This is a genomic window from Rahnella sp. AA (genome assembly GCF_002834385.1).
Taxonomy (GTDB): Bacteria; Pseudomonadota; Gammaproteobacteria; order Enterobacterales; family Enterobacteriaceae; genus Rahnella.
On the sequence record NZ_PITQ01000011.1, the window covers coordinates 115343 to 173013 of the forward strand.

Sequence of the window (57671 nt, forward strand, 5' to 3'; positions counted from 1 at the left end):
CGGTTAGCCACCTGGTTGGCCGTCGCCGTGCGTTTATCAAAATCCTTCAGACGCACAAAAAACATTGCCGTATTGCGCGAACCAAAACCGCCGCTACCGGCGGAACTCATCACCGCAGCCACCGCAGGATCATCCTGAATGATCTTGCTGTATTTCAGCACCTGCGGCTGGATCGACTGGAACGAGGTGTTTTGATCCGCACGCAACATGCCCATCAGCATGCCGGTGTCCTGATCCGGGAAGAAGCCTTTTTCCACGACGGTATAGAGGTAGAAATTGAGGATCACGGTGAGGAACAGCCCGACCAGAGTGATCAGCTGATGGCGCATCACCCAGCCCAGCGCGGCGGCATAAGCCGCCAGAAGCCGGTTAAGCGTGCGTTCAATGATACGGTAAATACGCGGCTGGCGTTTTTCCACCGGCGGTTTACGTTTCAGGAAACGGGCGCACAACATCGGCGTCAGGCTCAGCGAAACCAGCATGGAGATAATCAGCGAAACGCTGAGCGTGACCGCAAATTCCCTAAACAGCCGCCCGACGATGCTGCCCATCAGCAGGATCGGAATGAATACCGCAATCAGAGACAGGGTCATCGACAGCACGGTAAAGCTGACTTCTTGCGCACCTTTGAGCGCCGCCCTCACCGGCCCCATTCCTTCCTCAATGTGGCGGGTAATATTTTCCAGCACCACGATGGCGTCATCGACCACAAAGCCGGTCGAAATAATCAGCGCCATCAGCGAGAGGTTATCCAGGCTGTAGCCGAGAAGATACATCACCGCGCAGGTGCCGATTAATGACACCGGCAGCGCCACCGCCGGGATCAGCACCGCATTCCAGTTGCGCAGGAAGACAAAGACCACCGCAATGACCAGCAGCGTGGCTTCCAGCAACGTCATTTCAGTGTCACGCAGGGACGCAGAAACGTTCGGCGAGCGGTCCAGCGCCAGATTAAGCTGCACGTCGCCCGGCAGGTTTTCTTTCATCAGCGGCAGCGCGGCTTTAATCGCTTCGATGGTTTCCAGCATGTTCGCGCCGGCCTGACGCGTCACGCCTATCATCACCGACGGCGTGCTGTTGTAATAGCCGACGTTGTATTTATCTTCTACAGAATCATAGACATTAGCGATATCGCTCAGGCGAATAGCCGAGCCGTTGATGTAAGTCACGACCAGCGTTTTATATTGCGCAGCGGTACTTTGCTGGCCGTTGCCTTCAATCATCCACGACTGATCCGAGCCCTGCAGTAAGCCTTTTGGCAGATTACTGGTGCTGTTGGCAATCGCGGTGCGGATGGTATCGAGGGAAATGCCGTACGAGGTTACCGCTTCCGGACGCAAATCAATACGCACGCCCGGCAACGCGGAGCCCACCAGAGAAACCTGGCCGACACCGTTCACCTGTGCGATTTTCTGTTGCAGCTGGCTGGAGGCAATATCGTATAACTCGCCTTTGCTGCGCGTGGCAGAGGTCAGCGCCAGCATAATGATCGGCGCGTCAGACGGGTTCGCTTTGCGATACGTGGGCAGCGACGGCATGCTGCTTGGCAACAACGAACGGGAGGCGTTTATTGCCGCCTGAACGTCACGCGCCGCGCCGTTGATGTCACGATCGAGGTCAAACTGCAGCACGATGCTGGTCGAACCCTGCGAGCTGCGTGAGGTCATTTCCGTCACACCGGCGATTTGCCCGAGCGCCCTTTCCAGCGGCGTCGCGACCGTCGCCGCCATGGTTTCAGGGCTGGCCCCGGGCAGGCTTGCGCTCACCAGCACGGTGGGGAAATCCACCTGCGGCAGCGGCGCAACCGGCAACAGGCGATACCCCAGCAAGCCAAGCAGGAGGATCGCCAGCGTCAGCAGCAGCGTCGCGACCGGGCGGAAGATGAAGAAACGCGAGATGTTCATCGGTTATTCCGCCCGCTGCGCTGCACGCCGGTGACGTGGGTTGAGGCGGATGGCCAGACGATCAAACATCAGGTAGATCACCGGCGTAGAGAACAGCGTCAGAACCTGGCTGAAGATCAAACCACCGACGATCACCAGCCCCAGCGGCTGACGCAGCTCCGCACCGGATCCGCTCGCCAGCATCAGCGGTAATGCGCCGAGCAGCGCCGCCATGGTGGTCATCATGATCGGACGAAAACGCAGTAAACAGGCCTGATGGATAGCCTCACGCGGCGATAATCCCTGCCGGTTTTCGGCGTCGAGCGCAAAGTCGATCATCATAATGGCGTTCTTTTTCACGATGCCGATCAGCAGTATCACGCCGATCAATGCGATCAGGCTGAATTCCGTTCCTGAGAAGATCAGCGAAAGCAGTGCACCAACCGCCGCAGACGGCAGTGTGGAAAGGATCGTCACCGGATGAATGAAGCTTTCATACAGCATGCCCAGAACGACATACATCGTCAGTAACGCAGCAAGGATCAGCCACAATGTGTTACCGGTGGCGCTTTCAAACGAAGCCGCCGCCCCCTGATAGCGCAGGGTAATGGTGTCTGGCATGGCGATATCCGCCACGGTGGTTTTGATCGCCTGCTGTGCCTGTTCCAGCGAATAACCGTCCTTGAGGTTAAACGACACGGTCACCGCCGGGAACTGGTTGAGACGAGCCTGCAACAGTGCGCCGGTACGCATGTGGATCTTCGCAATCGACGTCAGCTTGATCATGCCATTGGTCGCCCCGGCATTGGTGGTGGTAGCACCGCTGTCAGACGTCTTCGTTGAGGCCGTGGTGGCCGTGGTCGCGACCGTGCCTGACGTGGACGTGCTGTTGTTGGTCGCCAGATACACATCATCAAACGAGGCCGGAGACTGCTGGAACTGCGGTGCAACTTCAAGTACCACGCGGTACTGGTTTGCCTGCGTAAAGATGGTGGAAACCAGACGCTGGCCGAAGGCGTTATAGAGCGCAGTATCCACGTCAGAGGCTGTAATCCCGTAGCGCGCGGCAGCGTCACGATCGAGCTCAACGTAGGCAATCTGCCCCTGATTTTGCAGGTTGCTGACGACTGCGCTGAACTCCGGTTGCGCGCTGAGTTTTTCAAGCAGTTTTGGCGTCCATTCCACCAGGTTTTCGCTGTCAGAATCATCAAGCGTGAACTGGTACTGGCTTGGCGTCACCTGATCGTCAACGGTCAGATCCTGCGAAGCCTGCATGTACAGTTCGATCCCTGGCACACCCGCCGTTTCCTGCTTAAGGCGGGCGATGATCGCAGGCACACGTTCGCTACGCTCATCAAACGATTTCAGGCTGATCTGCAAACGACCGCTGTTCAGGCTGGTGTTATTGCCATCTACGCCGATGGTAGAGGATACACTTTCGACATCCGGATCGTTGAGGATTGCCGCCGTCAGCAACTGCTGGCGACGCCCCATCTCACTGAAAGAGACGTCCTGCGAAGCCTGCGTGATGCCCTGAATCATCCCGGTATCCTGCGACGGGAAGAACCCTTTCGGCACAATCACATACAGCAGCGCGGTGAAAACTAGCGTCGCGGCCGCCACCAGCAGCGTGAGTTTCTGGTGGTTGAGCACCACGATCAGCATGCGGTCGTAAGCGGCAATCATTTTGTCGAAGAACTCGCCGCCTTTGCGGTAAAACTTGCTCTGTTTTTCTTCCGGCGTGTGGCGCAGTAAATAGGCGCACAGCATCGGAGTCAGCGTCAGGGAAACAATCATCGACACCAGAATCGATACCGCCAGTGTGATCGCAAATTCACGGAACAGACGCCCGACCACGTCACCCATAAACAGCAGCGGGATCAGCACGGCAATCAGCGAGAAGGTCAGGGAAATAATGGTGAAACCGATTTGCTGCGAGCCTTTCAGCGCCGCCTGCATCGGCGTTTCGCCTTCTTCCAGCCGCCGCGAAATGTTTTCCACTACCACGATGGCGTCATCAATAACGAAACCGGTGGCGATGGTCAGCGCCATCAGCGAGAGGTTGTTGAGGCTGAAACCGCACAGGTACATCACGCCAAAGGTGCCAACCAGCGAGAGCGGAACGGCAACGCTTGGGATCAACGTTGCCGCAACATTGCGCAGGAAAAGGAAAGTGACCATCACGACCAGCGCAATCGACAGCAGTAACTCGAACTGAACATCGCTAATCGAGGCGCGGATAGTTTGCGTGCGGTCCGAGATCACGCTGATTTTGACCGATTCCGGCAGGGCTTCCTGCAATTTCGGCAACTGCGCTTTGATGGCATCCACGACCTGAATCACATTCGCACCCGGCTGGCGCTGAACGCTGATAATGATGGCCGGTTGTTTGTTGGCCCAGGCAGAGAGGTACTGATTTTCCGGAGCCTCAGACAACGTAGCGACATCGCGCAAACGCAGCGCCGCGCCGTTTTCGTAATTTACGATCAGATTGCCGTAATCCTCCGCCGTGCGTAACTGGTCATTCGCATCAATGGTAATAGAGTGATGCGGACCGTCAAAACCCCCTTTTGAACCGTTGACGTTGCTGTTGCCGATCAGGGTATTCAGGGTTTCAAGGCTGAGATTGTGCGCGGCCAGTTTACGCGGATCGACCTGCACGCGAATGGCAGGCTGATGTCCGCCCGCCAGCGTCACCATACCCACGCCGTTGATTTGCGACAATTTCAGCGCCACGCGGGTATTCACCAGATCCTGCACTTTGGTCAGCGGCAAGGATTCAGACGTTGCCGCCAGCGTCAGAACCGCGGCATCCGCCGGGTTCACCTTTTTATAGGTCGGCGGATTGGGTAAATCACTCGGTAACAGGCTGTCAGCGGCGTTGATTGCCGCCTGAACTTCCTGCTCCGCGACATCAAGTGACAAATCCAGTGAGAATTTCAGCGTAATAATCGAAGAACCGCTGGCACTGGTGGAGTACATCTGGCTTAAGCCCGCCATCTGCCCGAGCTGGCGTTCAAGCGGTGCGGTAATGCCCGATGCCATGACGTCCGGGCTGGCACCCGGATACAGCGTGGTCACCTGAATGGTCGGATAATCGACCTGCGGTAACGCCGACGTCGAGAGCATGTTGTAGGCAAAAATCCCCGACAACAGCACGGCGACCATCAGCAAAATGGTCGCGACCGGCCGGAGTATAAAGAGGCGTGAAGGATTCATTTAGACCCGCTGTCTTTACCGGCTGTATTTGAGGTTGCATCAGGCGCCGGGACCGTTTTATCCGCACCTGTCGAGGCTTTATCAACCCCGCCGCTCTGCAGGCGTTCTTTCGAAGAGCTGCCAGTCGTGGCGGCGTTAGCCGAATTTGGCGTAACAATTTCCACTTTCGTGCCATTATTCAGGCGGTCAACCCCGGTGGTCACCACCTGTTCGCCAGGATTCACACCCGACAAAATCGCCACCTGATCGTCACCGAAGTCCGGGCCGGATTTCACAGAGCGGCGTTCAATGGTGCTGTCCGCTTTCACCACATAGACAAAATCACCATCGCTGCTCAGTTGCAATGCCGCCGCCGGGATCACCGTAGCGTCTTTTAACGTAGCTACCTGTAAGCGGGCGTTCACAAACTGGTTCGGGTAAAGTTTTTCATCGGCGTTATCAAACAGCGCTTTCAGCTTGATGCTGCCCGTGCTGGTATCAATTTCATTGCTGATAAATTGCAGTTTGCCCTGCCCGAGGACGTCGCTGCCATCCTGATCAAATGCCGTCGTTGGCAGCTGGTTACCGCCACGCAGCGCTTTGAGCAGGGTTTGCAGATTACTCTGCGGCACACTGAAGGTCACCGCAATCGGCTGGGTTTGCGTAATCGTGACAATACCGGTGGTAGAACTGCTGGTCACCATATTGCCCGGATCGACCAGGCGTAAACCGACGTGGCCGCTGACCGGCGCGGTAATTTTTGCGAATTCAATATTGAGCTTAGCAGCGGCGATTTGCGCCAGGTCGGCTTTCACAGCACCGGCATACTGACCGGCCGTGGCAATCTGGCTTTCGAGATCCTGACGCGCTAAGGAATCCTGCGCATACAGTTTGCGGTAACGTGCCAGTGTCAGCTCAGCACTTTTTGACAGCGCCTGGTTCTGTGCTAAATCACCCTGATACTGTTCCAGCGTCGCCTGATAGCTGCGCGGATCAATCTGCGCCAGCAGCTGCCCCTGCTCAACTTTCTGCCCTTCGGTGAAATACACCTTCATCAGTTGCCCGTCGACACGGCTGGTGACGGTTACCGTTGCGTTCGCCACCACCGTGCCGAGCGCGCGCAGATAAACCGGCACATCGGCCTGCGCCGCCTTCCCTGCCTGCACAGGCGTTGCCATCCCCGCCATCATCTGCCCCCGCATGGCGCGCATCCCCGCACGGCCCGTTTTTTTATGGGCAGAAGGGTCGGATGTACTTTGGTGGAAGGCAAAGAACCAGACCAGGATCGCAGCAACGATGATGGCGAGAACAACCCACACGAAGGTGCGTTTTTTGGAGCGAGATGAGGCAGTCGGCAGCATAAATTTCTTGATTTCGCAGTATTAATGAGAAGAAAGCAGCTGAAATAAGACCTTCAACCAGAGATTTTCAATATCAGTCAAAAACACATTATCCCTGAAAAGCGCCAGTGGCTGTTTTTAGGACAACGTAAAGATTTCGTTAGCAATTAAGAATTTTCATTTCATTCAGCAGGATGAATGATACGCGTTAATTTATCCTTTCCGGGCAGGTAATGTTAAGAACTAAATGAGAATGAATATTGAAGGCGTAGCCTGAAAATCATCAGGAAGTGTCAGTATGTACCGGAATTTTGTCAGGAAAAGGCAAAATCAAAAGAGAAAACGACCGGTCAGATCACCTGAACTGGTGATAAAACCAGCGGTAAATCCTGAAAATAGGACCTATTGATAATTTATATTGTTTGGGTTGACCCCCGCTTGATATGGTGAAATTTCTGACTGTTTTTCATCTTCATAGCAGGGACTCAGGCGAATGCAGACAAAATTTCAATCCAGACCGGTGATTGGGGTAACGCTGGACAGCGAGGAAGCAGGGGGATATGCCGATTTCCCCTGGTACGCTTTACGTCAGAATTACATGAACAGCCTGGCGGAACTGGGGGCGGTTCCTCTGGCCTTGCCGCATCACGCTGAACTGGCGGATGAATATCTGGCACTGTGCGACGGGATTGTCGTCACTGGCGGCGCCTTTGACGTTCCGCCTGAATTGTTTAATGAGTCACAAACCAGCGATCAGGTTCGCCTGAAACCTTCGCGCACCGAATTCGAAAAAGCTGTCGTCAAAGGCGCCATGCAGCGCAACATGCCATTGCTGGGCATTTGCGGCGGCCAGCAGTTGCTGGCGGTCCTGACCGGCGGCACGCTGCACCAGCACATTCCCGACGCACTTCCCGATGCCCTCGAGCACAGCACCACCGTCGATACGGAAAACGCAGGAGGCAAAAAGCGCGCGCGCCATCCGGTTGAAATCGTCGAAGGCACGCTGCTCAGCCGCTCGGTTGACCGCGATCATTATGAAGTGAACAGTTCACACCATCAGGCAGTGAAATCAGTCGGCCCGGGTTGCATTATCAACGCCTGCGCGCCGGACGGCGTGATAGAAGGCATTGAATGTGAAGGCTATGATTTTTGCCTCGGCGTGCAATGGCATCCGGAATACCAGCAACATCCGCAGGATACGCAACTTCTCAATGCCTTTGTTGCCGCAGCCTCGCGATATCAGCAGGCAATGCGCGCCGCGGGTAAAGCGATGACCGAAGTCATGAATGAAGTCATTACCCGTTCTGGAAATGAAAAGGCATGAATCAGGCAGAACTTAAAGCCAGAACTGAGCAGGTACTGCGGGATCTGGGCATCGACCCTTTGGTTATCGCGCACCGCACGTTGCCGTACTTTGAAGAAGTAAGTGAGCACTTACTGGTGGATGCCGAAACTAACGTTGAAACCGGTAAAATTTATCGCCTGACCGCTGCCGCTGCCGCCGCGTGGCACAATATGAAACAACAGGCCGCCGCCGACGGTGTGGCGATTTACCTGGTTTCCGCGTACCGCAGCCTGGATTATCAGGCCGGTTTGCTTCTCGCGAAGCAAGATGCCGGCATTCCCCCGGACGTTTTTTTTACCTCGCTGGCACCGCCGGGATGCAGCGAGCACCACACCGGCTGCGCGGTGGATATCAACACGCCAGGCTGCGATGAGGTGACCGGCGTTTTCGGCGAAACCGAAGCCTTTATCTGGCTTTCTGCCAACGCCGCGCGCTTTGGTTTTGTGATGTCTTTCCCGCCGGATAATCCGTGGGGATTCATCTATGAACCCTGGCACTGGTGCTGGCATTCCAATTCCTGAGCAATCCTCTACACTTACGGTCCCCTTTTACTAAGGCTTTAAGGAATCATTATGGAGCTCGCCGTCACAGGAGCCAGTTTTTACCTCAAAATTTTGGGGCCAGAGGATACTGCCATCGTTCATGCCTATTTTCGTGATAATGCCGGGCATCTCGCGCCGTGGGAGCCTCTGCGCCCGGCTGATTTTTACTCTACGGAGACATTGCGTAAGCGCCTGACCAACGCGTTTGACGAAGCCGCCGCCGGCACAGCATTCCAGTTTGGCATTATCAGCCGTGAAACTGGCGATATGCTGGGTGCCTGTAATTTCACCGGCATTGCCCGCGGTGCTTTTCAGGCCTGTCATCTCGGGTATTCGGTGGCAGAAAACGAGCAGGGAAAAGGGCTGATGCACAGAGCGCTGGAAACGGCCATCAGCTATCTGTTTCGTGAACAAGGGCTGCACCGCATTATGGCCAGCTATATTCCTGACAACGTTAAAAGTGAGCGGGTACTTCATCGGCTGGGTTTTGAACGGGAGGGTTATGCCCGGTCATACCTGAAAATTGCCGGACGCTGGCAGGATCACGTCCTCACTGCGTTAATCAACCCGCAAGACAATGCGTGATACTTCTCACAGTTACTATAACTAAAATTGTCCCCAAAACATTTATCTGTTAGCCAATTTTCTGTTTCATTTTTAGAACAAATAAAACACACTATGCCCTCAAAAGGCGTCTGCCGGACAGATGCCTAATTTCCACATCTTCTTATAAGTCATAAATTTCAATGCAATCTGATACCGTTTCGCGCAGGACAGCATGGCTTCGCGTTGTGATGATGGCTATTGCCGCCTTCATCTTCAACACCACTGAATTCGTGCCCGTCGGGCTACTCTCCGACATCGCCGCCAGTTTCAACATGCAGACAGCACAGGTTGGCCTGATGCTGACCATCTACGCGTGGGTTGTCGCGCTGATGTCACTGCCGCTGATGCTGCTGACCCGTAATGTCGAGCGAAAGCGTTTACTGATCGCTATTTTCACCCTGTTTATCGCCAGCCACATTTTGTCCGTTGTGGCCTGGGATTTCTGGAGTCTGGTCGCCTCCCGTGTCGGAATCGCCCTCACCCACGCTATTTTTTGGTCGATCACCGCTTCGCTGGCAATCCGTGTAGCACCTGCGGGTAAAAAAACGCAGGCGCTCAGCATGTTAGCCACGGGCACTGCGCTGGCGATGGTTCTCGGGCTGCCGCTCGGCCGTCTGATTGGTCAGTATCTCGGCTGGCGTACCACGTTCATGAGTATCGGCGTTGTCGCGTTGCTGACGCTGATTTGCCTGATCAAGCTGTTGCCGCCGCTGCCAAGCGAGCACACCGGTTCGCTGAAAAGCGTGCCGATGTTGTTCCGCCGCCCGGCACTGGTCGGGATGTATGTGCTGACTGCATTGATAGTGACCGCTCACTATACGGCGTACAGCTACATCGAGCCGTTCATCCAGACCGTCGCCAATATGGGTGAAAACTTCACGACATTTCTGCTGCTGATTTTCGGCGGCGCAGGCATTTTCGGCAGCATTCTGTTCAGCGTGCTGGGTAACCGGTTCCCGGCTGCTATGCTGAGCGGCCCTATCCTGATGGTGACGCTCAGCATGCTGCTGCTGTTTGTTGCGGTGATGAATCCGGTCGCTATTTCAATACTTTGCGTCATCTGGGGGCTGGCGATGATGATAATCGGCCTGGCTATGCAGGTGCGGGTGCTGGCGCTGGCGACAGACGCCACTGATGTTTCAATGTCGCTGCTTTCCGGCATCTATAACATCGGTATTGGCGCGGGCGCGCTTATCGGCAACCAGGTGAGTCTGCATCTGGAAATGAGCAACGTCGGTTATGCCGGTGGCCTGCTCGGATGTATTGCGTTCATCTGGTGCCTGACCATTTTCAAACGCTATCCGCAGCTGAAAGTGACGAACTGATTGGGAAAGATTGCGTCAAAAAGCCCGAATACGCTCCTCGTATTCGGGCTTTTTTTATTGCATCAACGCAATAACTTCAGATTACCTGTCAGCGATTTGATCCACTTTTCCGGCCCGGCAAAACCGTCACCGGGCATGTTCAGGCTTATTTTTGCGTCGCTAAAATCACACTCGACGCTTTGACCAGCGCCAGAACCGTATCGCCCGGTTTCAGGCTCAGTTCGTTTACACTGTCATTGGTGACAACCGCCGTCAGCGCCAGACCCTTTTCTGAAGTGAGCGTCACAGAGGAATTCACTGCGCCAATATTCACTCCATCAATTTTGCCGATGAACTGATTGCGGGCGGAGAAATTCAGACCGCACTCCGGCGACGCAAGAACTACCCACGGTGCCTTGATAATCGCGATGGCTTTTTTACCCACAGCCAGACCCAGTGTTTGCACACTACTTTTGGTCACAACGGTCACAAGGCTTTCGCCCGTATCAAGTGACAAGATCACTTCATCGTTTACCGCACCTTCCAAAACCGCCGAAACTGTACCGGAAAGCTGATTACGCGCTGAAACTTTCATCTCCACTCCTTGATAAATCCTGTATGACGGGAATAACCATTATTATGCTATGGCTTTAGGAATGGCAAGCTACACAGGCTCCCGCCAGCCAGGCCGGATAAAGATCGGCGCGCACACTTACCCTAAGACTTTCGTCACACAGCCTTTAAAGACCCTGACGCCAATTTCCAGCGCCTCAAGATCAAAGCGCATTTCAGGGTGATGCAGGCCTGGCGTCAGGTTTGCGCCCAGCCCCCAGAACCCGGTTTTGACCGCCGGACGCTGGCGGGAGTAATGGAAGAAATCTTCACTGCCAGGTGTAAATTTCGGCTCAGTCAGCCCTTCTGCGCCGAGAACTTCTGCAATGGATTGGGCAATAATCGCGGTCACATCGCTGTCCACTTCCGCCGCAGGCATTTCTTTCATCACATGAATTTCGGCCGTGGCACCTATCGCTGCTACGCTGTGTTCGATGGCTTTAAGGACTTTCGCCTTCAGCTCATCCATTGGCTCGTTGTGCTGAGAACGTAAATCCCAGCATACGCGGGCCTGGGCAGGGACAGAGTTCGTCACGCCGGCATCACACAGAAAACGGGTCGCCTTCACGCTGTAAGTCAGGCTCGGTGCAAGATGGATGGTATTCACCGCCTGAACGGCAGCGACGGCAGCATCCAGCGCGTTAATTCCCAAATGCGGGCGCGCCGCATGAGAAGGCACACCGGTGATAATGGCTTCCACTGTGGCGCAGGCCGAGTAATACATGGCGGGCACAGCTTTACCCATCGGGCATTCTTCGAGAGGACGGACGTGGAACCCCAGCAGCATATCCACATCATCAATAGCGCCGCCTTCTACCATTGCCAGTGCGCCGGTTCCCAGCTCTTCCGCAGGCTGGAACAGAATTTTCAGCCGCCCCTTTTTGACAATGCCTTCCTGCATGATTTCCTGTGCGGCGGCCAGTACCACTGAGGAATGACCATCGTGACCACAGGTATGCCGCGCCACTAATTCACCGTCAATGATATGACCGAGCGCGTCCATGTCAGCACGCAGCGCCATGACCGGGCCGGGTTTTCCGCTGTCGATTTCAGCCACGATGCCGGTGGTACCGTTGACGTTGCTGGTGACCTTAAAACCGGATGCTTCCAGCGCCTGCGTGATATAGGCAGACGTTTTGAATTCGACAAAACCCAGTTCAGGGATCAGATGTAAATGTTGATAATGTTCAATAGCTTTCGACACTGTCGGGCTCTCCGGAAATGTAGGTCTTTTCAGAATCAGGCAAAAATACGCATCAGGACCATTGAAATAATGGCGTTGAGCACACTGGTCAGCATCAGCAGCGGCCAGTATTTTTTCGGTACATCAGCGACACCCAGCAGACGTCCCATGTACTGAAGTTGCGAGCCCATCAGGAAGATCGCCGGCACCAGGATGGTGATTTGAGTCACATCCAACGTGCCTTTGGTCAGCAGACTTATCGCCACACCGGTTCCCGCAGATGAGGAAAGCCATGAGGTTAACAACACGGTAACCGCTTCACCCGGCAACCCCAGTAACCCCATTAATGGCGCAAAGATATGGCCAACCAGCGTCATCACGCCCAGCAAATTCAGCATTTCCGAAATCACATAGGCCATCACCACGTTAGGCATCAGGTTGTTGATGGCAATATTAAAACCTTTGCGTGCACCGACGACAAAAATATCGAACGGGTTCGAGGAAACTCGGGTCGCATTACTCATTATCGAAATCTCTTTTATAAACAGTGTTCAACATAAAACGGACAAATACGGCGCCCACAAACTTCATGACAAACATAACGACCAGCGGAATAATGACCGGCATCGTTAATGAAGCAAACATAGCGGAACCGATAGAGAAATAGTTATTGATCAACCCGGCACCGGAATATTGCCAGGCCCCCATAATCACAACATCTTTCTTTGTCACCTGTTTATTATCGTAAAGCTCTTTACTTAACGCGGCGCCGGCGTCCGTACTTTGCAAGTCGGTAATTAATGCCAGGCCGGTGTGGCCGGGAATACCTAATACAGGTTTAAGCAGTGGTGTTAATAATTTATGTGCCGCGCGGATAGCACCATAATGCGTAAATATTTCCAGCAATCCCAGCGCCAGCATGACTGTCGGGACTAAGGACAGCGCAAACAGAAAACCGGCTTTTGCACTCACGCCCCCCGCGCCCACAAAGGTGCTGCTTTCACCTTTCATGGTGCCGAATGAACCCCCGAGCGTGGTAAAGTCGAATGCGCCCAACCATGCCATGCCGTCAACTTTCAAAAATGCACCAGAGAACAGCAGGATAACGACAATGAGCGACACATAGGCGCCCTTGCCGACTTTCCATTCATCCACTTCGACAGTGGAACGCTCGTCTGATATTCGTGTGTCGCTCATGTTACTTCCTTTCTCTGGTATTTATCTGAAATGAAAATTTAAATAAAGATTGTCGTCAGTTTTCAATCAACGGATTGTGAGAAAAATATTATTTATTCAACATCTGAACCCTGCTCATCATTTATTCTCAATCATCTTTAATACAGCAGGAAACGTGCCAACTTTCACTTTTAAATAAATCAAAAAACAAGAGGAAAAACGGTAAAAATAAAACATGAAAAATAGCCCTCATCGTAATAAAGGCTTTTTGGGTAAAAAGTCAGTTTTTAATAAAAAACGCGATAACTCATTGCACCAACATCGGATTTACTGCACCAACTCAGTGCCCGCGTATTTTATGTTATGCATCATTCATGAGCATTTCATACACCCGTTCCCTCATCGCCACGGATTATTTCAGCCAGGAGCGCTGCCCGCAGCGGAATATCCGCAATAATAATATGCTCATCTCTGGCGTGAATGCCTGAACCGGTCGCGCCCAGCCCGTCGAGCGTTGGGATCCCCATGGCTGAGGTAAAATTACCGTCACTGCCACCGCCGACGGCTTTACCTTTCAGCTCAATCCCCAGACGCCGGGCGGACTGCTGTGCCTGAATAAATAACGCCAGATTTTGTGGCGTCTGTTCCATTGGCGGGCGGGACATTCCGCCGCTCACGACAACCTGAGCCCCGGCAAGATGCGGCTGACAACCTTTTATTGCCGCTTCGACCCGTGCGGCTTCCGCCATATTCGTTACGCGCAAATCGACACCCAACACCGCGTGATCGGCAACGACGTTGATCTTACCGCCTCCGGTTGCCAGGCCAACATTCACCGTCGTTCCGGCCTGCGGTGCGTTGAGGCTGTGAAGAGCTAAAATCTGATGCGCCATCTCCTGAACGGCACTGATGCCGTCCTCGGGATTATTGCCCGCATGCGCTGAACGCCCGGTGATTTTCACCTCAAACCGGCCAGACCCTTTGCGGGCAATTTTAGCTTCATTGGTACGCGCGACTGCCGGTTCTGCCACCAGAACGCGCACTGAGCCAGCCGCGCTGCGTTCGATCCATTTGCGCGACGATGGGCTTCCCAACTCTTCATCAGAAGGACAAATAAATTGAATACGGTGCTGCGCCAGCCCGCCGGTTTGCACCAGCGCCCGCACGGCCCAAATCGCCTGCACCAGGCCGCCTTTCATATCCAGAACGCCGGGGCCAAACAATTTACCGTCTTTTTCCACCATCTCCAGCTCACCGCACTCCCACACCGTGTCGAAATGCCCAAGAATACTGGTCACTTGTGGCCCGTTGCCGACACTAAACAGCAGGTGATTACCCAGCGTTTCCTGCGGATAAACCTGCGCCTGCGCGTCCAGCCGCTCAGCCATAATGCTTTGCAGCACCTCGCCACAACTATCCACCGCCGTTTTATTCAGCGAAGGCGATTGCGCCTGAACCAGTCGTTTAATGTCACTGAGGATCAGCGCGGCATGTTGCTGCAGATAGTCATACGCGGTTTGCATGGTGTTTCCCGAGGTCGGATGTCTGTTTTGTCGTCAATTTTGATTATCTACAACCCATCCCTTAATATAAATGTCGTATCAATGACTATATTGTTGCCTTTTGGTCAACAGTTGCCGGACTTCATCTATGAGCCAAATGTTCCACGAAAAGCAGATCAGTTATCTCTACGAGGTGGGGATTCAGGGGGGTATCCGCCGCGCAGCCGATATCCTGGGGGTCAACGCCTCGGTCATCAGCCGCCAGATCGCGCTGCTCGAACGCACGCTGCAATTGCCCTTGCTCGAACGCAGCGGGCGGACAGTGGTCCTGACTGAAGCCGGGAAATTACTGGCAGATGATTTTTTCGAAAGCCGTATTCGCCGTGAAAAACTGGAGCGGCATTTAAAAGATTTGCGCTATATGAAAGGAGGCACGGTCACCGTTCGCGTCGGTGCCGGGCTGGTCGATACGTTTGTCGAACATGTGCTGAAAAACTTCGCGAAGTCGTACCCTAATGTTTTCGTCGAAATTGTTGCGGGAAATATGCAGGAGACGCTGGCGTCGATTGTACAGGGGGAGGCGGATATGGCGCTGGCTTTCGGCCCCATTGGCAACCCTGAGCTGAAGCGGCACAGTTTCCCGTGGGGGCCGATTTGCGCGGTGGTCAATCCACAGCACCCAATCGCCCATCTGAAAACGGTATCGATTGAAGAGCTGAATAAGCACCCGCTGATTTCGCTCAGTGAGACGTTCGGTTTGCAGCGCCACATGAACGCGATGTTTCAGAGTAAAGGCTTTCTGTTCACTCCCGCTTACCGTTGCAACCTGTTCTCCACCGCCATGAGCCTGAGTATTTCAGGGATGGGGATTTCCTTTATGAGCGCGCAGGCGGCAGGCGAACGTATCGGGCATAACATTCTGGTCGCCGTGCCCATTGATCACCCAATCGCTACCGAAGCCCAGTGCCATTTACTGCGCAACTCGGACCGGCGCTATACACCGGCCGCGCATCATTTATGGCAGCTGCTGCTGAATTTTTTCCAGAGCCAGAATGAGCGGTGAATACTCCCCTGCGCAGGGGATAGTGTGGATTTACTTTGGCGACTTCCCGCTTTAAATTTTAACCTGTTATCTGCGGGACAAAACCGGTAAAAATGTCACCTCAAGATTTTGAGATGTTATGAATGAAACAACGCAAACCTTGCGTGATTACTAAATAGTCATGCAATAAAATGCGCATAAATATGCAAAATGTCTTTTACCCGACGCCGGTTTTGCGATATTAATATAGGCATTGAGACTTCTACCAGACTGACCTAATTCATACAGGATTTTATCGATGACAACTATTCTTAAGCACCTTCCTATCAATCAGCGTGTGGGTATTGCTTTCTCCGGCGGTCTGGACACCAGTGCAGCGCTGCTCTGGATGCAGAAGAAAGGGGCGATTCCTTATGCCTACACGGCCAACCTGGGCCAGCCTGATGAAGAGGATTACGACGCCATTCCGCGTAAAGCGATGGAATACGGTGCAGAGAAAGCCCGCCTGATTGATTGCCGTAAACAACTGGTTGCAGAAGGGATTGCAGCCATTCAGTGTGGCGCGTTCCATAACACCACCGCAGGCGTCACTTACTTCAACACCACCCCGCTGGGCCGTGCCGTTACCGGAACCATGCTGGTTGCCGCGATGAAAGAAGACGGCGTGAACATCTGGGGTGACGGCAGTACTTATAAAGGTAACGATATCGAGCGTTTCTATCGTTACGGCCTGCTGACCAATGCTGAGCTGAAAATTTACAAACCGTGGCTGGATACCGATTTCATCGATGAGCTCGGTGGCCGCCATGAGATGTCAGAGTTTATGATCCAATCCGGTTTCGATTATAAAATGTCGACCGAGAAAGCCTATTCCACTGACTCCAACATGCTGGGCGCGACTCACGAAGCCAAAGATTTGGAATTCCTCGATTCCGGCGTAAAAATCGTTAACCCGATTATGGGCGTAAAATTCTGGGACGAGAATGTCGTCGTGAAAGCGGAAGAAGTTTCTGTCCGTTTTGAGCGCGGCTACCCTGTTGCCCTGAACGGCGTGGTCTTTGACGACAGCGTTGACCTGATGATGGAAGCGAACCGCATCGGCGGCCGTCATGGTTTGGGCATGAGCGACCAGATCGAAAACCGTATTATCGAAGCCAAAAGCCGTGGCATTTACGAAGCCCCGGGGATGGCACTTCTGCACATCGCTTATGAACGACTGCTGACCGGCATTCATAACGAAGATACCATTGAGCAATATCATGCAAATGGCCGCGTGCTGGGACGCCTGCTGTATCAGGGCCGTTGGTTCGATCCTCAGGCCCTGATGCTGCGTGACTCCGCTCAGCGTTGGGTCGCCAGCGAAATCACCGGTGAGGTGACTCTGGAACTGCGCCGTGGCAATGACTATACCATCATGAATACGGTGTCTGAGAATCTGACTTACAAACCAGAGCGCCTGACCATGGAGAAAGGGGATTCCGTGTTCTCACCGGATGACCGTATCGGTCAGCTGACCATGCGTAATCTGGATATCACCGATACCCGCGAGAAGTTGCATAACTATGTTGAGACAGGGTTGCTGACATCTTCTGCCTCTACCGGTTTACCGCAGGTGGATAACAATAATCTGCCAGCGCGCGGATTACAGGATAAGAACAAGTAATTGTTGTTAGCTTAAAATGAGCGGGCGGGATAATCATCATTACTGCTGCCCTGCCCGCTCAATAATTAGCATCTAATGACTTCGTATACGGCGTTCTACTAACTGATGTGTTTTAGGGTCATAATAACGGCTCGGCCAGATCACCGCAGGATGAACGCCAATCGCCTGACTTATCAGTATTTCCCCTTTCGGCCATGGACGTGAAAGCGCGTTCGATAGCGTCGAAGAACTTAATCCTGCCGCACGAGATACCGCCGCCAATGTCGTGCCCTTCTTGCGTAACGCCGCAATAATATCTGCCTGATGCCAGTCTTGTTTATTCATAAGCTTGTGCTCCTGATATCAGGAGTACAGGGGAGTGTGGGAAAGGTAAAAAGGTGGGATTATGCGAAGTTTTCATTATTCAATTTCCAGTGGATTAGTTGTAAAGCTACCACTGGAGTTCTCACGCTCTTGGGTGGTAGCCCAGACGGGGGTGAGAATACCGGCTCCACTAGCTACCGGCCTGACCGAAGTCAGCCCCGCCTGAGCCACCATAGAACGTCATAAATACCATCAAAAGTATGTATAACAGGTAGGCAAAAGCGGTGACGCAAAATTTATGCTGTCACTAGTAGATTAGACGGGTTCTCACGCCCGGCTGCGGATTTTGCCGCAGCGAGGCGACTATAGCGTAAAGCGCGCGACGAAACCAAGTGGGTAAGAATGAAACTGAGCTAATGATTCCAGATAAATTTAAAGGTTTGCAGGGAGTTGCAGGGATCGCGGGCATGCTCCTTCACCTGCGGAGGGGGAGTTTATTTGTATCGATTTTTAGCTTTAGTGGAATGCTTGTCAGCCATACCACTTTAATTTTTCAAGATTTTATCGTCATTACAAAAAGTAACCCTCTATAAATTAATCTTCATTCTCTTCCAATAATATGCAGATAGATTCTATATTGAGATGTGAATTTATCGCATATCATAACCTATTGATATTCAACAATTCTCTAAAAAATGAGAAAAAAAAACACATTATAACTGTATAAATAAACAGTGCTGATTGTTATAATTTAGTTGCATACATTATTAAAATTTACTTATCATAGCTAAAATAAGGAGGAGAAATGAACCGTAAAGGCACGTTCAATAAGATAGGTCTCTACATACTGTCTTTGATGATGCTTTTTGTTTTTATTATAATTTTAAGTGCAAAACTACCAATTTGCTTTGGGTCAAACTGCGAATTCATAGGGTTTTATCAGTTAACAATAACCAATATTATCCCTCTAATTTGTATAGCATTCATCGCATTCTCACTTTATTTCTATCGACGCTTTAGCTCATTAACGAAGATTAATCAGTCCGATTGTGTCAAAATAACATCTTGCAAGAGCGAGAATTATGAAAGCCTAACTTTTTTAGCAACATATATTGTTCCATTCATGGGGTTTAGCTTTGAAGACACACAAAAAAACATAGCTTACCTTTTATTAATAATTGTCATCGGACTAGTTTTTATTAAAACCGATAAATATTACGCCAACCCTACACTAGCTTTATTTGGATATAAATTATATAAAGTTGACATTTCATACCCAGGTAGTTGCGAAGTTAAAAATATAATTGCAATTTCTACGGACATATTGAAAGTTGATGATTATGTTTTTTATAGCTTTTTTGATGACTACGTTTTCATAGCAAGGAAAAATAATGAAGCCAGATAATTTGAAGAAAAGCATTCAGGATATTTTTGAAAATTTCACTGGAATTAGAGTCATATTTTTGGTAAACGATGGAGGGGAATATGCATTGAAACTTTCTAGAATAGAGGCAGAAGCAATTCCAAAAATATTGGAAGGGTTTAAAAATAGACTAAATGAGGATATTCTTGAAAACGATGATCTAACTACTCCATTACTTTCAAATTACGATGACAGAAAAAACGCCTTGTTTTTATTTGACTATAATCAGAAGCCGAAGGAATTTGATTTCATAAAATCCGCGATAAGCATGCCACCTAACTCTCAAGAGTTTTACGATTTTGAGAACAAGTTCAAGGACATTAAGGGGATTATAATTCAATTACGCGGAAAAGATAAATGTTTATCGCTTTATAAGAACAAAAGTAATCTTACCGTGTTTGAACAGAGTCGCAAACTTTTTAATTTAGTACCTGACCCTGATGGGTATTTAAAAGAACTACCTGACCAAGTTTTTAGATTAGACTTCAACTATGATCTTGCATTAATTGATGATCAATACATAATAAAGAATCAAAAAACACTCGAAATAACAATGCAATTTCATCAGGTCATTATAGCTCAGGCAGCTATAGCATTAAAATCTTTGAAAGAATAATTATTAATAGAAGATATTTCTCACCTTGAAAGCAATGCTAAGGAAATAGCATTTTCGAGAAAGCTAGCCAAAATATCTAAACATTCTCCAGTATTGGGAAAAATAGATGCTTCAGTTATCATTGATTATGTTAAGCAGCATAGCTATCTTTCAACAGTAATGATAATCAGCGAGGATGGAAAGCAATTAATTATTAAAACGAAAAAATCTCAAAATCATTTCATTAAACTTATGAGTGATGATTATTTAGAGTCCCCTTTAACAAAAATCCTCTATGACTCATTAGCAAAAGATGAACTTAAAGCACCATGAGTTTTCTTATCGTACATCTTAGCCCTAGAATAGTCTATAATTCGGGGCTATATTAATAAAAATCAATATAAAAATATTATTACGTGAAAATAATAACACAATTTATAAACAAAATGCTTTATCAAAATTATACGTCCTGAACTATCGTCTTTCAGACAGAGAAATTGAAAAGCCCCGTTTTTTTTTCAGAACGGGACTTCAAAAATCCAACCTTTTGTGGCTGCTGTACTCTTTAGTCTACATTTCACCGCTGCTTATTTGAAAATCGAGGTCATCCCTGAAAAAGCGCTTATTCAAAATATCTTCTATCGCCTTTACTTGCTCCTCCCTGAGATCAAATCCACCCAAACCAGCAACAAAATCGTTATAATCAGATGCAGACCAATTCATAACCATAGATATATCAGGTAATTTTTCTTTAGGAATTTCAATTTCAAAATCAAGCAGTTCATCCGTTCGGTTGAACGCATCCACTGTATATATCATTGTCATTTTTCAACACTCCTAGTCGGATCGGCGGGCTTCGTTTGCTCACCAGTTATAGGATCAAACTCCCCCAAATGCTTGCGCCCTGTTCTGTCATACATCTCAACAGTACCGTGCTGCGAATCCCATTCATAAATTTTCCCGCTATTATCTTTCCAGCGAGAACGAAGGGTTCCACCTCCTTTTACCGGCGTTTTTTTCTTCGCCTTTTGGGCATCAGGGAATGCTTGTAATGGTGGATTTCCTTTTGGTGCCACATGATATTTATGGTCATTACTCAGATAAATATAAATCGGCGGCATACCGTGCGGCAGATTCACCAGGATGTAATCATCAAACGATTTTTCATCCGGGATCGGCAGTGAGGTTGACGAGCTGCCTACTTCCCCTGCGCTTGGTAACGGTAGTACTGTGATAGTCGAAGGTAAATACGGTTCGTCCCGGTTGCCGGTATTGGCTGGCGCTTTAAACTCCACTTCGTCCGGCGTCCAGACTATCGTTGGCTTATCGGCGCCATCTGCCCAGAACTCGTAGTTCCCAGTAAAACGGTTCCGCTTCATCGAGCGCACACGCACCTGATCCAGACCGCTATCAGCGCCAATGTGATACGCCACCGGTTTTAAACGCCCGTAGTTATCATTCACCCACTGAAACCGGATACGGGTCGGGGCTGACTTTCCGGCCAGCGCCGCCAGCTGACTACCGGCCAGCATATCCGGTTCGCCTTCGTTCAGGGTGCCGGGCAACATGCCAATTACCGCGGCGCCAGTGGGGGACGTTCTCACCAACCAGCGGCCAGCCGTCATAAATCCACCGCCTGCATACCGCAAACCCTGCCAGCCCGCCGCCGCCAGTTCAGCTCCGGCACCCGTTGCAACAGGAGCAGTCAGTGGCATACCGGCCTGCGCTGGCGCGTCCGGTTTTGTGCCAAAAATCCGTTGATACCAGGGTAAGGTATCATCTGAATTCTTACCGGCCTTTGACGGTTTACGCTTTGCCGCCTGTGCGTGCTGTACTGGCTCCGGTGGTGTGGTATCGATAGGCGCGGGTAAGTAGTACCCGACACGCCCAAAGTTAATGTGTGGTTCCTCACTTGTACCGGCTTCGGTGTTACCCGCCCCACGCTTGCACGACTTCGCAAACACCGGCACAGAGCGCTTCGCCTGTTCTATCGCCTCTTGTGCTGCCCAGAATGCTGCGGCGGCGGCAATTTCTGCGTCTCGTTTCACCCAGGCTTGCTGTTCAGGAGAGGGTCCACGGCCTAGCCATTGCCCGGCCGGAGCAATCACTTTATTGCTACCCGGCGGGCAACCGCACAGGACCTCGCAGAGATCAACGGCGGCCGGTAGTCCGCCATACAGAGCCTTTCCCTCACCGTTCGCTATCGTGCCGGGCTTGCCACACTTCGGACAGGGCGTGGTTTTATCCCCTTTGCGCACAATACCCAGGTTGATATTTGAGGCGTTCGGCATCGAGCTGATGCAGCTCGCGCCGGTGGTGGTCTTGTCGCCGTGCAGTACCAACCCCCGGCCATAACAGTCTTCGCGATACATGCCTTACCTCGCCACGACGATCAGAAAATCATCCGGCATGGTTTCCCCTGCATGGCAGCACAAAACAGCAATATCCTGCGGAGTGCTGATAATTTCATCCCCATTACTCAGAACACTGCCAACCAGCGCGTAACCCTTGCCGTTACTGGATATGCTGCTCCCCGAGCCGCTGACAATTGTCGCGACAGAACCGTCCGGGTAAGTCACTTCGTCCCCGACCAGGGAAAATGCGACCAGTTCGCCGCTGCTGTTCACCACCTGGCCCCCGGATCTGCCAGAAGAGACAACACCGCCCCGACGGGTGAGGCTTCCCACCGTCGCCTGTCGCCAGAGGGCGGTTACCGGGTACTGGTGGAGATATTCCTCCTGCTCCCGGACCAACTCTCGGGCCTCGTCACTCATGGCAGCAATGTCTATCGAAGAAAACGGCGATTTATCCATACCGGCTAAAATATCCGGTGTCAGTGCGTTGGTGTACTGCGTATCCATGCTTATTCCTTGTACTTGTCATGTGTATAGCGCGCATGATACTCAGCATGAAACTTAAGCCAAATTTTTTAGCCAATAAACCTCAAGCACTTAGCATTTTGGGCTTTTTTATCTTAAATCTCCGTTTTCAAGTGAGGATTTAAATAGGTGGGAGCCAGAGTTAATTAACAGAATAGGCGAACGGTTAAGCGCTTAAACTTCGCTTAAAACGTGGAGGGCACTAAGCACCACCAGCGCATTATGAACGACGATCACGTCACCGCCATTAGGACCAAGGCGCAACCGCTCTGTTTCGGCTTTCACTTTTTTCGGTGGCCGCATAAATTCGCTAATTGGCCGGTGGCCGATCACCGGGAAAACATCGGCCTCAAACGTTTTAAGCATTTCAGTGCGGTATGAATCAGACCAGCGATCATAGCGACGGGCATACCACTCACGCGCTATCTGCTCGAACGTATTGGAAGCATCACCCAACCGGGCATGTTTTACCTGCTGCTTGTTTTCGCTGGGATCGCCGCCTGCGTTAAGTAATTTTTTGGCTTCATCTCTGATGGTGCGGGCTTCAGCCAGAGACACTTCAGGATATACCCCCACGGCCAGCAATTTTTCTTTACCGCCTATCCGATACTTCATGCGCCAGTAACGTGAGCCGTTTGGATTGACCAGCAGGAACAGCCCGCCACCATCGGCAAGCTTGTAGGCTTTCTATTTCGGCTTGGAAGTCTCTACCTGTCTGGCGTTGAGTTTCATTTGGGGGTATCTCGTGGAGAACATCGCTCTGCTGGGGTTATTTTTACAGGGTGAACAACCTGATACCCCCATATATACCCCCAAGACTGGGGTAGATTTCAATAGATAGCAGAGGACAAGGCCAGAGCGATAAAGTGGCTTAAGGCGCGTATTTACTGGGTTTAGAGGACTTTTTGAGATACTACTGGAGGACATTTTGGAGCGGGTGAAGGGAATCGAACCCTCGTATAGAGCTTGGGAAGCTCTCGTTCTACCATTGAACTACACCCGCATCGGTGTGCGACTGGCATTATAACCGGTTACGACGGCGGAGCAAGGCGTGAATGCAGATAAGCGCTGGAGTTTTAAGCAGTTAGCATCTGACGTGATCTCAGACACGAAAAAGGGCGCCGGAGCGCCCTTTGTTGTTTCCGGCGAAGCTTATTTTTGCGTCTGAGGGCGCATTGCCGGGAACAGGATCACGTCGCGAATAGTGTGGCTATTCGTGAACAACATCACCATACGGTCGATACCGATGCCCAGACCCGCAGTCGGTGGCAGGCCGTGTTCCAGCGCTGTCACGTAGTCTTCGTCATAGAACATCGCTTCGTCATCGCCTGCATCTTTCGCAGAAACCTGGTCAGCAAAGCGCTGCGCCTGGTCTTCTGCGTCATTCAGCTCGGAGAAGCCGTTACCGATTTCACGACCACCGATGAAGAATTCGAAACGGTCAGTGATTTCCGGGTTTTCATCATTACGGCGCGCCAGCGGAGAAACTTCTGCAGGGTATTCAGTAATGAAGGTTGGCTGAATCAGCTGCGCTTCGGCAGTTTCTTCGAAGATCTCCGTCACGATACGGCCCAGACCCCAGCTCTTCTCGATTTTGATACCGATAGATTCTGCAATCGCGGTCGCTTTCGCCAGGTCGTCGAGATCGGCAACGTTGGTTTCAGGACGATATTTGCAGATAGCTTCACGCATGGTCAGCTTGGCGAAAGGCTTGCCGAAATCGAAAGTCTGGTCGCCGTACTGCACAACACTGCTGCCCAGAACGGATTCAGTCAGCGTGCGGAACAGGGTTTCGGTCAACACGATCAGGTCTTTATAATCCGCGTATGCCATGTAGAGTTCCATCATAGTGAACTCTGGGTTGTGACGCGGAGAAACGCCTTCGTTGCGGAAGTTACGGTTGATCTCGAACACACGATCAAAACCGCCGACAACCAGACGTTTCAGATACAGTTCCGGTGCGATACGCAGGTACATGTCGATATCGAGCGCATTGTGGTGAGTGATGAACGGACGCGCTGCTGCACCGCCCGGGATCACCTGCATCATCGGGGTTTCGACTTCCATGAAGCCGTTTTCCACCATGAAGCTGCGGATACCAGACATGATCTGAGAACGAATCTTGAAGGTTTTACGGGAATCGTCGTTGGCGATCAGATCTAAATAACGCTGACGGTAACGCGCTTCCTGATCCTGCAAACCGTGGAATTTATCCGGCAACGGACGCAGCGCTTTGGTCAGCAAACGCAGTTCAGAACAGTGGATCGACAGCTCGCCAGTCTTGGTTTTGAACAGTTTACCGGTCGCGCCCAGGATATCGCCCAGATCCCATTTTTTGAATTGCTCGTTGTAAATGCCTTCCGCAAGGTCATCGCGCGCAACGTAAAGCTGGATGCGGCCGCCAACGTCCTGCAGGGTCACGAAAGAGGCCTTGCCCATGATGCGGCGGGTCATCATACGGCCACCGACAGTGACTTCGATGTTTAACGCTTCAAGCTCTTCGTTCGTCTTCTCGCCGTATTTCGCATGCAGTTCATCAGAGATGCTGTCACGACGGAAATCGTTAGGGAAAGCGATGCCGGATTCGCGCAGTAAAGCCAGTTTTTCACGACGCGCTTTCAGCTCGTTATTAAGATCTGGTACGTTTTCTGCGCTTGGCGCTGTTGGTTGTTGCTCAGACATTTTGGTTCCTCATAACCCGGCTTTCAAACTGGCTTCAATGAATTTATCCAGGTCGCCATCCAATACGGCCTGCGTATTTCGCGTTTCGACACCCGTACGTAAATCTTTAATACGGGAATCGTCCAGCACGTAAGAACGAATCTGGCTACCCCAGCCGATGTCAGACTTGTTGTCTTCCAGCTGCTGTTTGTCCGCATTTTTCTTTTGCATTTCATACTCATAAAGCTTCGCACGCATCTGCTTCATGGCCTGATCTTTGTTCTTATGCTGGGAGCGGTCGTTCTGACACTGGGTCACAATATTGGTCGGAAGGTGGGTAATACGTACCGCAGATTCCGTTTTGTTGACGTGCTGACCACCCGCACCTGACGCGCGATATACGTCGATACGCAGGTCGGCAGGGTTAATTTCGATCTCGATATCATCATCCACTTCCGGATATACAAACGCGGAACTGAAAGATGTATGGCGACGGCCGCCGGAATCGAACGGGCTTTTACGAACCAGGCGATGGACGCCGGTTTCAGTGCGCAGCCAGCCGAAAGCATAATCGCCGATAATCTTGATGGTAGCGGATTTCAGGCCTGCGACTTCGCCGTCAGACTCTTCAATCACTTCCGTTTTAAAGCCTTTGGCTTCAGCCCAGCGCAAATACATACGCAGCAACATACTCGCCCAGTCCTGTGCTTCCGTACCCCCGGAGCCCGCCTGAATATCGAGATAGCAACTCGCGCTGTCGTATTCACCGGAGAACATACGACGGAACTCCAGCTGTTCCAGCTTGACGGTCAGTGCGTCGAGCTCGGCGACAGTTTCATTGAACGTGTCTTCGTCATCAGCTTCAACCGCCAATTCCAGCAGGCCGGTGACATCTTCCGCACCCTGCAGTAACTCATCAATGGTTTCAACGATGGCTTCCAGAGAGGAACGTTCTTTGCCCAGCGCCTGTGCGCGTTCAGGTTCGTTCCAGACGTCCGGCTGTTCCAGCTCGGCGTTTACTTCTTCGAGGCGCTCTTTCTTGGCATCATAGTCAAAGATACCCCCGAAGAACGACTGTCCGCTCGGACAGGTCCTGAATGCGGTTTTTAACCGGATTAATTTCAAACATGATTTTTCGCGTCTTACGTTAGATTCGGAGTTGGCCCAATGCCATTCGAACCGCCGATTCTAACGGAATTAGCGGTATTTTTATAGCAACGAGCGTTTTTTTTGCAGGCTTTATTCGGGATGAAAACCGCTTATTTCGGCCACAAATGTTCAATGATCAGTTGAACACTGCGATTTCCACGAAATTCATTGATATCCAGGCGGTATGCCAGCTGCACTTCACGAATACTGCTGTCCGGCCAGAATGTGGGATCGATATTAAACGCAATACCATCAAGCAGAGGACCGCCGCCAACGGGTTCGATCATCAGCTTGAGATGGCGTTCTTTCAGCAGCTTTTGTTGCAGAATGCGGAAAGTGCCGTCAAACGTCGGCTCCGGGAACGCCTGCCCCCACGGGCCGCCATCACGTAACATTTCGGCGGTATCAATCGTCAGTTCATGCGCAGAAAGTTCACCGTCCGACCAGATCACACCTTCGAGATGCGATGGATCCAACCATTCGCCAACCAGTTCCGCAAAACGATCGCGAAATTCGTCGAATTTACCCTCTTCGAGTGATAAACCTGCCGCCATTGCATGGCCGCCAAACTTCATCATCAGGCCAGGATTGAGCGTATCCAGGCGCTCCAGCGCATCGCGCATATGTAAACCTGCAATCGAGCGGCCGGAACCTTTGAGAATACCGTCGCCTGCCGGTGCGAACGCAATAACCGGGCGATTAAAACGCTCTTTCAGGCGCGAAGCCAGAATACCGACCACACCCTGATGCCATTCAGGATGGTACATCGCAAGCCCGAGCGGCAAAGCCTCCGCGCTGTGCTCCAGTTTGTCGCAGAGCGTCAATGCTTCGGCCTGCATACCCTGTTCAATCTCACGACGGGTCTGGTTCAGCGCATCCAAATCGCTGGCTAAGGCACGCGCCTGCCCGATATCGTCGCTCAGCAACAGCGCCACACCAACAGACATGTCGTCAAGCCGGCCTGCCGCGTTAAGCCGTGGCCCCAGCGCGAAACCTAAATCACTGGCGCACAGAGTACGGGCTTCACGGCCAGAGACCTCCAACAGCGCACGGATACCGGCACGGCATTTTCCCGCCCGAATACGGTTCAGCCCCTGATACACCATGATGCGGTTGTTAGCATCGAGCGGTACAACGTCCGCCACCGTCCCCAGTGCCACCAGATCCAGATGTTCCGCAAGATTAGGGATCGCCAGACCGTTTTTTTCAAACCAGCCGCTATCGCGTAGCGCACTGCGCAGTGCCAGCATCAGGTAAAACGCAACGCCAACGCCTGCCAGAGATTTGGACGGAAACTCACAGCCGTGCAAATTCGGATTAATAATCGCTTCAGCTTCCGGCAGAGTGTCGCCCGGCAAGTGGTGGTCAGTCACCAACACCTGGATACCCTTCTCATGCGCCAGCAAAACGCCGGCATGTGAAGAGATCCCGTTGTCGACGGTCAGGATCAGTTCCGCGCCACGGGATGCCGCCTGTTCCACCACTTCCGGACTGAGGCCATAACCGTCTTCAAAACGGTTCGGCACCAGATAATCCAGATTTCCGCAGCCCATACTGCGCAAAGAAAGCAGCGTGAGTGCCGTGCTGGTTGCGCCGTCTGCATCAAAATCACCGACGATGATAATGCGCAGGCGTTCAGCCAGCGCTTTTTGCAACAATGCTACTGCGGTATCAATGCCATCAAGCTGCTGATACGGCAACATTCCACGCACGCTGCGTTCGAGCTCTTCGCTTTGGGTGATACCACGAGCCAGGTATAACCGGCGCAATAATGGCGAAAGTTCGGCGGGAAGTTCCACGCCAGTCGCCGCTGTACGGCGGCGAAGTTGAGTCTGCAAGGTCACGAAAAATCAACCACCGGTTTTATGTGAAGGATCCTGCTGGTCGAGCATAGCGGCCATTTCTTTTGGCGGCTGATAGCCAGGAATCAAAGTACCGTCTTCCAGCACGATGGCCGGAGTGCCTGTCACACCGAACTGAACGCCCAGTTCGAAATGTTTCGCAATATCACTGGTTTTGCAGCTGGCGGGCGTAATGTCATCACCACGCATGGCAGCATCAAAATTGGTTTTACGGTTACCCGTACACCAGATCGACTGCATGTCTTTCTCGGTTTTAGAGTTCAGCCCCTGGCGAGGGAACGCCAGATAACGCACGGTAATGCCGAGATCGTTATAGTCCTGCATTTGCTGGTGCAGCTTGTGGCAATAGCCGCAGGTGATATCCGTGAACACGGTGATGACGTGTTTTTCGTTTTTGGCTTTGTAGATGATCATTTCGCTTTGCAGCGCGTCCATCTTTTTCACCAGCGTCTTGTTCGTCACATTAACCGGATGCGGGCCGCTGACGTCATACATCGGGCCTTGCAAAATATGCTTGCCATCATCGGTGATATAAATCACTCCTCTGTCGGTCGAAACCGCACTCAGGCCTGTGACCGGCGTCGGCTGAACCTCGGCATGGCTCATGCCCAGTTTAGTCAGCGCGGCGTTGATTGCTGCTTCATCAGCGTGGGCTGCGGAACTCATACACGCAGCCAAAAATGTCAGCAGCATTAGACCTTTTTTCATCATGTCGTCCTTTTTCTCCGGCATATCATGCGCGGGGATGATGTTGTTGATGTAGCTGTTTGAGTCGTTCAGTCGCTACATGGGTATAAATTTGAGTCGTTGATAAGTCACTGTGGCCTAACAACATTTGTACGACGCGCAGGTCAGCACCGTGGTTCAACAGGTGGGTTGCAAAAGCGTGACGCAAAACATGGGGAGACAAACGCTCCGCATCAATGCCGGCAAGGATCGCATAGTGTTTGATTCGATGCCAGAAGGTCTGGCGCGTCATTTGCTGCGCGCGGCTACTGGGAAACACGACATCCAGCGATTGCCCGTTCAACAGCCACGGCCTGCCGTGTTCAAAATAATTCTCTATCCAGTAGACGGCTTCTTCGCCCATCGGCACCAGTCGTTCTTTATTACCTTTACCAATAACCCGCACCACACCCTGGCGCAGGCTGAGATCACTCAGCGTCAGCCCGACCAGTTCGGAAACACGCAACCCCGTGGCATAAAGCAACTCCAGCATAGCTTTATCACGCAACTCGAGAGGGACATCGACACTGGGAGAAGCCAGCAACGCATCAACCTGCGCTTCGCTGAGATCTTTGGGTAAACGCTGCGGTAATTTTGGCGAAGACAACAGTGCGGTCGGGTCATCCTGACGCATCGACTCGCGGTTCATATACTGGAACAAACGGCGCATCGCACTCAGCAAACGAGCGGAACTGGTGGCTTTATAGCCGCCTTCAACGCGTTCAGCCAGAAATGATTGCAGGTCTTCCACGCTGACATGCAGCAGATTGGTATTGTGGTGATGTAACCAGCCCAGTAAGGATTTCAAATCCTGACGGTACGAGGACAGCGTGTTTTCTGCAAGACTGCGCTCGATCCAGAGCATATCCAGAAACTGTTCAGTTATGCCCTGATCGGCCTGGTTAACCGCTTGCTGTGCCTGCTCAGGGGTGCTTTCCTGAGGGTTCACATTATCTTGTTTTGGCATCCCGACTCCTCTTACTCACGACGGCCATTATGCCTTTCATTCGCCCAAATCTGCTACACTGCCAGCCATTGGTATTCTAATAACGTTATGGCAGCAAGTATGAAAATTGGACTTTTCTACGGTTCCAGCACCTGCTACACCGAAATGGCTGCGGAGAAAATTCGCGATATTTTGGGCGAAGAGCTGGTTGATTTACACAATATAAAAGATGTTGATCCCGATAAGATGGAAGACTACAGCATTCTGATCCTCGGTATCCCGACATGGGATTTCGGCGAGATCCAGGAAGACTGGGAAGCCGTCTGGAATGAGCTGCCTACGCTAAAATTGCGCGGAAAAATTGTCGCCATGTACGGCATGGGCGATCAGCTCGGTTATAGCGAGTGGTTCCTCGACGCGCTCGGCATGCTTTATCATCAGTTAGTTCCAATGGGCGTTCACTTCATCGGTTTCTGGCCCACGGAAGGTTTCGAATTCACCAGCCCGAAACCGCTCAGCGCCGACGGAAAACATTTTGTCGGCCTCGCGCTCGACGACGTAAACCAGTTTGATCTCACCGAAGAGCGCCTGCAAAAGTGGTGCGAACAGATCCTGCTGGAAATGGATGCATTGCTCTGACATAACTGGCACCGTCTGCGAAGCATCAGTATCTCAGCCCGGTTCCGCCGGGCTGCGCGGAGCACCATTAAGCAGTATTTGCCGCAAACGCCGCCACTCTTCCTGACTCATGCAATCCGAAGCCAGCCACAACCGCTGCCTTGAACTGCGCATTGCCTGCGCCAGCCCGCCTTTACGTTTTTCACGCCGCAGCGAGAGCAGCACGCCGCTGCTTATCATCCATACTGGCTGCTTAATCTGCCATTCATGGCCACGCCACAACAGGCGGTTATCCTCGAGCAGGATAATCTCGCCGGTACGCGCAGTGATACGCCGCTGGCTGCGGATGCATTCAAACAGCACCAGCAACAGCAGTGTCATCCATATCGGCCAGTAGCCCGCAGGCCAGGGTGCCAGCAAAATCAGCAACATTATTCCACCGTAACATCCCAATGAAATAAGCTGACTACGCCAGGACACCCTGAGATCACATCGCCACAGGGCCACGGGATTTGTTTCGTGTCTGGATGAGCGCGACCATGCGTTGCAATTCGGTGTCTTTCGGCTCGCCGTGATTCATCAGCCAGTTAAAAAGATCAGGATCATCACAGGTCAGCAGGCGGACAAACACCTCTTTATCAGCATCGCTCAGCGAATCATATTCATGCTCAAAAAACGGCATGATGGAAATATCCAGTTCACGCATTCCACGACGACAAGCCCAGTGGACGCGGGATCTATTATTAATATCCAGTTGGTTTTTGCTTTCCATAACAAGACTCTTTTTGTTGGGATACAGAATGTGAATTTTCTATTTCTCCCCTGATTCTACCAGCGGTGCGGCAAGCGAAGTAACTTTTCAGTGCCCTGTTTTGTCAATCTACGTGATATCACGGAAAATCAGATGTAAACGTGTCATCTGCTTTACATTCTCTGGAAGGCATCCCGTAAAAGGCACCAATAACTGTTTTCAAAGCCAGTGGGCTCTTTTACCATGAGGTATCAGTCACATTTCACAGACCGGGATTAGAAAATGGCTAACGAATTCCCCTTTCCACCGCAAAAACCTTCGGCATCTTCTCATCTGCCGCTGACCCTGATTTCACTGGAAGACTGGGCTTTGGTGACCATGACCGGAGCCGACACGGTGAAATACCTGCAAGGTCAGGTGACGGCAGACATCGATGCCCTGCCGGTCGATCACCACATTCTTTGCGCCCACTGTGACGCCAAAGGGAAAATGTGGAGCAACCTGCGTCTGTTCACGCGCGGCGATGGCATGGCCTATATTGAGCGCCGCAATCTGCGTGATACTCAGTTGGCCGAAATAAAGAAATACGCGGTATTTTCGAAAATTACGTTCACTGCCGACGATGACGTTGTGCTACTCGGCGTGGCCGGTTTTCAGGCCAGCGCTGCGCTGACCGGGTTATTCTCAACCCTGCCGACCGCGCAACAACCTGTCGTACAGCAGGATGAAACGACCCTGTTACATTTCTGCCTGCCGGCAGAACGCTACCTGATCGTGACCAGCCCGGAAAAAGCCCGTCAGGTGGTTGAAGAACTGGGTGAACAGGCGCAGCGCAACGACAGTCAGCAGTGGCTGGCGCTGGATATTGAAGCCGGTTTCCCGGTTATTGATACCGCCAACACCGCACAATTTATTCCGCAAGCCACCAATATTCAGGCGCTGGACGGCATCAGTTTCACCAAAGGTTGCTATGCCGGTCAGGAGATGGTCGCACGTGCGAAATACCGCGGCGCGAACAAGCGCGCGCTGTACTGGTTATCCGGTAAAGCCTCGAAAGTACCGGTTCCCGCTGACGATCTCGAACTGCAACTCGGCGAAAACTGGCGTCGTACGGGCACCGTGCTGGCCGCGGTTCAGCTCAGTGATGGCACTGTCTGGGTTCAGGCCGTTCTTAATAACGATCTGGAAGCCGATGCCAGCCTGCGCGTACGCGACGATACGACCAGCCTTTTAAATATCCAGCCGCTGCCGTATTCGCTGGAAGAGACAAAGTAATCTGAAAGCTCTCTGCCGCCCTCTTCATGACCGCACGGTCAAAAGAAGGCGGCAAATCACACCGTGATATCCGGATTACGCGTGGTGATGTTTACCTTTCTGATTCAGCAAATCGACATACGCCTGATCCACCAGTTCCTGCCGGTCTATCCCCAGCCGTTCGAGCAGTTCCTCAGCCACCGCAATGCCCTGCTCCGGCGTTTCGTTTTCATCGAGCACCACTTCGAACTCCAGATAATCACCCAACCCTTTTACCCGATCGAGGTGCAGACGCGTCTGGCCAAGCATAAAGAGCGTTCGTTGTTTGATAACCCGGCCTGCCACGCCGTAAGCCAGTGTGAGTGTTTCGCGCAGACTGTCAGGATCGTGAGTTTCGGAAAGCGTATAGAAACTGGTTTTGGGGCCCGCCTGATCCGGACGCTGGTAGAAGATCAGTTCACCACGATCCGCCGACAATGTACGCAGTTTCAGGCGCCCATGAGGGCAGATAAAAAAGGTATCGTCCTGCTCAATAATGTCCGGTAATCCATCGGATATCAGCGCAACCTTTTCGTACAGCGCTGAAAAATCATCAACCCTTGCTTTAATCTCAATATTTCTGGCCATCACTTACTCCCTTAAAAGTTGACTCTTTTTTACGTGTCTTTGATGAACATCCGTTGACCTTACCGTGACGGAATGCTCCGCGGCAAGGAGGTTTGATCTCGCTTACTAAATACGCAATCAGAGGCTGCAAAATCAGATCAAGGTGCTACCCTCAGGGGAGTTTTTGGAAAATTGAGGGAACGATGATGACAAAAATTGTAACGCTAACTCTGGCACCTTCACTCGACAGTGCCACGCTGACCCCTAAGATTTACCCCGAAGGGAAACTCCGCTGTACCGCACCGGTCTTTGAGCCGGGCGGGGGCGGAATTAACGTCGCCCGCGCCATTGTACATCTGGGCGGACAGGCCACGGCACTGTTCCCAATTGGCGGCCCGACTGGCGCACATCTGGAACAATTATTGCGTGATGAAGGGATCGTAACCGAAACGGTTGAGACCCAGGACTGGACGCGGCAAAACCTGCACGTCCATACCGAAAATACCGGTGAACAATACCGGTTTGTCATGCCCGGTGCTCGCCTGACGGAAGCTGAATTCGCCAGCCTGAGTAAAAAAATCGAAAATATCCCTGCCGGTTCAATACTGGTGATCAGCGGAAGCCTGCCGCCAGGGACGCATATCAACGCCTTAACTGATCTTATCCACAAAGCGCAGAACGCCGGTGTACGCTGCATTCTCGACAGTTCCGGCGACGCGCTGGCAGCAGGCCTGAAACTGGGCGGCCTGGCGCTGGTGAAACCGAACCTGAATGAGCTTTCGGCGCTGGTCGGTCGTCCGCTGGAAAACCCGGGCGACGTGCTGGCCGCGGCGCAGAAAATTATCCGCGAAGGCGGAGCCGAGCGCGTCGTGGTTTCACTCGGGCCGCAGGGTGCTCTGGCCGTTGATGCACAAGGTTCATTCCAGGTGGTTCCGCCGCCGGTGAAAAAAATGAGTACCGTTGGTGCAGGTGACAGCATGGTGGGCGCGATGACGCTCAAACTCGCCACCGGTGCTGATTTACCCGATATCGTGCGCTTCGGGGTTGCTGCAGGCAGCGCCGCGACGCTGAACATCGGCACAAGGTTATGTTCGGATAAAGATACTCAGCAGATTTATCAGTATTTATGCCAGCAAACACTGGCACATTAATGCCCTGAATGTACTCCGCGAGGTCTTCCGGCGTCGCGGAGCGCAAATTCTTTGTCACACCTTCACGTATTTCCTTTCATTAGCAGATAAACTCGCAGCATCGGGTGTTGCATGCACCTTTCACATCACGCCAGAAAAGGCCGGAGGCCAGAGTCCAGAATGATATGGATTATGCTTGCTGCAATTGTTGTGGTTTTTATTGTGGGTTATTGGTTTATGACGGCAGACACCCGTAAAGCGAACGCTTCTCTCGCCAGTCTGTTGAAAATTAAGCCGGTTTACATTGATTCAATGCTGCTGGAAATGGGCAAACGACAGAGCCAGATGTTTATCCGCTCAATCAGCGGTGGCTATGCTGAAGAGATCCGCAAAGCGGCCTACGTTGTTTTTATTTATCAGACATTTATTAAAGATCCTTCGGAAGAGAATATTGTCCGCTGGCGAAACATCCTGGTGCGAGCGCACCTGCCGCCACAGCTCAGCAGCGAGCACGCCGAACTGGCGCTGTTCTATTTTGCTGAACTCGACATTGAGCCTTTCGAACTGGCGCAGTTTCGTCGTGATTACAACGATACCTATAATCAGATCCACCTGGTCTGATGTTCAAAAGCGCTTCACCGATGGCCCTGACGGGGCCATTTTTTTTGCCTTTACGATAAAAAAGCAATCTCAGTCAGGAAAGCCTGCGACGTCCCGGGCACAGTAAGGGCCTTGAAGGAGAGGAAATGAATAACGACAAAGCTCATCTTTATCAGCGGCGTTTTCAGCAGGTGTTTGCTTATATCGAGGCGCATCTGGACAGCCCGATGACGGTGGAACAGTTAAGTGAAGTGGCCTGCTTTTCGCAGTTTCACTTTCACCGCCAGTTCAGCCAGTTTTGCGGCGTGAGCGTAAGCCGTTATATCACGCTGATGCGGCTGAAAAGAGCCTCATTCCGGCTGGTGCAAAACCCGCAGGAGAAGATCATTGAGATTGCGTTTGATGCCGGATTTGAAAACCCGGAGTCGTTTTCCCGCGCCTTCAGGAACACTTTTGGCCTGACCCCCAGCGAGTTTCGCAGAGCTCCGGTCTGGGTTGACTGGCATGTGCATTTTCAATTTCCCGGCAGGGAAAGTCAGCAGAGGATGGAAAATATGGATGTGAAAATTATTGAGGTTGCACCAGTGAACATTGCGGTGCTGGAGCATCGCGGTGATCCGATGACGGTTAACAATACTGTCGCAAGATTTATCGAATGGCGAAAAGCGTCGGGACTGTCGGATTACACCGTGCGCGGGACATACGGTATTCCCTACAACGATCCGCTGGTAACGCCGGGTGAAGATTTTCGCTTCGACGTTTGCGGGGAGTTAAACCCTGAATCAGGCGGGCGTGTGCCTGAAAATCCACAAGGCGTGGTGGCGAAAAGCCTGCCGGGCGGGCGTTGCGCCGTGGTCCGGCACGTCGGGGCGTATGACCGGATCAGCGACAGCGTGTATTACCTTTACCGTGAGTGGTTGCCGCAAAGCGGCGAGGAATTACGGGATTTCCCGGTCTATTTCCGCTATCTGCATCTTGATCAGGAATTGCCGGAACATGTGCAGCAAACCGATATTTTGCTGCCCTTGAAATAAGAGAAGGCATATTGAGCAGCGCTGCCACTGCTGATGCTGAACGGCAGCGCTGTGGGTTCCGGATTATCTGAACACGTTGTCCAGATAACTGGCCAGGATCTGGCGCGAGCTAAAACCGTGGCAGATGCCGTAATACGTTTCGCTGTCGCTCGATACATCCAGCGGGAAATTCTTATAAACACCGCTGCTGCGAAACGATGCAGTCGGTTCGGCAAAACGTTCGCTGCGCTCTTTCAGCGCAGGGTGTATCACCAGAGCAGTCCGGCCAAACCGCGCTTCCCGGTTTACATATACGTAGTGTTCGCCACGGCGATAACCGTACGCTTTATCATCAATATAATCGCGTTCAAATCCGGATGTTTCTAAAACGCGTGCCACTTCATCTGGCCGTAAATACATGGTTGCTCCTCGCTTCTTTAACCGCAAGGCGACCTTACCGCAATAACTCTGCCAGACAATGCCTAAATCCTGAGTTTTGGCGTATTTAGGATTTATCTAAACCCAAATACTCTGCTCCGGAAAAGGCTATTGAGCAGCCTTTTGCGTGCCGGTTTGCATCCATATTTTGAGTGTCAGCAGCCAGGCTACCACCACCATAAAGGCCGCCGCCAGATAAATAGAAGGCGTGCCGAGGTGGGAAATAATCAGACCGGCAACCGGCCCGGTGATCCCCAATCCAAGATCCAGAAACGCGGAGTACAACCCCAGCGCCGTGCCCTGATTCTGCGGCGGAACCTGTTTCACCGCCTCGACCCCCAGCGCCGGGAAAATCAGTGAGAAACCCGAACCGGTAAGGAACGCACCCACCTGGACAGACAGCGGATCGTGCCCCAGCCAGATCATCAGCAATCCCGCGATTTCAAAGACAAAAGACACCAGCGAGACCCGCAGACCACCAAAGCGGTTGATCATATTACCGAAGATGAGCCGTGCACCCACAAACCCGAGGCTGAATAATGTGAGGGTAAACGCCGCCCCGCCCCAGCCTTTGTCCGCGTAATACAGCGTGATAAAGGTCGCGATAACGCCGAACCCGATGGTACCAAAACCGAGCCCGAGGCCGTAAAGCCAGATACGGCCGACCACCGCTCTAAAGGCAATGCGTTTACCGGCAGTGACGGAAATCGCTGCTTTCAGGCAGGCAAGAACGGCGGCAATCGCGGCGGAAACGACAATCAGAACAGCCACGCCCATCAGGCCAAACGCATGATTGAGCATGACGCCGAGCGGTGCGCCCACCGCCATCGCACCGTAGGTCGCCACGCCGTTCCATGAAATCACGCGCGCGGTGTGTTTCGCGCCCACCGCGCCAATCCCCCACAGCGTGGTCCCGGTGCTGCCAAAGCTTTCGCCCACGCCGAGGAAAACGCGCGCCAGACACAGTAACAACAGGCTCGCCAGCGGCCAGTCGGTCAGGAAGTACGCCGCACCGTAGAAAACGCCGCTTATGCCGCAGCAAATCAGGCCAAATATCACCACCCTTTTCGGCCCCAGAAGGTCGGCATAGCGCCCGGCGTGCGGACGACTAATCAGGGTAGAAAAGTACTGAACGCTGATCACCAGGCCGGCCAGTACGGAGTTATATCCCAGCGTGTTATGCACAAACCCCGGCAATACTGCGAGCGGCAAACCGATAGTCAGATAAACAACGAAGGTAAACAGCATGAACGACAGAATGCGTTTATTGAGCAGTGCGTTAGAGCGAAGCGTGCTTAAAGACATGTGCGGATCCGAAAAATGAGATCACTAAGAATGGAATCAACAGTATAAACGGGTTTTACGGCCAAAACGGCCTAAAAATGTTATTGCCTGTAACGCGTATTTTGTTTTGCAGAGAAATCTGAACTGTGTCACGCCAGCCCCCGCCGAAGCTGACTTGTTACAACAGCATCATGGTCTGAAAAGCCCCACAGACACAGCCTTTTTCCCCGAAAGAACCATCTGGTACAACATTATGGTCTATGCTTAATTCTACAGTTCATGCAAGGAGAGACGGAATGTTTAAGAAAACAGAGAAAGCAGAAAAAACGATTGATCAGGACGTAACCTTACTGGCTGACACGCTGGATGAAGTGCTTCAGTCTGCCGGAAATAAATCCAAGGACGAACTGGATAAACTCCGCAGCAAAGCTGAAGGTGTGTTACGCGATGCCCGTTCACGTTTCAACGGTGAAACCCTGACGCAGCATGCCCGTGACGCCGCCGCGACGGCGAATGACTACGTTAAAGATAACCCATGGTATGGCGTGGGTGCGGGTGCCGCGATCGGTATTGTTATCGGTGTCCTGCTGGGACGTCGATAACGCAAGAGGCAATTTGTGGTGTTTCATTCCTGTGTCGGGATTATCTGAAACACCCGCGTGGCGCCCTCATCGCCGCGCGATTGCTAAAAAGATAACGGAGCCTTCGGGCTCCGTTTTCTATTTTGTGGAACCCGGTATTCCGGCTGAAGCCGAAACAATCCGCGCCAGCCGCTCCACCAGCTTTCCCGCCATTTCCTGCGAGCTGATATTGGTAAAACCCATCAGCAAACCGTTAGGCCGCAGCGTATCTTCACGTTCGCGGCGCTTCACCTGCCAGTCAGAAAGCGCCTGTACCGCCAGCCCCTGTTCCCGCGCATTTTTGGCAATCAGCGCATCGTCGAGTTGGTGGCCAAGCGTGGTGCAAAGCTGGATCCCGCCTGCCTGCTGGTTAACCTGTAAAACATCCGGCGAAAACGCCGCCGTCAGCGCCTGTTCCAGATAGCCACGCCGTTCGGCGTAAAGCTGGCGCATCCGTTTCAGATGCCGGTAAAAATGCCCCTGATCGATAAACTCGGTGATGCTGGCCTGAATCAGCGGTGGTGTGCCGCAGATCCGCAGCGGGCAATAAGCTTCAATTTTTTCCACCAGGCTTTCCGGTACCACGACATAGCCGCAGCGCAGCGCCGGAAACATGACTTTGCTGAATGTCCCTGCATAAATCACGCGCCCCTGCGTATCGAGGCTTTTCAGCGACGGTAACGGCTGACCGTGATAGCGGAACTCGCTGTCGTAATCATCCTCAATTATCCACGCCTGTTGTTTTGCAGCCCAGTCCAGCAGCGCCATGCGCCGCGAGAGGCTCATCGTCACGCCGAGCGGGCTTTGATGGGCAGGCGTCACCACGGCAAAACGGGCGTGCGGATTGTGCGCCACGGCCTGCGGAACGTTCATGCCCTCGTCATCGACATTCACCGCAACCGGCGTGGCACCGGCTGCGCGGAAAAATGCCTGCGTGACCGGATAGCCGGGATCCTCCAGCCACACGCCGTCACCCGGTTGCAGCAGGCTGCCTATAATCAGATCCAGCACCGGCGCATAACCGCCGCAGATAAAAATTTGCTCGGGACGGCAGGCAAAGCCACGGGAAAGCTGAAGGTATCGCGCCACCGACGCACGCAGCGCGTCAATGCCGGTCAGAGGCGGATGGCCCAGATCGTTCATCGCGGTATGGCGGCCCTGACGCGCCACAATGCGCGACCAGATTGCACGCGGAAAAGCATCGAGCGCGGGCAGGCCAAGCTGGAAAGGTAACGACGAGACGGAAGGCAACATCGGGTTAACCGGTTTGCGCGGAGCGGATTTCGCAGCGGGCGACGGCGCAGGCGCGGATAAACTTTCCGGCGCGCTGACCACCGTTCCCGCCTGCCCGCGGCTTTGCAGAAACCCCTCCGCCGTCAGCAGACCGTAGGCGTTTTCGACGGTCGCACGCGCAACGCCCAGCTCACTGGCCAGCGCGCGCACGGAAGGCACGCGGCTGCCCCGCTTCAGTTGCCCTTCCATGATCGCCCGTTTCACGCGCTGATAAATCTGGCGGTAAAGCGGTTCTTTGTGTTGCGGATCGAGGGAAAAAACGAGGCTGAAGCGGCTCATCATGACCTGCTTAAAGAGAGTTTTTATGGCCCTGTAGTATAGACCATATGCCGCGTAAAGTAGCCGTCATTGAGATGCACCACGCATCCATTTATCCCCCTTTTTGACCACAGGAAATCACCATGAATACGCTTCGTTTGCCTTACTACTCCCTGTCTTCTTCCGTCATGGAGCCAATGAAAGCCGCGCTCGGCGCGCTGGAAAACGGCCCGCTGGATAACGTGATTATCGAGCTGGCGTTCCTGCGCGTTTCACAAATCAACGGCTGCGCATATTGCCTGGATATGCATTCCAAAGCGCTGCGTAAAATGGACGTGAATCAGACCAAACTGGATCAGCTGGCGGGATGGCAGGTGAGCCATGCGTATTCTGAACGCGAACGTGCCGCGCTGGCCTGGTCAGAATCGCTGACGCTGGTTGCTGCCACCGGCGCACCGGACAGCGTGTTTGAACCGCTGAAAGCACATTTCAGCGATGTGGAAATTTCAGAACTGACTTTTGCTATTGGCCTGATGAATGCGTTTAACCGTCTGGCTGTCGGTATGCGCCAGTAAGTTTCACACTTTGCACAGGGCGTTTTTTAAACAACCTGTTGCGCAAAAGACTGAACCAAAAAAGTTTCTCCCCGCCAGCCCGCTTCCTGCGGGCTTTGTCGTTTTTGAAATAAGCATTTTTAGAAAATCTACATATTGTGTGGTTGAAAATTATTATCACCACATCTAGTATTTGATGCATCGGGACGCCACGATGGCACCGAATCTCGCGCCTCTTCCTAGCTGAAGCAGTGGCACAGCGGGTGAGGCAAAAATTGTCTCTGATTTCTTACTAGATGGAAATACGAATCATGAGCATTATTATTTACAGTAAACCAGACTGTGTCCAGTGCAACGCGACGTACCGTGCATTAGATAAACAAGGCATCGCTTATGAAGTGGTCGATTTGACTCAGGATGAGCAGGCGCTCGGGCAGGTTCGTGCGATGGGTTATCAGCAGGTTCCGGTGATTGTGGCCGGTGACGACCACTGGTCTGGTTTCCGTCCGGACAAAATCTCCGCCCTGCGTCAGCTGCAAACCGCCTTCTGAGGCCTGACGGATGCATCCGTTAGTGTATTTCTCCAGTTCTTCGGAAAACACTCACCGTTTTGTCGGCAAGCTGGATTTGCCGGCAATTCGCATTCCGGTTGGCGGAGCAGGCGCAAAACTGCGTGTCGATGAACCCTATATTTTGCTGGTACCGAGCTACGGCGGCGGTTCGGCAAAAGGCGCGGTGCCCACGCAGGTGATCCGATTCCTCAATGACGAACATAACCGTTCGTTGATCCGCGGTGTTATCGCCGCTGGCAACACCAACTTCGGCGCAGCGTATTGCATTGCCGGCGACATTATTTCCCAGAAGTGTCAGGTCCCTTACCTGTACCGTTTTGAGTTGCTGGGAACGCCGGAAGACGTTGCAAAGGTTAAACAGGGAGTAACAGAATTTTGGCAGCGACAGAACTAGCAATCACCGACCCCGGCACCCGCAGCCCGGACTATCACGCGCTTAACGCGATGCTGAATCTGTTCGACGCTAACGGCAAGATCCAGTTTGATAAAGACCGCCTGGCCGCGCGCCATTACTTCCTGCAGCACGTCAATCAGAACACGGTTTTCTTCCACAATCTGGCGGAGAAACTGCGTTATCTGGTGGAAGAAGGCTATTACGAAGCCGACGTGCTGAACCTTTACGAATTCGAAGATATCAAGCGTCTGTTCAAACGGGCTTACGCCCATAAATTCCGCTTCCAGACCTTTCTGGGCGCATTCAAGTATTACACCAGCTACACGCTGAAAACTTTCGACGGCAAGCGCTATCTCGAGCGTTACGAAGACCGCGTGTGTATGGTGGCGATGACGCTGGCGCGCGGGGATATTCAGCTCGCCGGGCAGTTTGTCGATGAAATTATTTCTGGCCGCTTCCAGCCTGCCACGCCAACTTTCCTGAACTGCGGCAAGAAACAGCGCGGCGAACTGGTGTCGTGTTTCCTGTTGCGCATCGAAGACAACATGGAATCTATTGGCCGTTCGGTGAACTCGGCGCTGCAATTGTCAAAACGCGGTGGCGGCGTGGCGTTTATGCTGACCAATATCCGCGAAGTCGGTGCGCCTATTAAGCGCATCGAAAATCAGTCTTCCGGCGTGATCCCCATCATGAAAATGCTGGAAGATGCGTTCTCTTATGCCAATCAGCTCGGCGCGCGTCAGGGCGCAGGCGCGGTTTATCTGAACGCGCATCACCCGGACATTCTGCGGTTCCTCGATACCAAACGTGAAAACGCCGACGAAAAAATCCGTATCAAAACGCTGTCTCTTGGCGTGGTCATTCCGGATATCACGTTCGAGCTGGCGAAAAACAACGAAGATATGTACCTGTTCTCGCCGTATCACGTCGAGAAAGTTTACGGCGTGCCGATGTCCGAAATCAGCATCACCGAGAAATACCGCGAGATGGTGAATGACAAACGCATTCACAAAAGCAAAATCAACGCGCGCGAATTCTTCCAGGTGCTGGCGGAAATTCAGTTTGAATCCGGCTATCCGTACATGATGTTTGAGGACACGGTAAACCGCGCCAATCCGATCAAAGGTCGCATCAATATGAGCAACCTGTGTTCGGAGATTTTGCAGGTGAATTCGCCGACGGTGTACGGCGAAGACCTGTCTTATCAGGATATTGGCAAAGACATTTCCTGTAACCTCGGCTCACTGAATATCGCCTCGGCGATGGATTCGCCGGACTTCGGGAATACGGTGGAAATGGCGGTTCGCGCACTGACGGCGGTATCGGATATGAGCAATATCCGCTCGGTACCGTCTATCGATCAGGGAAATCAGGATTCCCACGCCATCGGCCTCGGGCAGATGAACCTGCACGGTTATCTGTGCCGCGAGCGGATTTATTACGGCTCGGAAGAAGGGCTGGATTTCACTAATATCTATTTCTGCACCGTCGCTTTCCATGCGATCCGCGCCTCGAACCAGATTGCCATCGAACGCCAGCAATCTTTCAAAGGCTTTGCCGATTCGACCTACGCCAGCGGCGCCTATTTTGATAAATACGTCGATGACACGGTGGCCACGAAATGGCAGCCGAAAACTGCGCGCGTTCGTGAACTGTTTGCAGACAGCGGCATTCACATTCCGACGCTTGCAGACTGGGCGCAGCTGAAAGCCTCGGTGATGCAGCACGGCTTATATAACCAGAACTTACAGGCGGTGCCGCCGACCGGTTCGATTTCTTACATCAATAATTCGACGTCGAGTATTCACCCGATCGTGTCCCGCGTGGAGATCCGCAAGGAGGGCAAGATTGGCCGTGTGTATTATCCGGCGGCGTTTATGACCAACGATAATCTGGATTACTACCAGGATGCGTACGAAATCGGCCCGGAAAAAATTATTGATACCTACGCCGAAGCCACGCAGCACGTCGATCAGGGGCTGTCGCTGACGCTGTTCTTCCGCGATACCGCCACCACGCGCGACATCAACAAAGCGCAGATCTACGCCTGGCGTAAAGGCATCAAAACCATTTATTACATCCGCCTGCGCCAGATGGCGCTGGAAGGCACCGAAGTTCAGGGCTGCGTTTCCTGCACGCTGTAACCGATTGAAAGGACTTAAAGATGAGCGCAGTAAAACAATTGTTAGTGCCGCAGCCGGTCAGTAAAGCGATCAACTGGAACAAGATCCAGGACGATAAAGATCTGGAAGTCTGGAACCGTCTGACGTCCAACTTCTGGCTGCCGGAAAAAGTGCCGTTATCCAACGATATTCCGTCCTGGGCGACGCTGAGTACGAAAGAGAAACAGCTGACGATCCGCGTATTTACCGGCCTGACGCTGCTTGATACCGTACAAAACGTGATCGGCGCACCGACGCTGATGAAAGACGCCGTGACGCCGCACGAAGAAGCGGTTTACTCAAATATCTGCTTTATGGAAGCGGTGCATGCGCGTTCTTACAGCTCGATTTTCTCGACGCTGTGCGCCACCGTGGACGTGGATGAAGCCTATCGCTGGAGCGAGGAAAACGTCGCACTGCAAAATAAAGCCGCGATCATTTTGTCGTATTACGACGGCGAAGATCCGCTGATGAAGAAAGTCGCCAGCGTGTTCCTCGAATCGTTCCTGTTCTATTCCGGTTTTTATCTGCCAATGTACTGGTCAAGCCGCGCCAAACTGACCAATACCGCGGATCTGATCCGCCTGATCATCCGTGACGAAGCGGTTCACGGGTACTACATCGGCTATAAATTCCAGAAAGCACTGGCGCTGGAAAGTGAAGAACGTCAGCGGCAGATCAAAGAGCAGGCGTTTGATCTGATTCAGGATTTGTACGACAACGAGATCCGCTATACCGAAGAATTGTACGACGGCGTAGGCTGGAGCGAAGACGTGAAGAAATTCCTGCACTACAACGCCAACAAAGCGCTGATGAATCTCGGCTACGAAGCGCTGTTCCCGGCCAGCATGGCAGACGTCAATCCGGCGATCCTCTCGGCATTATCGCCAAACGCCGACGAAAACCACGACTTCTTCTCTGGATCCGGCTCTTCCTACGTGATCGGCAAAGCGGTCAACACCGAAGACGAGGACTGGGATTTCTGATGTTGCTGTAATTTCTTCAAGGGTTACAATAGAAACAGTGTTTCAAAAATAACCCTACTTCCTCTAAATAGTTCGAGTGGCAGGAAGGCGGCAAGTTTGCTCATCCCGGGAGCATAGTGAACTATGTGACCGGGGTGAGTGAGCGCAGCCAACGCATCTGCAACTTGAAATATGACGAGGAAACAAAGAAGGAAACATCATGCTTTACGCTGCCTCACCTTCACGCTATGAAACCATGCAATTCCGCCGCTGCGGTCAGAGTGGTTTAAAACTCCCTGCACTTTCTCTCGGTTTGTGGCACAGCTTCGGCCATGTCAGCCCGCTGGAATCCCAGCGCGCCCTGCTGCGAAAAGCCTTTGATTTGGGCATTACGCATTTTGATCTGGCGAACAACTACGGCCCGCCTCCGGGTTCCGCTGAAGAGAATTTTGGGAAGTTGCTGCGTCAGGATTTTTCGTCTTACCGCGATGAGCTGATTATCTCCACCAAAGCCGGTTACGACATGTGGCCCGGCCCCTACGGCTCCGGCGGCTCGCGCAAATATCTGCTGGCAAGCCTGGATCAAAGCCTGCAACGCATGGGGCTGGATTACGTCGATATTTTCTATTCACACCGCGTCGATGAAGAAACGCCGATGGAAGAAACTGCCGCCGCGCTGGCTTACGCCGTGCAAAGTGGTAAGGCACTGTATGTCGGGATTTCGTCGTATTCGCCGGAACGTACGCAGAAAATGGCGGAACTGCTGCGCGAGCTGAAAGTGCCGCTGCTGATCCACCAGCCATCTTACAATCTGCTGAACCGCTGGGTGGATAAAAGCGGCCTGCTGGATACGCTGAAACAAAACGGCGCGGGCTGCATCGCGTTCACGCCGCTGGCGCAGGGGCTGCTGACCGGTAAGTATCTGAACGGGATCCCCGACGGTTCGCGGATGCAGGTGGAAGGCAATAAAGTGCGCGGGCTGAATGAAAAAATGCTCACCGATGAAAACCTACGCAGCCTGCGTTTGCTCAATGAAATGGCGCAGAATCGCGGCCAGAGCATGGCGCAGATGGCACTGAGCTGGTTGCTGAAAGACGATCGCGTGACGTCCGTGCTGATTGGCGCCAGCCGCCCTGAACAGCTGGAGGAAAACGTCAAAGCACTGGAAAACCTGCGCTTCACCGCCGAAGAGCTGGCGGCGATTGATCAGCACGTCTCAGACGGTCAGTTAAATTTGTGGCAGGCATCGTCAGATAAATAATCAATTATTAAAGGGCGGAGAGTTTAATCCGCCTTTTAATAAATAAGTGTTAACTCATTAATTCCAGGCGTCGCGCTGTTTCATAATGATTGACCCAATACTGATTATCCAGTGACGATATTGTCACTCCTTCAATTTTAGAAGCATGAATAAACTGATTATCGCCAATATAAACACCCACATGGCGGTCGGCCTCTGTCGTTTTGAAAAAGACTAAATCGCCGGGCTGAAGGTTATCTTTATTCACCTTTTTGCCATTTTTAATTTGCTCAAACGTCGTGCGTGGCAACGGATGATGCAGGGAATCATTGAACAGATGCTGCATCAGCGCTGAGCAGTCCACGCCTTTGTGTGTCGTGCCGCCCAGATGATACTGAGTGCCTTTCCAGTGGGAATACTGAGATAATAATGCCGTTTTAATTTCGTCAGGATTGCCAGTATCACCGGATAAAGACGCTTCGTTATGTAATTTAAAAATTTCTTTATGGGAATAATTCTTTTTCCCGAGAGACATGAATTCCTTTGGCAATTCGAAGGCAAAGGAATTAATGCTAAAGAAAGAAGAGATTATCAGTAATAAAAAATAAACCGGGGTTTTAATACGAAACATGCGAACGTTCTTTTTTCAGAAATAGATTTCATCCTTACCTGTAGACCAGCGTACGGGGCGGGTGACTCGTCGTTGAGTGCGCAAATAATAACCGATGAGCAAAAAATAACCACTGCGAATTGAGTCCAAAAAAAGACTTTCTAATTTTTGGCTGTTTGCCCCCTTTACCGGAAAAGGGGGCAGAAGGAACTCAGGAGAAGAACTTCGCCAGCACGAAAAGCCCGACGGAAACGTTGATCGCACCGCCGATGCGGGTGGCGATTTGTGCGAAAGGCATCAGCGTCATGCGGTTGCCGGAGGTCAGAATTGCCACGTCGCCGGTGCCGCCCTGCCCGCTCTGGCAACAGGAAACAATCGCGACATCAATCGGATGCATACCAATTTTTTTCCCGACGTAAAAACCGGTGCCGACCAGCGCCAGCACGGTGGTGACGATCACCAGCAGGTTTTGTACGGTAAATGCGTTGATCAGCTCCTGCCACGGCGTAATCGCCACACCAACGGCAAACAGCACCGGATAGGTGACGGCCGTGCGGAAAAATTTATACACCGTCATCGAACCATGCTGGATGGTCGGCGAAACCCCGTTCGCCAGTTTCACCAGCACCGCGGCAAACAACATCCCGACCGGCGCAGGCAGGCCAATCCATTTTTGCCCGAGCATCCCGACCATATACAGCAGGATCGCCAGCAGCGCGCCGCAGGCCAGCGCATTCACACCTGGGTTGCCCTGAAACTCATCGGTTCCGCTGCCAATATTGCCTTCTTTGGTTGGCATCAGCGAACCTTCGCCGGTCAGATGCGGATAACGTTTTCCCAGCTGATTCAGTACGCCCGCCAGCACAATTGCCGTCAGACCACCCAGCATAACTATCGGCAGGATCCGCCCGAGCGCCACGCCCTGCTCCATATGCAGGATCGTCGCGTAACCCATCGACAGCGGGATCGCGCCTTCCCCAACGCCACCGGCCATGATCGGCAGGATCAGGAAGAAGAAGGTTTGCATCGGCGGTAAACCTAACGCGGTACCCATCGCCATACCGGCGATCATCCCGACGATTTCCCCGCACAGCATCGGCACGAAGATCCGCATAAAGCCCTGAATCAGTACCTGACGGTTCATGCTCATAATGCTGCCGACAATAATGCAGCAGATGTAGAGATAGAGAATGTTGGTGGATTTATAGAATTTGACCGTGGAATCGACCACGACGTCCGGCAGCAGGCCGTAATGTACCATCGCGGACGGAATGAAAGTGGCGCAAATTGCCGCTGCGCCAAGTTTGCCGACCACCGGCAGACGCTTGCCGAATTCACCGCAGGCAAAACCGAAGAACGCCAGCGTCGCGACCATCACCACAATGTCGCTGGGCAGTTTGCCATTCAGGCAATCGAGCAGGATCAGCACGCCCGCCAGCAGGAAAAACGGCAGCGGGATAATGCCTATCTTGTAGTTATCCAGAATGTGCCACCATTTTTGTCTGGCTGACATGCCGGAGGTTTTTGTTTCTTTGACAGGGATGTAGGAATCGTCGGTTGTGCTCATGACATTGCCTCTTTCTTATAACGGCTTTTCTTATTGATGCCCTGAGCATAAGAAAACTGCAGGTCAGCCGGATGTGAGGTTGTTCAAATTAAAACCGCAGGGATTAAGGTTGTTATGGTGTTTATGGAGTTAATGCTATTTGATTTATAAGGATTATCAGATTAGTAGTAAAACCGCTTATTGCCCCTGGAGTCAGTATGTGAATTATCGTTTATTTCTATCCCCCGTTCACAAGTCTGCCTTTGCCTGATTACCGGGTGAATTTCCCCGTGGTAGGCTTATTCAATGTGTATCTTGTGGTTGACTGTATGAAACGCAGATTACCTTTTCAGGTAAAACTTTTTTTATCTCTGGTGGTATTTTCCTGCCTGTTGCTGACGCTGTTGGGAGCGATTTTATTTCATATCATCGACCGTCAGTTACATCACGATCTCGGCCAGCGTGCGCGCGTCCAGGCCAGCGAAATCGCACTGATGCCAGGGCTGGCGGAGAAAGTAGCCGCACGGGATGTTGCGGGGATTGCACAGCTAATCCAGCCATTACGCGATAAAAGTGATGCCAGCTATATCGTTATTGGCGATACCCGTGAGTTGCACCTTTATCATTCTGAATCACCTGACCGGGTCGATCTGCCCATGATTGGGGGTGATAACGCAGAGGTTCTGGCCGGAAAAACCATTATTTCTATCCGCCAGGGCGGGATCGGCGTTTCATTGCGCAGCAAAGCGCCGATCCTGGATACGAATAATCAGGTTATTGGCATCGTCTCGGTCGGCTATCTTACGTCTTACATCGATAATATTAACGGCCACCGCCTCGCACAGGCCGGTTTATACGGCCTTCTTCTTTTATTACTGCTGTTTGTTTTTTCATGGATGTTTACCCGCAACGTTAAAAAACAGATGTTCTGGCTGGAGCCCAAAGATATTGCGTTGCTGGTCCGCCAGCAAAAAGCCCTGCTGGAAGCCATGTATGAAGGTGTATTTGCGATTAACGCTGAAAGACAGCTGATTTCGATTAACCGCGCGGCGCGGGAGTTGCTGGATATCCGTCAGCCTGAAGATCAGTTACTGGGTAAGCCGCTGGAAGAAGTGCTCCAGACTCCACCTGCGTTCTTTACACAGAGTGGTGTAACCGACAATCATAGCCGCCATGACCAGATAACCGTGCTAAATCAACGCCAGGTGATCGTCAATCGTGTGCCGATAGAGCTGGAACCGGGTAAGGAAAGCGGCTGGGTGTTTAGCTTCCGCGATAAAAACGACATTAATACACTGAGCAGTCAGCTGAGCCAGGTGAAACGCTACGCTGATAATCTGCGCATCATGCGCCATGAACAACTCAACTGGACCGCAACGCTGGCCGGTTTGCTGCAAATGCAGCGTTACGATGATGCGATGCATTACATTCAGGCGCAATCGGAAGGCGCACAGGCGGTGCTGGATTTTGTTTCATCACGCTTCACGTCACCTGCCCTTTGCGGCCTCCTGCTGGGGAAATACGTCAGCGCGCGGGAAAAAGGCGTAGAACTGAGTTTCGACCCGGCATGCCAGTTAACACGTATTCCCCCCGCCATCAGCGAAACTGAGCTGATGTCCGTTGTCGGCAATTTGCTGGATAACGCCGTAGACGCCACGCTGAAAGCAGAGACTTCGGTGTTGCCGGTGGAGCTGTATATTTCAGACAGAAACCTGGAGTTGCTGATTGAAGTGGCCGATCAGGGCAGTGGCGTGGATGATGCACTCAAGCCACATCTGTTTGAGCAAGGCGTCACCTCCAAGCCTTCCCGTGGCGATGAGATGACCGGCGCGGAACACGGCATCGGGCTTTATCTGGTCGCCGGCTACGTCCGTCAGGCAGGCGGCAGCATCGAAATCTCAGACAACATGCCACAAGGTACGATATTTTCAGTCTTTATCCCGTACCCGGCAGATGCTTCAACAGGAAAGAACTATGAATAACAGCAGCGCGCTTGATGTCGTGATTGTAGAAGATGAGCCGCATCTGGCCGGTCTGCATCGTGATTTTATCGAGCAAAATTTCAACCTGCGCGTTGTCGGGATCGCCGCCACGCTGGAACAAACGCGTTCACTGCTGCGCCTGCACCAGCCGCGCCTGATCTTACTGGATAACTATTTGCCCGATGGTCAGGGTGTCGATCTGATCGACAGCCCGCTTCTGAAAAGTTTCGACTGTTCGGTGATTTTCATCACGGCGGCCAGCGATATGCAGACCTGTAGCCAGGCCATGCGCAGTGGCGCGTTTGACTACATCATTAAACCGGTGTCATTCCATCGCCTGCGTAGTTCGCTGGAACGTTTTATGCAGTTGGTTCAGACACTGCGCAATGTCAAAGTGGTCGATCAGCGGGCGCTGGATAAGTTATTCAATCTGCCCGCCAGCGATACCCCCTCAGCCCCTTCGGCCAAAGGCATTGAGCCGAATACGCTTGAGCTGGTTCAGCGTGTTTTTACCACAAACCCCGATATCAGCTGGTCAGTCGAACAGGTCGTCGAAGCCGTTGGGATCAGCAAAACCACCGGCCGCCGGTATCTGGAATATTGTGTAGAAATGGGCTTTATCGGCGTCGAGATGCAGTACGGAAATATCGGCCATCCGAGGCGCCTGTACCGGAAAATAGTGACTGAGGAAAAAATCTCCTCCTGAACCCAAATTATGGCGTTCTGCCCCTCTGAATTTCCCCCTCACGGCCAGCGGCTCCGCTGGTCAAATTCCCGCATTTCACCCCGCACAGTGAAATTATTTCCACAAATATTCACCTTTCAGACAACCGGTAAATACGGGAGTTTCAGCGCAGGCTGAAATCACTATTTACACGTTGAAAATCGCGTTGTTATATTTGCATTAGTCAGGCCCAAACCCCTCAATTTAAACACCCTAAAACCCCACAAAATAAAAAGTTATTAATTCACTTAAAATCAATAAGTTAATTATATTTCATGCAAATAATTCACATCAGATAATTAGACAAGCCAGAATAATCACACAGACCTGTAATTTGTCATTAAATGTCAATCCGGGCTGACTAAAATTAGACACACACAATACATAAAAATACGTCATCAGAAACACAACCACGAATATTCACGAGAAACATTGAGACTTGTCTCAGAATTTCGATGTGTTAGGGTATAACCCGTTCACTATTTCGCAACAGGTAAGACTTATACGGTCCAACAGAAAAATTAGACATCAAGCCGATACGGCTATTTATATCCAAGGAATGCACATTGCATGGCAATTAAAATCGAAGTAAAAAATCTTTATAAGGTGTTTGGCGAGAACCCGGATCGCGCTTTCAAGATGATTGACGCAGGCAAGGGTAAAGAAGAAATTTTTGAGAAAACCGGTCTGTCACTTGGCGTTAAAGATGCCAGTCTGGCCATTGAAGAAGGCGAGATTTTTGTCATCATGGGGTTATCCGGTTCCGGTAAATCCACCATGGTACGCCTTCTCAATCGTCTGATAGAGCCCACCCGTGGCGAAGTGCTGATTGACGGCGAAGACATCGCCAAAATCTCAGAAGCAAAATTACGCCAGGTGCGTCGCAGTAAAATCAGTATGGTGTTTCAGTCCTTTGCGCTGATGCCGCATCTCACCGTGTTGAATAATACGGCGTTTGGTATGGAGCTGGCCGGTGTGCCGGTGGAAGAGCGAAATGCCAAAGCGCTGGACGCGCTGCGCCAGGTCGGGCTGGAAAACTATGCCAATTCTTATCCGGATGAATTGTCCGGGGGGATGCGTCAGCGCGTCGGCTTAGCCCGTGCGATGGCCAATAACCCTGATATTCTGCTGATGGATGAGGCCTTCTCGGCGCTCGATCCGTTAATCCGTACCGAAATGCAGGATGAGCTGGTGAAGCTGCAAGCGCAGCATCAGCGCACCATCGTGTTTATTTCCCATGACCTCGACGAAGCCATGCGCATCGGCGACCGCATTGCGATTATGCAGGGCGGCGAAGTGGTTCAGGTCGGTACGCCGGAAGATATCCTCAATAATCCGGCCAATGACTATGTCCGCACCTTCTTCCGTGGTGTCGATATCAGTCAGGTCTTCAGCGCCAAAGACATTGCCCGCCGTCGTGGCGCGCTCATTCGTAAAACCCCCGGTTTTGGTCCGCGTGCTGCGCTCAAGCTGCTCGAAGACGAAGACCGCGAATATGGTTATGTGCTGGAACGCGGACAGAAATTCATCGGCGTCGTGTCGATTGAATCCCTGAAAACCGCGCTGAAAGCCAATCAGCCGCTGGAAAGCGCCCTGCTGGAATCCCCGGCACCGGTGCAGGCAGATATGCCGCTCAGCGAACTGATTTCTCATGTTGCCGCCGCGCCTTGCGCTGTACCGGTGATCAATGAGGACAATAACTATATCGGCATTATTTCCAAAGCCATGCTGCTTCAGGCTCTGGATAAAGAAGGGGGTAACGAATGAGCAACTCAACCATAAACAATGCAGTTTTTCAGCACGCGCAGGCGGCTCAGGCTCAGCCGCTGGATGCTTCCGTTGATCCGTGGAGTGCCGATAACGCCAGCGGTGGCGTTGCGCCGCAGCCTGACGCAGCAGCCAGTTCCGCGCCCGCCGATGCCGGTGGCGATCCGTGGGGCGGCGGCAGCGATGCCGCGACCAGCGCACCGGACACCACGCACCACGCCGCCGCACAGGCCAACGACTGGCTGAGCGTCGCACCGGAACAGCATCAGCATTTCAATATTCTGGATCCGTTTCACAGCACGCTGATCCCGCTCGACCACTGGGTAACCAACGGGATCGACTGGCTGGTTGGCAACTTCCGTCCGGTATTCCAGGGGATCCGCGTGCCGGTCGATTTCGTGCTGAGCGGTTTTCAAAGCGGGCTGGAATCATTACCAGCGCCTATTGCGATTCTGATCTTCGCCCTGCTCGCCTGGCAGATGGCGGGTTTAGGCATGGGTGCCGCCACGCTGGTTTCTCTGGTTCTGATCGGCGCAATCGGCGCATGGTCACAGGCCATGGTGACGCTGGCGCTGGTTCTGACCTCGCTGTTCTTCTGTATTCTGATCGGTTTGCCGATGGGGATATGGCTGGCGCGCAGTCAGCGGGCGGCAAAAATTATCCGGCCTCTGCTCGATGCCATGCAGACCACACCGGCGTTCGTGTATCTGGTGCCGATCGTGATGCTGTTTGGTATCGGTAACGTGCCGGGCGTTGTAGTCACCATTATCTTCGCCCTGCCACCGGTCGTACGTCTGACGATTCTGGGGATCAACCAGGTACCGGAAGATCTGATCGAAGCCGCGAAATCCTTCGGATCCAGCCCGGGCCAGATGCTGTTTAAAGTTCAGCTGCCGCTGGCGATGCCGACCATCATGGCCGGTATTAACCAGACGCTGATGCTGGCGCTGTCGATGGTGGTTATCGCCTCGATGATCGCCGTCGGGGGTCTGGGTCAGATGGTTCTGCGCGGGATTGGCCGTCTGGATATGGGCCTCGCGTCGGTCGGTGGTGCGGGTATCGTTATTCTCGCCATCATCCTCGACCGCCTGACGCAGTCGATGGGCCGCGACAGCCGCAGCAAAGGCGGCCACCGCTGGTTCACCCGCGGACCGGTTGGTCTGGTGATGAAGCCTTTCGTTAAAAAAGCCTGATTCACACACTGCACTTTTCCCGGCGGTTCGCTGCCGGGAACTCTCAAAAGCTAAAACAACGCAGTCCACTCTTACGTATTTCAAAATAATCCCCAAAATCATTTGGGCTGGGTCAAGGCGGCAACTGAATAAAGCCCGGGAGCTTACGCAGGTAAGTGACTGGGATGAATGAAGGTAGCCAACGCAGAAGCAGCTCAAAGGATGACGGGGAAAAGAATAAGGGTTCACCATGCGCACAACACAACTAAAAACACTCGTCCTCGTATTATCGATCGCCACACCCGCCGCTTTCGCCGCTGATTTACCGGGCAAAGGCGTGGTCGTGAAACCTCTGCAAAGCACCATTGCGGAAGAAACGTTCCAGACCGAACTGGTTAACCGCGCCTTGCAAAAACTGGGGTATGACGTTCAGCAAACCGGTGAAGTGGATTACAACGTCGCTTATACCGCCATCGCCAGCGGCGATTCGACGTACATGGCGGTGAACTGGGAACCGCTGCAAAAAGATATGTACAACGCCGCCGGTGGCGACCAGAAATTCTACCGTCAGGGCACCTATATCAGCGGCGCAGCGCAGGGTTATCTGATCGACAAAAAAACCGCCGACAAATACCACATTCACGATTTGTCGCAGCTGAAAGACCCGAAAATAGCCAAACTGTTTGACGCCGACGGTGACGGCAAAGCTGATATGGCCGGCTGTAATCCGGGCTGGGTGTGCGGCTCCGTCATCAATACGCAGATTAAAGCCTACGGCCTGAGCGACACCGTCACACAGAACGAAGGCAACTATTCGGCGATTATTGCCGATACGCTGACCCGCTATAAATCCGGCAAACCGGTGCTGTATTTCACCTGGACGCCTTACTGGGTGAGCAACGAGATGAAACCTGGCAAAGACGTGGTCTGGCTGACCGTGCCGTTCTCGGCCAATCCGGGCTCGCTGAAAGACATGGATACCACACTGCCTAACGGGAAAAACTACGGTTTCCCGGTCAACAACGAACACATTGTGGCGAACAAAGCCTGGGCTGAGAAAAACCCGGCCGCCGCGAAACTGTTCGCCATCATGAAACTGCCGCTGGCGGATGTGAATGCGCAAAACCTGAAGATGCACGAAGGGGAATCCTCTTCTGACGATATTCAGCAGCACGTTGACGGCTGGATCAAAGCACACCAGGCCACGTTTGATGGCTGGATCAAAGAAGCGGCCGCCGCAGCCGCCACGAAATAACCGATGAAAATCTCAGAGGAATTTATGAAAAAGACAGGAATCTGGGCGGTTGCCGCCCTCACCACATTTGCCACAGCCACAACGTTCGCCGCCGATCTTCCGGGTAAAGGCGTCAGCGTGACACCGATTCAAAGCACCATCAGCGAAGAAACTTTCCAGACGGAACTGGTTAACAAAGCGCTGGAGAAACTGGGCTACGACGTTCAGCCAACCCGTGAAGTGGATTACAACGTCGGCTACACCACAATTGCCGCCGGAGATGCCACGTTTACCGCCGTGAACTGGTCGCCGCTGCATGATGAAATGTACAAAGCCGCCGGTGGCGATAAAGTTTTCTATCGTGAAGGGACTTATGTGACCGGTGCTGCGCAGGGCTGGCTTATCGATAAGAAAACCGCCGAGCAATATCACATCACCAACATCGAACAGCTAAAAGATCCGAAACTCGCCAAGCTGTTTGATACCAACGGTGACGGCAAAGCCGATCTGACCGGTTGTACGCCGGGCTGGGGCTGTGAAGCGGCGATCAATGAGCAGCTCAAAGCGTACGGCCTGGAAAAAACCGTGACGCATAATCAGGGTAACTATTCCGCGATGATCGCCGACACCATTACGCGATACAAAGAGGGCAAACCGATTTTCTATTACACCTGGACGCCGTACTGGGTCAGCAATGTGCTGGTTCCGGGCAAAGATGTGTTGTGGATGCAGGTGCCGTTCTCCGTCGTACCGGGTGATAAAAATGCCGATACCAAACTGCCTAACGGTAAAAACTACGGATTTGCGGTAAGCACCATGCACATCGTGGCGAACAAAGCCTGGGCTGAGAAAAACCCGGCCGCCGCGAAGCTGTTTGCCATCATGAAATTGCCGTTAAAAGACATCAATGCGCAGAATGCTGCGATGCACGCTGGTAAAAACTCGGATGCTGATATCGATGCACAGACCGACGGCTGGATTAAAGCTCACCAGGAAGAGTTCGATGGCTGGGTGAAAGAAGCCGCTGCGGCCGCGAAATAAGCAAAAATCAACTCAGTAAGACCAGCGGGCGGGGAGAAATCTCCGCCCGCTTTTTTCTGCTCAATTGCTGACGTGTGTATTGGTGTGTATAATTGCACATCATCAAGGAGAGCCCATGAAATCGACGGAACTGATTAAAGAGCTGCTTGCGGCGGGTTGTGAACTTAAGCGTCACCGGGGAGGAAGTCATCAGATTTGGTGGTCGCCCATCACCAACAAAACCTTTCCTGTTCCACACCCTAAGAATGATTTACCTATGGGAACTCTCACATCCATTACGAAAATGGCAGGGATATAATCCTGCAACGGGAGGTTGAACATGTTCTTTTCAGTCGGTCTTGAAACGCCTAAAGATGACAAAACAGCTTATGGCATGGTGGTGCCCGCATTCACTGCATTTGACTATGGATGCTTTTCCGCGGCGGATACGCGTGAAGAAATTGCGCCAATGGTGCGTGAGGCAATCCTGATGACGGTAGAGGATCTGCTCGAAAGCGAAAGATACGTAGTGGATGATATCTGTGATGCCGGGCATCTGGTTTATTCCGCCAACCCTGAGTATGCCGACTTTGATACCTGGTTTCTGATTGATATCGATCTCTCAGAATTTGAAGGAAAGGCGCATCGTATTAATATTTCTCTGCCCGATACGTTGATCAAACGTATTGATAACAAAGTGAAAGAACATCCTTCTTATCGCGATCGCAGCCATTTTCTGGCGATGGCGGCACGGAAAGAATTGCTGGCCTGAATACCTTGCAGCAGGAACTTCCTCCTGCTGCATATCATCCTGTTTTTATGGCTATTACAAAACCCGATAGTTGCCATTAAAACTATTCATTGGTTTAATATTTCAACCAAAACGATAATCGTTTTTTCGCATTTCCCTACCCTTCAATAAGATCCACTGATTCTCATTATGAAAAAAACTACAACACATTCCCCGCTCAGCCCGGCGCTAATCATTCTGATGGCCGTCGCCACGGGGCTTGCCGTCGCCAGTAACTATTATCCGCAACCGCTGCTGGAAACCATTGCTCGCGCTTTTCACCTTTCCGTTAATCAGGCCGGTTTTATCGTCACCGTCGCTCAGCTGGGTTATGCCTGCGGGCTGATGTTTATCGTTCCGCTGGGCGATATGTTTGAGCGCCGCAGCCTGATTGTGCTGATGACACTTCTCTCTGCCGCGGGATTGCTGATCACCGCGATGGCACCGACGCTGACTATCATGCTGGTGGGGACGGCGCTGACCGGGCTATTCTCGGTGGTGGCGCAGATTCTGGTGCCGCTGGCGGCGACGCTGGCTGAACCGGAACGGCGCGGCAAAGTGGTCGGACTGATTATGTCCGGCCTGCTATTGGGTATTCTGCTTGCCCGGACGGTTGCCGGTGCGCTGGCGACAATCGGCGGCTGGCGTACGGTGTACTGGGTCGCCAGTGCGCTGATGATTATTATGGCGCTGGTGCTGTGGCGCAAACTGCCTAAACATCAGCAGCATACGGATCTGAACTATCCGCAACTACTCAAATCCATTTTCACGCTGTTTATCCACACACCCGTTTTACGCACCCGCGCGCTGATCGGCATGTTCTGTTTTGCCAACTTCAGCATTTTGTGGACGTCGATGGCTTTTCTGCTGGCAGGCCCGGCATATCACTATTCCGAAGGGGTGATTGGTCTGTTTGGTCTGGTCGGCGCGGCAGGCGCACTGGCCGCAACGCGCGCGGGGAACCTGGCAGATAAAGGTAAAGCGCACCTGACCACAACGGCAGGACTGGTTCTGCTCTTGCTTTCCTGGGCAGCGATTGCCTGGGGACAACATTCCGTTGTCTCGCTGGTTATCGGCATCATCATTTTGGACCTTTCGGTTCAGGGTGTGCATATCACTAACCAAAGTGTGATC

The 57671-nt window shown here is 52.3% G+C and carries 55 protein-coding genes, 1 tRNA gene and 2 pseudogenes (2 of these 58 running past the window's edge); 30 read left to right on the plus strand and 28 right to left on the minus strand.

The features are described 5' to 3' along the window. The 3 genes in view from CWS43_RS22145 to CWS43_RS22155 are tightly spaced (at most 3 nt apart) and all read right to left on the minus strand, a layout consistent with a single transcriptional unit that may run on beyond the window. Positions 1 to 1904, minus strand: partial view of an efflux RND transporter permease subunit gene (locus CWS43_RS22145; RefSeq protein WP_101079288.1) — the 5' portion only. The gene continues 1222 nt to the left of window position 1, outside the view; the window shows 1904 of its 3126 coding nt (coding positions 1-1904); the start codon lies at positions 1902 to 1904; the stop codon falls past the left edge of the window. A gap of 3 nt (positions 1905 to 1907) precedes the next feature. Continuing rightward, positions 1908 to 5102, minus strand: coding sequence for an efflux RND transporter permease subunit (locus tag CWS43_RS22150; protein ID WP_101079289.1), 3195 nt, complete (start codon positions 5100 to 5102; stop codon positions 1908 to 1910). Then, entirely contained in the window at positions 5099 to 6442 is a 1344-nt protein-coding gene (locus tag CWS43_RS22155; protein WP_101079290.1) for an MdtA/MuxA family multidrug efflux RND transporter periplasmic adaptor subunit, read from the minus strand. Before CWS43_RS22155 ends, CWS43_RS22150 begins: the two co-directional genes overlap by 4 nt. A gap of 472 nt (positions 6443 to 6914) precedes the next feature. Between CWS43_RS22155 and CWS43_RS22160 the strand changes: the two genes are divergently transcribed. The 4 genes from CWS43_RS22160 (at position 6915) to CWS43_RS22175 (ending at position 10239) form a co-directional block, all read left to right on the plus strand. After that, entirely contained in the window at positions 6915 to 7745 is an 831-nt protein-coding gene (locus CWS43_RS22160; RefSeq protein WP_101079291.1) for a gamma-glutamyl-gamma-aminobutyrate hydrolase family protein, read from the plus strand. Next, positions 7742 to 8287, plus strand: coding sequence for a M15 family metallopeptidase (locus CWS43_RS22165; RefSeq protein WP_101079292.1), 546 nt, complete (start codon positions 7742 to 7744; stop codon positions 8285 to 8287). Before CWS43_RS22160 ends, CWS43_RS22165 begins: the two co-directional genes overlap by 4 nt. A 51-nt stretch (positions 8288 to 8338) precedes the next feature. After that, the gene (locus CWS43_RS22170) at positions 8339 to 8893 is read left to right on the plus strand and encodes a GNAT family N-acetyltransferase (protein WP_101079293.1); all 555 of its coding nucleotides are present in this window, start codon (positions 8339 to 8341) and stop codon (positions 8891 to 8893) included. 161 nt (positions 8894 to 9054) lie between these two features. Continuing rightward, positions 9055 to 10239 carry a sugar transporter gene (locus CWS43_RS22175; protein WP_101079294.1) on the plus strand — a complete coding sequence of 395 codons (1185 nt, stop codon included), beginning with the start codon at positions 9055 to 9057 and terminating at the stop codon, positions 10237 to 10239. A gap of 145 nt (positions 10240 to 10384) precedes the next feature. On the opposite strand, the gene CWS43_RS22185 is transcribed toward CWS43_RS22175, so the two are convergent. From CWS43_RS22185 to CWS43_RS22205, 5 genes are all read right to left on the minus strand, one after another. Then, positions 10385 to 10813, minus strand: a complete 429-nt coding sequence (locus CWS43_RS22185; RefSeq protein WP_101079295.1) for a molybdopterin-binding protein — start codon at positions 10811 to 10813, stop codon at positions 10385 to 10387. Between the two features lie 117 nt (positions 10814 to 10930). After that, complete coding sequence (locus tag CWS43_RS22190; protein ID WP_101079296.1) at positions 10931 to 12034, minus strand: amidohydrolase; 1104 nt, start codon at positions 12032 to 12034, stop codon at positions 10931 to 10933. A gap of 35 nt (positions 12035 to 12069) precedes the next feature. Beyond that, positions 12070 to 12537: a YjiG family protein gene (locus CWS43_RS22195; protein WP_101079297.1), complete on the minus strand. Its 468-nt coding sequence runs from the start codon at positions 12535 to 12537 to the stop codon at positions 12070 to 12072. Beyond that, a complete protein-coding gene (locus CWS43_RS22200) occupies positions 12530 to 13210 on the minus strand; it encodes a nucleoside recognition domain-containing protein (protein ID WP_101079298.1) in 681 nt (226 codons plus the stop codon). The genes CWS43_RS22195 and CWS43_RS22200 overlap by 8 nt, the downstream gene beginning before the upstream one ends. Before the next feature lie 362 nt (positions 13211 to 13572). Then, positions 13573 to 14712 (minus strand): M20 family metallopeptidase, encoded by a 1140-nt coding sequence (locus CWS43_RS22205; RefSeq protein ID WP_101079299.1) that lies wholly within the window; start codon positions 14710 to 14712, stop codon positions 13573 to 13575. A gap of 136 nt (positions 14713 to 14848) precedes the next feature. Here CWS43_RS22205 and CWS43_RS22210 point away from each other — a divergent pair, with 136 nt between their 5' ends. After that, complete coding sequence (locus CWS43_RS22210) at positions 14849 to 15754, plus strand: LysR family transcriptional regulator (protein ID WP_198555903.1); 906 nt, start codon at positions 14849 to 14851, stop codon at positions 15752 to 15754. 277 nt (positions 15755 to 16031) lie between these two features. Next, positions 16032 to 17396 (plus strand): argininosuccinate synthase, encoded by a 1365-nt coding sequence (gene argG / locus CWS43_RS22215; RefSeq protein WP_101079301.1) that lies wholly within the window; start codon positions 16032 to 16034, stop codon positions 17394 to 17396. Positions 17397 to 17468: 72 nt separating this feature from the next. On the opposite strand, the gene CWS43_RS22220 is transcribed toward argG, so the two are convergent. Both CWS43_RS22220 and CWS43_RS22225 read right to left on the minus strand, forming a co-directional pair. Beyond that, a complete protein-coding gene (locus CWS43_RS22220; protein ID WP_101079302.1) occupies positions 17469 to 17720 on the minus strand; it encodes a helix-turn-helix transcriptional regulator in 252 nt (83 codons plus the stop codon). Positions 17721 to 17795: 75 nt separating this feature from the next. Then, positions 17796 to 17933, minus strand: coding sequence for an ash family protein (locus CWS43_RS22225; protein WP_101079303.1), 138 nt, complete (start codon positions 17931 to 17933; stop codon positions 17796 to 17798). A gap of 158 nt (positions 17934 to 18091) precedes the next feature. On the opposite strand from CWS43_RS22225, the gene CWS43_RS27300 reads away from it, so the two are divergent. From CWS43_RS27300 to CWS43_RS22235, 3 genes and pseudogenes are all read left to right on the plus strand, one after another. Beyond that, positions 18092 to 18292, plus strand: coding sequence for a hypothetical protein (locus CWS43_RS27300; protein ID WP_157825428.1), 201 nt, complete (start codon positions 18092 to 18094; stop codon positions 18290 to 18292). Positions 18293 to 18504: 212 nt separating this feature from the next. Beyond that, the gene (gene kwaA, locus CWS43_RS22230) at positions 18505 to 19104 is read left to right on the plus strand and encodes an anti-phage protein KwaA (protein ID WP_101079304.1); all 600 of its coding nucleotides are present in this window, start codon (positions 18505 to 18507) and stop codon (positions 19102 to 19104) included. A 286-nt stretch (positions 19105 to 19390) separates the two neighbouring features. Then, positions 19391 to 20050 (plus strand): annotated as a pseudogene (locus tag CWS43_RS22235) (Kiwa anti-phage protein KwaB-like domain-containing protein). Positions 20051 to 20287: 237 nt separating this feature from the next. On the opposite strand, the gene CWS43_RS22240 reads toward CWS43_RS22235, so the two are convergent. The 10 genes and pseudogenes from CWS43_RS22240 to xerD all read right to left on the minus strand — a co-directional run bounded on the left by CWS43_RS22240 (position 20288) and on the right by xerD (position 29961). Further along, the gene (locus CWS43_RS22240; protein ID WP_101079305.1) at positions 20288 to 20542 is read right to left on the minus strand and encodes a hypothetical protein; all 255 of its coding nucleotides are present in this window, start codon (positions 20540 to 20542) and stop codon (positions 20288 to 20290) included. Further along, positions 20539 to 22089: a colicin E3/pyocin S6 family cytotoxin gene (locus CWS43_RS22245; protein ID WP_101079306.1), complete on the minus strand. Its 1551-nt coding sequence runs from the start codon at positions 22087 to 22089 to the stop codon at positions 20539 to 20541. Before CWS43_RS22245 ends, CWS43_RS22240 begins: the two co-directional genes overlap by 4 nt. Before the next feature lie 3 nt (positions 22090 to 22092). Next, positions 22093 to 22578, minus strand: a complete 486-nt coding sequence (locus tag CWS43_RS22250; RefSeq protein WP_101079307.1) for a PAAR domain-containing protein — start codon at positions 22576 to 22578, stop codon at positions 22093 to 22095. 324 nt (positions 22579 to 22902) lie between these two features. Beyond that, a pseudogene (locus tag CWS43_RS22255) lies at positions 22903 to 23328 on the minus strand (tyrosine-type recombinase/integrase); the annotation flags it as partial. Between the two features lie 197 nt (positions 23329 to 23525). Further along, positions 23526 to 23599, minus strand: a tRNA-Gly gene (locus tag CWS43_RS22260). A gap of 149 nt (positions 23600 to 23748) precedes the next feature. After that, on the minus strand, positions 23749 to 25278 hold the full coding sequence (gene lysS / locus CWS43_RS22265) for a lysine--tRNA ligase (RefSeq protein WP_101079308.1): 1530 nt from the start codon (positions 25276 to 25278) through the stop codon (positions 23749 to 23751). Positions 25279 to 25287: 9 nt separating this feature from the next. Then, a protein-coding gene (gene prfB / locus CWS43_RS22270; protein ID WP_101079309.1) for a peptide chain release factor 2 occupies positions 25288 to 26386 on the minus strand; the annotation gives its coding sequence in 2 pieces (ribosomal slippage) (positions 25288 to 26310 and positions 26312 to 26386; 1098 coding nt in all). Between the two features lie 130 nt (positions 26387 to 26516). Continuing rightward, positions 26517 to 28250 (minus strand): single-stranded-DNA-specific exonuclease RecJ, encoded by a 1734-nt coding sequence (gene recJ / locus CWS43_RS22275; protein WP_101079310.1) that lies wholly within the window; start codon positions 28248 to 28250, stop codon positions 26517 to 26519. A gap of 6 nt (positions 28251 to 28256) precedes the next feature. After that, a complete protein-coding gene (dsbC, locus tag CWS43_RS22280) occupies positions 28257 to 28976 on the minus strand; it encodes a bifunctional protein-disulfide isomerase/oxidoreductase DsbC (protein ID WP_101079311.1) in 720 nt (239 codons plus the stop codon). Between the two features lie 25 nt (positions 28977 to 29001). After that, entirely contained in the window at positions 29002 to 29961 is a 960-nt protein-coding gene (gene xerD / locus CWS43_RS22285; protein WP_101079312.1) for a site-specific tyrosine recombinase XerD, read from the minus strand. 99 nt (positions 29962 to 30060) lie between these two features. Here xerD and fldB point away from each other — a divergent pair, with 99 nt between their 5' ends. Beyond that, entirely contained in the window at positions 30061 to 30579 is a 519-nt protein-coding gene (gene fldB, locus CWS43_RS22290) for a flavodoxin FldB (RefSeq protein WP_101079313.1), read from the plus strand. A gap of 33 nt (positions 30580 to 30612) precedes the next feature. On the opposite strand, the gene CWS43_RS22295 is transcribed toward fldB, so the two are convergent. Both CWS43_RS22295 and sdhE read right to left on the minus strand, forming a co-directional pair. After that, positions 30613 to 31065, minus strand: coding sequence for a protein YgfX (locus CWS43_RS22295; RefSeq protein WP_101079314.1), 453 nt, complete (start codon positions 31063 to 31065; stop codon positions 30613 to 30615). Beyond that, on the minus strand, positions 31046 to 31312 hold the full coding sequence (gene sdhE / locus CWS43_RS22300) for an FAD assembly factor SdhE (RefSeq protein ID WP_101079357.1): 267 nt from the start codon (positions 31310 to 31312) through the stop codon (positions 31046 to 31048). The genes CWS43_RS22295 and sdhE overlap by 20 nt, the downstream gene beginning before the upstream one ends. 279 nt (positions 31313 to 31591) lie before the next feature. Here sdhE and ygfZ point away from each other — a divergent pair, with 279 nt between their 5' ends. Further along, positions 31592 to 32584 carry a tRNA-modifying protein YgfZ gene (gene ygfZ, locus CWS43_RS22305; protein ID WP_101079315.1) on the plus strand — a complete coding sequence of 331 codons (993 nt, stop codon included), beginning with the start codon at positions 31592 to 31594 and terminating at the stop codon, positions 32582 to 32584. A gap of 75 nt (positions 32585 to 32659) precedes the next feature. On the opposite strand, the gene CWS43_RS22310 is transcribed toward ygfZ, so the two are convergent. Beyond that, positions 32660 to 33190, minus strand: a complete 531-nt coding sequence (locus tag CWS43_RS22310; protein WP_101079316.1) for a class IV adenylate cyclase — start codon at positions 33188 to 33190, stop codon at positions 32660 to 32662. Between the two features lie 185 nt (positions 33191 to 33375). On the opposite strand from CWS43_RS22310, the gene pfkB reads away from it, so the two are divergent. The 3 genes from pfkB (at position 33376) to CWS43_RS22325 (ending at position 35933) form a co-directional block, all read left to right on the plus strand. Next, positions 33376 to 34320, plus strand: a complete 945-nt coding sequence (gene pfkB / locus CWS43_RS22315) for a 6-phosphofructokinase II (RefSeq protein ID WP_101079317.1) — start codon at positions 33376 to 33378, stop codon at positions 34318 to 34320. 159 nt (positions 34321 to 34479) lie between these two features. Continuing rightward, positions 34480 to 34920, plus strand: a complete 441-nt coding sequence (locus CWS43_RS22320; protein ID WP_101079318.1) for a DUF1198 domain-containing protein — start codon at positions 34480 to 34482, stop codon at positions 34918 to 34920. Between the two features lie 125 nt (positions 34921 to 35045). Continuing rightward, on the plus strand, positions 35046 to 35933 hold the full coding sequence (locus CWS43_RS22325; RefSeq protein ID WP_101079319.1) for a GyrI-like domain-containing protein: 888 nt from the start codon (positions 35046 to 35048) through the stop codon (positions 35931 to 35933). A gap of 63 nt (positions 35934 to 35996) precedes the next feature. Here the strand turns inward: CWS43_RS22325 and CWS43_RS22330 are convergent, their stop codons facing one another. Then, entirely contained in the window at positions 35997 to 36332 is a 336-nt protein-coding gene (locus tag CWS43_RS22330; RefSeq protein ID WP_101079320.1) for a DUF2002 family protein, read from the minus strand. Positions 36333 to 36458: 126 nt separating this feature from the next. Beyond that, positions 36459 to 37655, minus strand: a complete 1197-nt coding sequence (locus tag CWS43_RS22335) for an MFS transporter (RefSeq protein ID WP_101079321.1) — start codon at positions 37653 to 37655, stop codon at positions 36459 to 36461. 275 nt (positions 37656 to 37930) lie between these two features. On the opposite strand from CWS43_RS22335, the gene CWS43_RS22340 reads away from it, so the two are divergent. Further along, positions 37931 to 38236, plus strand: a complete 306-nt coding sequence (locus CWS43_RS22340; protein ID WP_101079322.1) for a YqjD family protein — start codon at positions 37931 to 37933, stop codon at positions 38234 to 38236. A gap of 117 nt (positions 38237 to 38353) precedes the next feature. Here CWS43_RS22340 and CWS43_RS22345 read toward each other — a convergent pair whose 3' ends face one another. After that, positions 38354 to 39829: a PLP-dependent aminotransferase family protein gene (locus CWS43_RS22345; protein ID WP_198555900.1), complete on the minus strand. Its 1476-nt coding sequence runs from the start codon at positions 39827 to 39829 to the stop codon at positions 38354 to 38356. 119 nt (positions 39830 to 39948) lie between these two features. On the opposite strand from CWS43_RS22345, the gene CWS43_RS22350 reads away from it, so the two are divergent. From CWS43_RS22350 to mgrA, 6 genes are all read left to right on the plus strand, one after another. Beyond that, entirely contained in the window at positions 39949 to 40380 is a 432-nt protein-coding gene (locus CWS43_RS22350; protein ID WP_101079324.1) for a carboxymuconolactone decarboxylase family protein, read from the plus strand. Between the two features lie 290 nt (positions 40381 to 40670). Continuing rightward, positions 40671 to 40910 (plus strand): glutaredoxin-like protein NrdH, encoded by a 240-nt coding sequence (nrdH, locus tag CWS43_RS22355; RefSeq protein WP_101079325.1) that lies wholly within the window; start codon positions 40671 to 40673, stop codon positions 40908 to 40910. 10 nt (positions 40911 to 40920) lie between these two features. Further along, positions 40921 to 41325 (plus strand): class Ib ribonucleoside-diphosphate reductase assembly flavoprotein NrdI, encoded by a 405-nt coding sequence (gene nrdI / locus CWS43_RS22360; protein WP_101079326.1) that lies wholly within the window; start codon positions 40921 to 40923, stop codon positions 41323 to 41325. Continuing rightward, on the plus strand, positions 41307 to 43469 hold the full coding sequence (gene nrdE, locus CWS43_RS22365; RefSeq protein WP_101079327.1) for a class 1b ribonucleoside-diphosphate reductase subunit alpha: 2163 nt from the start codon (positions 41307 to 41309) through the stop codon (positions 43467 to 43469). Before nrdI ends, nrdE begins: the two co-directional genes overlap by 19 nt. A gap of 20 nt (positions 43470 to 43489) precedes the next feature. Then, positions 43490 to 44473 carry a class 1b ribonucleoside-diphosphate reductase subunit beta gene (gene nrdF, locus CWS43_RS22370; RefSeq protein ID WP_101079328.1) on the plus strand — a complete coding sequence of 328 codons (984 nt, stop codon included), beginning with the start codon at positions 43490 to 43492 and terminating at the stop codon, positions 44471 to 44473. Positions 44474 to 44672: 199 nt separating this feature from the next. After that, positions 44673 to 45713, plus strand: a complete 1041-nt coding sequence (gene mgrA, locus CWS43_RS22375; RefSeq protein ID WP_101079329.1) for an L-glyceraldehyde 3-phosphate reductase — start codon at positions 44673 to 44675, stop codon at positions 45711 to 45713. 49 nt (positions 45714 to 45762) lie between these two features. Here mgrA and CWS43_RS22380 read toward each other — a convergent pair whose 3' ends face one another. Then, positions 45763 to 46323: an NlpC/P60 family protein gene (locus tag CWS43_RS22380; RefSeq protein WP_101079330.1), complete on the minus strand. Its 561-nt coding sequence runs from the start codon at positions 46321 to 46323 to the stop codon at positions 45763 to 45765. 190 nt (positions 46324 to 46513) lie between these two features. Beyond that, positions 46514 to 47869, minus strand: a complete 1356-nt coding sequence (locus CWS43_RS22385; RefSeq protein ID WP_101079331.1) for a 2-hydroxycarboxylate transporter family protein — start codon at positions 47867 to 47869, stop codon at positions 46514 to 46516. A 308-nt stretch (positions 47870 to 48177) separates the two neighbouring features. Between CWS43_RS22385 and CWS43_RS22390 the strand changes: the two genes are divergently transcribed. The 9 genes from CWS43_RS22390 to CWS43_RS22430 form a co-directional block, all read left to right on the plus strand. Further along, positions 48178 to 49830, plus strand: a complete 1653-nt coding sequence (locus tag CWS43_RS22390) for a sensor histidine kinase (RefSeq protein ID WP_101079332.1) — start codon at positions 48178 to 48180, stop codon at positions 49828 to 49830. Further along, positions 49823 to 50536, plus strand: coding sequence for a response regulator (locus tag CWS43_RS22395; protein WP_101079333.1), 714 nt, complete (start codon positions 49823 to 49825; stop codon positions 50534 to 50536). The genes CWS43_RS22390 and CWS43_RS22395 overlap by 8 nt, the downstream gene beginning before the upstream one ends. A 588-nt stretch (positions 50537 to 51124) precedes the next feature. After that, positions 51125 to 52321: a glycine betaine/L-proline ABC transporter ATP-binding protein ProV gene (gene proV / locus CWS43_RS22400; RefSeq protein WP_101079334.1), complete on the plus strand. Its 1197-nt coding sequence runs from the start codon at positions 51125 to 51127 to the stop codon at positions 52319 to 52321. Beyond that, the gene (gene proW / locus CWS43_RS22405) at positions 52318 to 53514 is read left to right on the plus strand and encodes a glycine betaine/L-proline ABC transporter permease ProW (RefSeq protein ID WP_101079335.1); all 1197 of its coding nucleotides are present in this window, start codon (positions 52318 to 52320) and stop codon (positions 53512 to 53514) included. The genes proV and proW overlap by 4 nt, the downstream gene beginning before the upstream one ends. 229 nt (positions 53515 to 53743) lie before the next feature. After that, complete coding sequence (gene proX, locus CWS43_RS22410) at positions 53744 to 54748, plus strand: glycine betaine/L-proline ABC transporter substrate-binding protein ProX (protein ID WP_101079336.1); 1005 nt, start codon at positions 53744 to 53746, stop codon at positions 54746 to 54748. A 24-nt stretch (positions 54749 to 54772) separates the two neighbouring features. Then, on the plus strand, positions 54773 to 55768 hold the full coding sequence (gene proX, locus CWS43_RS22415) for a glycine betaine/L-proline ABC transporter substrate-binding protein ProX (RefSeq protein WP_101079358.1): 996 nt from the start codon (positions 54773 to 54775) through the stop codon (positions 55766 to 55768). A 115-nt stretch (positions 55769 to 55883) separates the two neighbouring features. Further along, positions 55884 to 56066, plus strand: a complete 183-nt coding sequence (locus tag CWS43_RS22420) for a type II toxin-antitoxin system HicA family toxin (protein WP_101079337.1) — start codon at positions 55884 to 55886, stop codon at positions 56064 to 56066. Positions 56067 to 56087: 21 nt separating this feature from the next. Further along, positions 56088 to 56519, plus strand: a complete 432-nt coding sequence (locus CWS43_RS22425) for a type II toxin-antitoxin system HicB family antitoxin (protein ID WP_101079338.1) — start codon at positions 56088 to 56090, stop codon at positions 56517 to 56519. A 168-nt stretch (positions 56520 to 56687) separates the two neighbouring features. Next, positions 56688 to 57671 carry the 5' portion of an MFS transporter gene (locus CWS43_RS22430; RefSeq protein WP_101079339.1) on the plus strand. Its footprint extends 201 nt past the window's final position, so only the first 984 of its 1185 coding nucleotides appear in the window; the start codon lies at positions 56688 to 56690; the stop codon falls past the right edge of the window.

Bases quoted from the DNA above. Each gene is read 5' to 3' on its own strand.
- CWS43_RS22390 (WP_101079332.1), top strand. From the start codon at position 48,178: ATGAAACGCAGATTACCTTTTCAGGTAAAACTTTTTTTATCTCTGGTG.
- CWS43_RS22325 (WP_101079319.1), top strand. From the start codon at position 35,046: ATGAATAACGACAAAGCTCATCTTTATCAGCGGCGTTTTCAGCAGGTG.
- CWS43_RS22425 (WP_101079338.1), top strand. From the start codon at position 56,088: ATGTTCTTTTCAGTCGGTCTTGAAACGCCTAAAGATGACAAAACAGCT.
- CWS43_RS22345 (WP_198555900.1), bottom strand. From the start codon at position 39,829: ATGATGAGCCGCTTCAGCCTCGTTTTTTCCCTCGATCCGCAACACAAA.
- nrdI (WP_101079326.1), top strand. From the start codon at position 40,921: ATGCATCCGTTAGTGTATTTCTCCAGTTCTTCGGAAAACACTCACCGT.
- mgrA (WP_101079329.1), top strand. From the start codon at position 44,673: ATGCTTTACGCTGCCTCACCTTCACGCTATGAAACCATGCAATTCCGC.
- lysS (WP_101079308.1), bottom strand. From the start codon at position 25,278: ATGTCTGAGCAACAACCAACAGCGCCAAGCGCAGAAAACGTACCAGAT.
- pfkB (WP_101079317.1), top strand. From the start codon at position 33,376: ATGACAAAAATTGTAACGCTAACTCTGGCACCTTCACTCGACAGTGCC.
- CWS43_RS22250 (WP_101079307.1), bottom strand. From the start codon at position 22,578: ATGGATACGCAGTACACCAACGCACTGACACCGGATATTTTAGCCGGT.
- CWS43_RS22220 (WP_101079302.1), bottom strand. From the start codon at position 17,720: ATGAATAAACAAGACTGGCATCAGGCAGATATTATTGCGGCGTTACGC.
- CWS43_RS22170 (WP_101079293.1), top strand. From the start codon at position 8,339: ATGGAGCTCGCCGTCACAGGAGCCAGTTTTTACCTCAAAATTTTGGGG.
- CWS43_RS22160 (WP_101079291.1), top strand. From the start codon at position 6,915: ATGCAGACAAAATTTCAATCCAGACCGGTGATTGGGGTAACGCTGGAC.
- CWS43_RS22385 (WP_101079331.1), bottom strand. From the start codon at position 47,869: ATGAGCACAACCGACGATTCCTACATCCCTGTCAAAGAAACAAAAACC.
- proW (WP_101079335.1), top strand. From the start codon at position 52,318: ATGAGCAACTCAACCATAAACAATGCAGTTTTTCAGCACGCGCAGGCG.
- CWS43_RS22420 (WP_101079337.1), top strand. From the start codon at position 55,884: ATGAAATCGACGGAACTGATTAAAGAGCTGCTTGCGGCGGGTTGTGAA.
- nrdH (WP_101079325.1), top strand. From the start codon at position 40,671: ATGAGCATTATTATTTACAGTAAACCAGACTGTGTCCAGTGCAACGCG.
- ygfZ (WP_101079315.1), top strand. From the start codon at position 31,592: ATGGCTAACGAATTCCCCTTTCCACCGCAAAAACCTTCGGCATCTTCT.
- kwaA (WP_101079304.1), top strand. From the start codon at position 18,505: ATGAACCGTAAAGGCACGTTCAATAAGATAGGTCTCTACATACTGTCT.
- CWS43_RS22320 (WP_101079318.1), top strand. From the start codon at position 34,480: ATGATATGGATTATGCTTGCTGCAATTGTTGTGGTTTTTATTGTGGGT.
- CWS43_RS22200 (WP_101079298.1), bottom strand. From the start codon at position 13,210: ATGAGCGACACACGAATATCAGACGAGCGTTCCACTGTCGAAGTGGAT.
- CWS43_RS22245 (WP_101079306.1), bottom strand. From the start codon at position 22,089: ATGTATCGCGAAGACTGTTATGGCCGGGGGTTGGTACTGCACGGCGAC.
- proV (WP_101079334.1), top strand. From the start codon at position 51,125: ATGGCAATTAAAATCGAAGTAAAAAATCTTTATAAGGTGTTTGGCGAG.
- CWS43_RS22225 (WP_101079303.1), bottom strand. From the start codon at position 17,933: ATGGTGGCTCAGGCGGGGCTGACTTCGGTCAGGCCGGTAGCTAGTGGA.
- CWS43_RS22335 (WP_101079321.1), bottom strand. From the start codon at position 37,655: ATGTCTTTAAGCACGCTTCGCTCTAACGCACTGCTCAATAAACGCATT.
- proX (WP_101079336.1), top strand. From the start codon at position 53,744: ATGCGCACAACACAACTAAAAACACTCGTCCTCGTATTATCGATCGCC.
- CWS43_RS22395 (WP_101079333.1), top strand. From the start codon at position 49,823: ATGAATAACAGCAGCGCGCTTGATGTCGTGATTGTAGAAGATGAGCCG.
- CWS43_RS22310 (WP_101079316.1), bottom strand. From the start codon at position 33,190: ATGGCCAGAAATATTGAGATTAAAGCAAGGGTTGATGATTTTTCAGCG.
- CWS43_RS22240 (WP_101079305.1), bottom strand. From the start codon at position 20,542: ATGACAATGATATATACAGTGGATGCGTTCAACCGAACGGATGAACTG.
- CWS43_RS22165 (WP_101079292.1), top strand. From the start codon at position 7,742: ATGAATCAGGCAGAACTTAAAGCCAGAACTGAGCAGGTACTGCGGGAT.
- CWS43_RS22350 (WP_101079324.1), top strand. From the start codon at position 39,949: ATGAATACGCTTCGTTTGCCTTACTACTCCCTGTCTTCTTCCGTCATG.
- fldB (WP_101079313.1), top strand. From the start codon at position 30,061: ATGAAAATTGGACTTTTCTACGGTTCCAGCACCTGCTACACCGAAATG.
- dsbC (WP_101079311.1), bottom strand. From the start codon at position 28,976: ATGAAAAAAGGTCTAATGCTGCTGACATTTTTGGCTGCGTGTATGAGT.
- argG (WP_101079301.1), top strand. From the start codon at position 16,032: ATGACAACTATTCTTAAGCACCTTCCTATCAATCAGCGTGTGGGTATT.
- CWS43_RS22340 (WP_101079322.1), top strand. From the start codon at position 37,931: ATGTTTAAGAAAACAGAGAAAGCAGAAAAAACGATTGATCAGGACGTA.
- CWS43_RS22185 (WP_101079295.1), bottom strand. From the start codon at position 10,813: ATGAAAGTTTCAGCGCGTAATCAGCTTTCCGGTACAGTTTCGGCGGTT.
- CWS43_RS22330 (WP_101079320.1), bottom strand. From the start codon at position 36,332: ATGTATTTACGGCCAGATGAAGTGGCACGCGTTTTAGAAACATCCGGA.
- CWS43_RS22380 (WP_101079330.1), bottom strand. From the start codon at position 46,323: ATGTTTCGTATTAAAACCCCGGTTTATTTTTTATTACTGATAATCTCT.
- CWS43_RS22150 (WP_101079289.1), bottom strand. From the start codon at position 5,102: ATGAATCCTTCACGCCTCTTTATACTCCGGCCGGTCGCGACCATTTTG.
- nrdF (WP_101079328.1), top strand. From the start codon at position 43,490: ATGAGCGCAGTAAAACAATTGTTAGTGCCGCAGCCGGTCAGTAAAGCG.
- CWS43_RS22205 (WP_101079299.1), bottom strand. From the start codon at position 14,712: ATGCAAACCGCGTATGACTATCTGCAGCAACATGCCGCGCTGATCCTC.
- xerD (WP_101079312.1), bottom strand. From the start codon at position 29,961: ATGCCAAAACAAGATAATGTGAACCCTCAGGAAAGCACCCCTGAGCAG.
- proX (WP_101079358.1), top strand. From the start codon at position 54,773: ATGAAAAAGACAGGAATCTGGGCGGTTGCCGCCCTCACCACATTTGCC.
- CWS43_RS22210 (WP_198555903.1), top strand. From the start codon at position 14,849: ATGTTCCACGAAAAGCAGATCAGTTATCTCTACGAGGTGGGGATTCAG.
- CWS43_RS22155 (WP_101079290.1), bottom strand. From the start codon at position 6,442: ATGCTGCCGACTGCCTCATCTCGCTCCAAAAAACGCACCTTCGTGTGG.
- CWS43_RS22195 (WP_101079297.1), bottom strand. From the start codon at position 12,537: ATGAGTAATGCGACCCGAGTTTCCTCGAACCCGTTCGATATTTTTGTC.
- CWS43_RS22175 (WP_101079294.1), top strand. From the start codon at position 9,055: ATGCAATCTGATACCGTTTCGCGCAGGACAGCATGGCTTCGCGTTGTG.